The organism is Mesorhizobium sp. B1-1-7 (genome assembly GCF_006442705.1).
Lineage (GTDB): Bacteria > Pseudomonadota > Alphaproteobacteria > Rhizobiales > Rhizobiaceae > Mesorhizobium > Mesorhizobium opportunistum.
On record NZ_VFWQ01000010.1, the window covers coordinates 17,501 to 74,530 of the forward strand.

At 64.3% G+C, this 57,030-nt stretch carries 53 protein-coding genes and 1 tRNA gene (1 of these 54 running past the window's edge); 25 read left to right on the forward strand and 29 right to left on the reverse strand.

All coding sequences use genetic code 11. From position 1 onward, the window contains the following. Positions 1-255: 255 nt before the first annotated feature. A complete protein-coding gene (locus FJ978_RS18090) occupies positions 256-2,226 on the forward strand; it encodes a M23 family metallopeptidase (RefSeq protein WP_140573154.1) in 1,971 nt (656 codons plus the stop codon). Positions 2,227-2,237: 11 nt separating this feature from the next. Here the strand turns inward: FJ978_RS18090 and FJ978_RS18095 are convergent, their stop codons facing one another. Continuing rightward, positions 2,238-3,815: an MFS transporter gene (locus FJ978_RS18095; protein WP_140573155.1), complete on the reverse strand. Its 1,578-nt coding sequence runs from the start codon at positions 3,813-3,815 to the stop codon at positions 2,238-2,240. Between the two features lie 154 nt (positions 3,816-3,969). Between FJ978_RS18095 and FJ978_RS18100 the strand changes: the two genes are divergently transcribed. Continuing rightward, positions 3,970-4,602: a TMEM175 family protein gene (locus FJ978_RS18100; protein WP_140573156.1), complete on the forward strand. Its 633-nt coding sequence runs from the start codon at positions 3,970-3,972 to the stop codon at positions 4,600-4,602. On the opposite strand, the gene FJ978_RS18105 is transcribed toward FJ978_RS18100, so the two are convergent. The 8 genes from FJ978_RS18105 to FJ978_RS18140 form a co-directional block, all read right to left on the reverse strand. After that, the gene (locus FJ978_RS18105) at positions 4,576-6,093 is read right to left on the reverse strand and encodes a L,D-transpeptidase family protein (protein WP_140573157.1); all 1,518 of its coding nucleotides are present in this window, start codon (positions 6,091-6,093) and stop codon (positions 4,576-4,578) included. The genes FJ978_RS18100 and FJ978_RS18105 overlap by 27 nt on opposite strands. A 207-nt stretch (positions 6,094-6,300) precedes the next feature. Further along, positions 6,301-6,666, reverse strand: coding sequence for an MmcQ/YjbR family DNA-binding protein (locus FJ978_RS18110; protein ID WP_140573158.1), 366 nt, complete (start codon positions 6,664-6,666; stop codon positions 6,301-6,303). Between the two features lie 69 nt (positions 6,667-6,735). Next, complete coding sequence (clpB, locus tag FJ978_RS18115; protein WP_140573159.1) at positions 6,736-9,342, reverse strand: ATP-dependent chaperone ClpB; 2,607 nt, start codon at positions 9,340-9,342, stop codon at positions 6,736-6,738. 220 nt (positions 9,343-9,562) lie between these two features. Then, complete coding sequence (locus FJ978_RS18120) at positions 9,563-10,516, reverse strand: DUF4167 domain-containing protein (RefSeq protein ID WP_140573160.1); 954 nt, start codon at positions 10,514-10,516, stop codon at positions 9,563-9,565. Between the two features lie 302 nt (positions 10,517-10,818). Beyond that, entirely contained in the window at positions 10,819-11,697 is an 879-nt protein-coding gene (gene prmC, locus FJ978_RS18125; RefSeq protein ID WP_140573161.1) for a peptide chain release factor N(5)-glutamine methyltransferase, read from the reverse strand. Then, positions 11,690-12,769 carry a peptide chain release factor 1 gene (gene prfA, locus FJ978_RS18130; protein ID WP_140573162.1) on the reverse strand — a complete coding sequence of 360 codons (1,080 nt, stop codon included), beginning with the start codon at positions 12,767-12,769 and terminating at the stop codon, positions 11,690-11,692. Before prfA ends, prmC begins: the two co-directional genes overlap by 8 nt. Positions 12,770-12,779: 10 nt before the next feature. After that, complete coding sequence (ptsP, locus tag FJ978_RS18135) at positions 12,780-15,050, reverse strand: phosphoenolpyruvate--protein phosphotransferase (protein WP_013892870.1); 2,271 nt, start codon at positions 15,048-15,050, stop codon at positions 12,780-12,782. Between the two features lie 81 nt (positions 15,051-15,131). Next, complete coding sequence (locus FJ978_RS18140; RefSeq protein ID WP_013892869.1) at positions 15,132-16,385, reverse strand: aspartate kinase; 1,254 nt, start codon at positions 16,383-16,385, stop codon at positions 15,132-15,134. A 235-nt stretch (positions 16,386-16,620) separates the two neighbouring features. Between FJ978_RS18140 and FJ978_RS18145 the strand changes: the two genes are divergently transcribed. Further along, complete coding sequence (locus FJ978_RS18145) at positions 16,621-18,483, forward strand: CHASE3 domain-containing protein (RefSeq protein ID WP_246678162.1); 1,863 nt, start codon at positions 16,621-16,623, stop codon at positions 18,481-18,483. A gap of 66 nt (positions 18,484-18,549) precedes the next feature. On the opposite strand, the gene FJ978_RS18150 is transcribed toward FJ978_RS18145, so the two are convergent. Next, the gene (locus FJ978_RS18150) at positions 18,550-19,119 is read right to left on the reverse strand and encodes a putative glycolipid-binding domain-containing protein (protein WP_140573163.1); all 570 of its coding nucleotides are present in this window, start codon (positions 19,117-19,119) and stop codon (positions 18,550-18,552) included. Positions 19,120-19,438: 319 nt separating this feature from the next. On the opposite strand from FJ978_RS18150, the gene ubiG reads away from it, so the two are divergent. After that, the gene (ubiG, locus tag FJ978_RS18155) at positions 19,439-20,188 is read left to right on the forward strand and encodes a bifunctional 2-polyprenyl-6-hydroxyphenol methylase/3-demethylubiquinol 3-O-methyltransferase UbiG (RefSeq protein WP_013892866.1); all 750 of its coding nucleotides are present in this window, start codon (positions 19,439-19,441) and stop codon (positions 20,186-20,188) included. Between the two features lie 79 nt (positions 20,189-20,267). Here ubiG and FJ978_RS18160 read toward each other — a convergent pair whose 3' ends face one another. After that, positions 20,268-21,158: a DMT family transporter gene (locus FJ978_RS18160; RefSeq protein ID WP_140573164.1), complete on the reverse strand. Its 891-nt coding sequence runs from the start codon at positions 21,156-21,158 to the stop codon at positions 20,268-20,270. A gap of 95 nt (positions 21,159-21,253) precedes the next feature. On the opposite strand from FJ978_RS18160, the gene FJ978_RS18165 reads away from it, so the two are divergent. Then, positions 21,254-21,739, forward strand: coding sequence for a MarR family transcriptional regulator (locus tag FJ978_RS18165; RefSeq protein ID WP_140573165.1), 486 nt, complete (start codon positions 21,254-21,256; stop codon positions 21,737-21,739). Between the two features lie 4 nt (positions 21,740-21,743). On the opposite strand, the gene FJ978_RS18170 is transcribed toward FJ978_RS18165, so the two are convergent. From FJ978_RS18170 to FJ978_RS18185, 4 genes are read right to left on the reverse strand one after another with little or no spacing between them, the layout of a single operon-like run. Further along, complete coding sequence (locus FJ978_RS18170; RefSeq protein WP_023780274.1) at positions 21,744-22,169, reverse strand: DUF1178 family protein; 426 nt, start codon at positions 22,167-22,169, stop codon at positions 21,744-21,746. After that, positions 22,166-23,032, reverse strand: coding sequence for a carbon-nitrogen hydrolase family protein (locus FJ978_RS18175; protein ID WP_140573166.1), 867 nt, complete (start codon positions 23,030-23,032; stop codon positions 22,166-22,168). The genes FJ978_RS18170 and FJ978_RS18175 overlap by 4 nt, the downstream gene beginning before the upstream one ends. Before the next feature lie 10 nt (positions 23,033-23,042). Continuing rightward, a complete protein-coding gene (grxC, locus tag FJ978_RS18180; protein WP_140573167.1) occupies positions 23,043-23,312 on the reverse strand; it encodes a glutaredoxin 3 in 270 nt (89 codons plus the stop codon). 45 nt (positions 23,313-23,357) lie between these two features. Next, a complete protein-coding gene (locus FJ978_RS18185; RefSeq protein ID WP_140573168.1) occupies positions 23,358-24,158 on the reverse strand; it encodes a ComF family protein in 801 nt (266 codons plus the stop codon). Positions 24,159-24,223: 65 nt separating this feature from the next. Between FJ978_RS18185 and FJ978_RS18190 the strand changes: the two genes are divergently transcribed. After that, positions 24,224-25,096 carry a methyltransferase domain-containing protein gene (locus tag FJ978_RS18190; RefSeq protein ID WP_140573169.1) on the forward strand — a complete coding sequence of 291 codons (873 nt, stop codon included), beginning with the start codon at positions 24,224-24,226 and terminating at the stop codon, positions 25,094-25,096. 54 nt (positions 25,097-25,150) lie between these two features. On the opposite strand, the gene FJ978_RS18195 is transcribed toward FJ978_RS18190, so the two are convergent. The 5 genes from FJ978_RS18195 to argJ all read right to left on the reverse strand — a co-directional run bounded on the left by FJ978_RS18195 (position 25,151) and on the right by argJ (position 28,386). Next, positions 25,151-25,330 carry a Flp family type IVb pilin gene (locus FJ978_RS18195; protein ID WP_013892858.1) on the reverse strand — a complete coding sequence of 60 codons (180 nt, stop codon included), beginning with the start codon at positions 25,328-25,330 and terminating at the stop codon, positions 25,151-25,153. A 110-nt stretch (positions 25,331-25,440) separates the two neighbouring features. Further along, a complete protein-coding gene (locus FJ978_RS18200; RefSeq protein WP_140573170.1) occupies positions 25,441-25,758 on the reverse strand; it encodes a hypothetical protein in 318 nt (105 codons plus the stop codon). Positions 25,759-25,911: 153 nt separating this feature from the next. Further along, positions 25,912-26,334 (reverse strand): (deoxy)nucleoside triphosphate pyrophosphohydrolase, encoded by a 423-nt coding sequence (locus tag FJ978_RS18205; RefSeq protein WP_013892856.1) that lies wholly within the window; start codon positions 26,332-26,334, stop codon positions 25,912-25,914. A gap of 28 nt (positions 26,335-26,362) precedes the next feature. Then, positions 26,363-27,115, reverse strand: a complete 753-nt coding sequence (locus FJ978_RS18210) for a GNAT family N-acetyltransferase (protein WP_140573343.1) — start codon at positions 27,113-27,115, stop codon at positions 26,363-26,365. A 29-nt stretch (positions 27,116-27,144) separates the two neighbouring features. Beyond that, positions 27,145-28,386 carry a bifunctional glutamate N-acetyltransferase/amino-acid acetyltransferase ArgJ gene (gene argJ, locus FJ978_RS18215; RefSeq protein ID WP_140573171.1) on the reverse strand — a complete coding sequence of 414 codons (1,242 nt, stop codon included), beginning with the start codon at positions 28,384-28,386 and terminating at the stop codon, positions 27,145-27,147. A gap of 168 nt (positions 28,387-28,554) precedes the next feature. Here argJ and FJ978_RS18220 point away from each other — a divergent pair, with 168 nt between their 5' ends. Together FJ978_RS18220 and FJ978_RS18225 are read left to right on the forward strand one after the other, a co-directional pair. Beyond that, positions 28,555-29,784, forward strand: coding sequence for a caspase domain-containing protein (locus FJ978_RS18220; protein WP_140573172.1), 1,230 nt, complete (start codon positions 28,555-28,557; stop codon positions 29,782-29,784). Positions 29,785-29,896: 112 nt separating this feature from the next. After that, positions 29,897-30,496 (forward strand): TetR/AcrR family transcriptional regulator, encoded by a 600-nt coding sequence (locus tag FJ978_RS18225; protein ID WP_140573173.1) that lies wholly within the window; start codon positions 29,897-29,899, stop codon positions 30,494-30,496. A 64-nt stretch (positions 30,497-30,560) separates the two neighbouring features. Here FJ978_RS18225 and FJ978_RS18230 read toward each other — a convergent pair whose 3' ends face one another. Beyond that, entirely contained in the window at positions 30,561-31,490 is a 930-nt protein-coding gene (locus FJ978_RS18230) for a peptidylprolyl isomerase (RefSeq protein ID WP_140573174.1), read from the reverse strand. Between the two features lie 262 nt (positions 31,491-31,752). On the opposite strand from FJ978_RS18230, the gene secA reads away from it, so the two are divergent. From secA to FJ978_RS18245, 3 genes are all read left to right on the forward strand, one after another. Beyond that, positions 31,753-34,485: a preprotein translocase subunit SecA gene (secA, locus tag FJ978_RS18235; protein WP_140573175.1), complete on the forward strand. Its 2,733-nt coding sequence runs from the start codon at positions 31,753-31,755 to the stop codon at positions 34,483-34,485. A gap of 301 nt (positions 34,486-34,786) precedes the next feature. Next, on the forward strand, positions 34,787-36,187 hold the full coding sequence (locus FJ978_RS18240) for a lipopolysaccharide biosynthesis protein (protein ID WP_140573176.1): 1,401 nt from the start codon (positions 34,787-34,789) through the stop codon (positions 36,185-36,187). After that, positions 36,187-37,467, forward strand: coding sequence for a GNAT family N-acetyltransferase (locus tag FJ978_RS18245; protein ID WP_140573177.1), 1,281 nt, complete (start codon positions 36,187-36,189; stop codon positions 37,465-37,467). The genes FJ978_RS18240 and FJ978_RS18245 overlap by 1 nt, the downstream gene beginning before the upstream one ends. A 97-nt stretch (positions 37,468-37,564) precedes the next feature. Here the strand turns inward: FJ978_RS18245 and FJ978_RS18250 are convergent. Further along, a tRNA-Leu gene (locus FJ978_RS18250) sits at positions 37,565-37,649 on the reverse strand. Positions 37,650-37,916: 267 nt separating this feature from the next. Between FJ978_RS18250 and FJ978_RS18255 the strand changes: the two genes are divergently transcribed. Both FJ978_RS18255 and FJ978_RS18260 read left to right on the forward strand, forming a co-directional pair. Next, on the forward strand, positions 37,917-38,501 hold the full coding sequence (locus tag FJ978_RS18255; protein ID WP_140573178.1) for a YqaA family protein: 585 nt from the start codon (positions 37,917-37,919) through the stop codon (positions 38,499-38,501). 87 nt (positions 38,502-38,588) lie between these two features. Further along, a complete protein-coding gene (locus FJ978_RS18260) occupies positions 38,589-39,107 on the forward strand; it encodes a disulfide bond formation protein B (RefSeq protein WP_140573179.1) in 519 nt (172 codons plus the stop codon). 300 nt (positions 39,108-39,407) lie between these two features. Here FJ978_RS18260 and FJ978_RS18265 read toward each other — a convergent pair whose 3' ends face one another. Continuing rightward, positions 39,408-39,965, reverse strand: coding sequence for an HNH endonuclease (locus FJ978_RS18265; RefSeq protein ID WP_010911702.1), 558 nt, complete (start codon positions 39,963-39,965; stop codon positions 39,408-39,410). A gap of 128 nt (positions 39,966-40,093) precedes the next feature. After that, on the reverse strand, positions 40,094-40,735 hold the full coding sequence (locus FJ978_RS18270) for a DNA-3-methyladenine glycosylase (protein ID WP_140573180.1): 642 nt from the start codon (positions 40,733-40,735) through the stop codon (positions 40,094-40,096). A 75-nt stretch (positions 40,736-40,810) separates the two neighbouring features. Here FJ978_RS18270 and gluQRS point away from each other — a divergent pair, with 75 nt between their 5' ends. Together gluQRS and FJ978_RS18280 are read left to right on the forward strand one after the other, a co-directional pair. After that, entirely contained in the window at positions 40,811-41,686 is an 876-nt protein-coding gene (gene gluQRS, locus FJ978_RS18275) for a tRNA glutamyl-Q(34) synthetase GluQRS (RefSeq protein WP_140573181.1), read from the forward strand. 139 nt (positions 41,687-41,825) lie between these two features. After that, on the forward strand, positions 41,826-42,722 hold the full coding sequence (locus FJ978_RS18280) for a DMT family transporter (RefSeq protein WP_140573182.1): 897 nt from the start codon (positions 41,826-41,828) through the stop codon (positions 42,720-42,722). A 142-nt stretch (positions 42,723-42,864) separates the two neighbouring features. On the opposite strand, the gene FJ978_RS18285 is transcribed toward FJ978_RS18280, so the two are convergent. Next, on the reverse strand, positions 42,865-43,716 hold the full coding sequence (locus FJ978_RS18285; RefSeq protein WP_140573183.1) for a YihY/virulence factor BrkB family protein: 852 nt from the start codon (positions 43,714-43,716) through the stop codon (positions 42,865-42,867). Between the two features lie 58 nt (positions 43,717-43,774). On the opposite strand from FJ978_RS18285, the gene FJ978_RS18290 reads away from it, so the two are divergent. From FJ978_RS18290 to FJ978_RS18320, 7 genes are all read left to right on the forward strand, one after another. After that, positions 43,775-44,641, forward strand: a complete 867-nt coding sequence (locus tag FJ978_RS18290; RefSeq protein WP_140573184.1) for an SDR family oxidoreductase — start codon at positions 43,775-43,777, stop codon at positions 44,639-44,641. A 22-nt stretch (positions 44,642-44,663) separates the two neighbouring features. Then, positions 44,664-44,855 carry a twin transmembrane helix small protein gene (locus tag FJ978_RS18295; protein ID WP_013892839.1) on the forward strand — a complete coding sequence of 64 codons (192 nt, stop codon included), beginning with the start codon at positions 44,664-44,666 and terminating at the stop codon, positions 44,853-44,855. 18 nt (positions 44,856-44,873) lie between these two features. Next, a complete protein-coding gene (locus FJ978_RS18300) occupies positions 44,874-45,455 on the forward strand; it encodes a cob(I)yrinic acid a,c-diamide adenosyltransferase (protein WP_140573185.1) in 582 nt (193 codons plus the stop codon). Between the two features lie 33 nt (positions 45,456-45,488). Further along, positions 45,489-46,289: a rhomboid family intramembrane serine protease gene (locus FJ978_RS18305; protein WP_140573186.1), complete on the forward strand. Its 801-nt coding sequence runs from the start codon at positions 45,489-45,491 to the stop codon at positions 46,287-46,289. 234 nt (positions 46,290-46,523) lie between these two features. Beyond that, positions 46,524-47,273: an electron transfer flavoprotein subunit beta/FixA family protein gene (locus FJ978_RS18310; RefSeq protein ID WP_140573187.1), complete on the forward strand. Its 750-nt coding sequence runs from the start codon at positions 46,524-46,526 to the stop codon at positions 47,271-47,273. A 20-nt stretch (positions 47,274-47,293) separates the two neighbouring features. Next, positions 47,294-48,223 (forward strand): electron transfer flavoprotein subunit alpha/FixB family protein, encoded by a 930-nt coding sequence (locus FJ978_RS18315; protein ID WP_013892835.1) that lies wholly within the window; start codon positions 47,294-47,296, stop codon positions 48,221-48,223. A gap of 116 nt (positions 48,224-48,339) precedes the next feature. After that, positions 48,340-49,218: a 3-hydroxybutyryl-CoA dehydrogenase gene (locus FJ978_RS18320; RefSeq protein WP_013892834.1), complete on the forward strand. Its 879-nt coding sequence runs from the start codon at positions 48,340-48,342 to the stop codon at positions 49,216-49,218. Between the two features lie 35 nt (positions 49,219-49,253). Here FJ978_RS18320 and FJ978_RS18325 read toward each other — a convergent pair whose 3' ends face one another. The 3 genes from FJ978_RS18325 to FJ978_RS18335 all read right to left on the reverse strand — a co-directional run bounded on the left by FJ978_RS18325 (position 49,254) and on the right by FJ978_RS18335 (position 52,588). Beyond that, positions 49,254-51,233, reverse strand: a complete 1,980-nt coding sequence (locus tag FJ978_RS18325; protein ID WP_246678163.1) for a PAS domain S-box protein — start codon at positions 51,231-51,233, stop codon at positions 49,254-49,256. 163 nt (positions 51,234-51,396) lie between these two features. After that, positions 51,397-52,035 carry an NrsF family protein gene (locus FJ978_RS18330; protein WP_140573189.1) on the reverse strand — a complete coding sequence of 213 codons (639 nt, stop codon included), beginning with the start codon at positions 52,033-52,035 and terminating at the stop codon, positions 51,397-51,399. A 1-nt stretch (position 52,036) separates the two neighbouring features. Next, a complete protein-coding gene (locus FJ978_RS18335) occupies positions 52,037-52,588 on the reverse strand; it encodes a sigma-70 family RNA polymerase sigma factor (RefSeq protein ID WP_013892831.1) in 552 nt (183 codons plus the stop codon). Between the two features lie 318 nt (positions 52,589-52,906). On the opposite strand from FJ978_RS18335, the gene FJ978_RS18340 reads away from it, so the two are divergent. From FJ978_RS18340 to FJ978_RS18350, 3 genes are all read left to right on the forward strand, one after another. Further along, entirely contained in the window at positions 52,907-53,914 is a 1,008-nt protein-coding gene (locus tag FJ978_RS18340) for an iron ABC transporter substrate-binding protein (protein WP_041164568.1), read from the forward strand. Between the two features lie 172 nt (positions 53,915-54,086). Continuing rightward, positions 54,087-55,667, forward strand: coding sequence for an iron ABC transporter permease (locus tag FJ978_RS18345; RefSeq protein ID WP_013892829.1), 1,581 nt, complete (start codon positions 54,087-54,089; stop codon positions 55,665-55,667). Continuing rightward, a complete protein-coding gene (locus FJ978_RS18350) occupies positions 55,664-56,746 on the forward strand; it encodes an ABC transporter ATP-binding protein (RefSeq protein ID WP_140573190.1) in 1,083 nt (360 codons plus the stop codon). The genes FJ978_RS18345 and FJ978_RS18350 overlap by 4 nt, the downstream gene beginning before the upstream one ends. Before the next feature lie 29 nt (positions 56,747-56,775). Here the strand turns inward: FJ978_RS18350 and FJ978_RS18355 are convergent, their stop codons facing one another. Next, positions 56,776-57,030, reverse strand: partial view of a phosphodiesterase gene (locus FJ978_RS18355; RefSeq protein ID WP_013892827.1) — the end only. The gene runs 576 nt beyond the window's last position; the window shows 255 of its 831 coding nt (coding positions 577-831); its start codon lies off the right edge, out of view — the gene reads right to left on this strand; it ends in the stop codon at positions 56,776-56,778.

Below are 57,030 nucleotides of genomic sequence, written 5' to 3' on the forward strand. Positions count from 1 at the left end.
CCGTGCACAGGCCGCAAGAGCCTCGCAATCGAGCGGGCGATGAGCCTTATAGAGAAGGCGCGCCGTCCTCTTTGCGGAGCGCTCCATAAGAGACGCGCCGTCCTCTTTGCAGAGCGCTCCATAGAGAGAAGTGTGCGTGGGGAATTCGACCGGGGCCTGAGGCTTCGTTGACTTAACCTGCCATGACAGGCAAATGTCATGGCCACAACAAAAGCGACAAGCCGTTCCGCCCCGGGGAAGAAGCAGCCTTTCTGGATGCCAGACACGGAAAATGTCATAGCCGAACTCGGCAATGATCCGCCGCTTATCGCGGACGGTCGCAGCGGCCCGCCCGATCGGCGCGAGGTTTCTGCGCGCTGGCTGTCGGGAACATTCCTGACCGGCGTGACCTCGAGTGTGTTGATGGGCGTGGCGCTGTTCGCCGCCCTTGACGGACGCCAGCAACTGGCGACGCCACCCGAGATCGCCGAGCTGATCGGCCTGGCCAGCAATGGCGATTCCGGCGAGGTGGCCAAGACGACCAGGCTGGTGGCGCCGCGCCAGATCGCCAAGGCCAAGGACCGCCGCCGGATGGAAGTGTCGATGGTCACCAAGGTCGGCGACCGCGATGTTATCCACACCATGCCGTTCGTGCAGATCAAGATGGCGCTCGCCGCCGGCCACACCACCAGCCGGGCCTACCCGCCCTTCGACCCGATGCAGGTGTTCGGCGACGACGGCGACGACACATCGGCGCAGCCGGCGACGGCGTCAGCCGCAGCCGGCCAGATCTATGGCGCCAAGGTCGAAAGCGAGATGAGCCTGAAAACCGTCGATTTCCCCATCGAGACGGCTTCCTTCGACGAAAAGAGCGATCTGTCCGCCGATGAGGTGGAAAAGGTGGTGCGCGAAGCCGGCACCGACCTCAGCGACGGCGCCGTGCAAGTCGCTTCACTCCACTATGTCGACCCGCAGCGATTCGGCGAAGCCTTTGCCGAAAGCATGGCCGGTTCCTATGACGTGAAGATCGTGCCGGAAAACGTCTCGGTGGCGCCGCGCGCCAATGTCGACGACCAGGCGCCGGCTTTCGCCGAGGAAATCATCCCCTTCACCAAGGATACCGATCTTACCGAGGCCTTCGCCGATTCGGGCTATACCGGCGAAGACGCCACCGGCATGGCCGAAGCAATCGCCAAGCTCTTGAACGCCCCGGCACTCAAGGCGGGAACGGTGCTGCGTGTCGGTCTCGAGGTTCGTGGCGATGCCGCCAAGGTCGTGCGCACCAGCGTCTACGACAAGACCACGCATATCGTCACCATCGCGCTCGACGACCGCGGCCAGTATGTGCCTGCGCAGGAGCCGGATCCGAATCCCGAATTGTTGACTGCGTTCGACGATTCGTCGGCGCCAGTGGTGGTGCGTGGCAATCTGCCCAATGTCTATGACGGCATCTACCGCACCGCTTATTCCTACGGCATGTCAAAGAAGATGACCCAGCGGCTGATCAAGCTGCTGGCGTCTGGCGTCGACTTCCAGTCGCGACTCAATCCGTCGGATCGCCTCGAAGTGCTGTTCTCGCAGCCAGACGGGGACGACCAGACTTCCGACGATTCGGAGCTCCTCTATGTCTCGGCGACATTTGGCGGCACGACGCGCAACTTCTATCGCTTCCAGATGCAAGACGGCAGCACCGATTATTTCGACCAGGATGGATCGAGCGCCGAGCAGTTTCTGCTGCGCAACCCACTGCCCAACGGCAGGTTCACCTCCGGCTTTGGTGCACGCAAGCATCCTATTCTGGGCTATGTCCGCATGCACACAGGCACCGATTGGGCAGCTCCCATCGGATCGCCGATCATTGCCGCCGGCAACGGCGTGGTCGAGAAAGCGGGCTGGGCCGGTGGCTATGGCAAGCAGATCATACTGCGCCATGCCAACGGGTACGAAACCTCTTATAATCACCAGAGCGCCTTCGCCAAAGGCATCGCGCCTGGCGTTCGTGTCCGGCAAGGCCAGGTCATCGGCTACCTCGGTCAGACCGGCCTCTCCACCGGTCCACACCTCCACTACGAACTGATCGTCAATGGCACCAAGGTTGATTCGATGCGCGTCCGACTGCCGGTCGGCAAGGTGCTGAAAGGCGACGATCTCGTCGCCTTCAAGCGCGAGCGCGAGCGCATCGACGATCTCCTGAAGCAGGAAGACGGCAATTCGCTGAAGGTCGCCAGCGCCAAGATCGAAGGCTGAGCCTTCCCGTTTCAGTCCTGCCGGGTTTTGGCTTGCGGCGACGTTTTGGCTTGCCGCGACCAGGGCAATGGCTCCCCGGAAATGGTCATCCAGGCAATCACTGCCGAAAGCAGGCATAGCAGCGCCGTCACCAAGGAGACGGCGGCAAACGCCGCATCGCTGGCCGCGAGCCTTGCCGCATCGAGTGCCGGCGCAAGTCCTGGCGGCGCCGGTTCGCCGAAGCCAGGCACGCCGGGCGCTGCACTCCCGTCCAGCGCGTTGGCGTAGGCCCAGGCGGCCAGCGACCCCATCGCCGCCACGGCGATCAGGCCGCCGATGCGCGAGACGGCATTGTTGATGCCGGAGGCGGCGCCCGTATCCTTGTCTTCCACCGCTGTCATGATCGCGGTCGACAAAGGTGAGACGACCAGCGCCATGCCAAGCCCCATCAGCGCCATCAGCGGAAATATTCCCGCCCAGAATTGATGGAAGCCGGCATGGGCGAGCAAGGCAAGCCCGGCGAAGGCGACCGCCACGATCAGGCTGCCGCAGGCGATCGGGAAACGCGGTCCGATCCGGTCCGACAATTGGCCGACCGGTCCCGACAGAAGCGCGATCGATGCCGACAGCGGCAGGAAGATGAAGCCGACTTCGGCCGTGCTCAACCGCCAGCCGGCGATCAGCAACATGGGTAGGTAGAAAAGATTGGCCGACAGCGCGAAATAGAGGAAGAAGGTCGCCACATTGGCGCCGGCGAAAGCGCCGATGCGAAACAGGCTGAGGTCGATCATCGGCTCGCGCTGCCGCTGCTCGAACAGGATGAAGACGATCAGCAGCACGGCACCGGCGGCAATGCTGGGCCCAGCCATATGGCCCTCGCCGCTGGAGCTCATCGATGTCAGTCCATAAGCGAGCGCGCCGAAGGCCAATGTCGCGAGCGCGCCGCCACCAAGATCGAGGCTGCGCTTCTCCGTCGGTGCATCGGCCGGGATCTTGACGAGCAGCAGATAGATCGAGATCAGGCCGAGCGGCAGGTTGACGGCGAAGATCGCCCGCCAGATGCCGTCGCCGAAAGCAGAAAGCACCAGGCCGCCGAGCACGGGACCAAGCGCGGTGGTCAAGGCCGAGGCCGCCGCCCAGATGCCGATCGCTCGGCCGCGCTCCTTTTTCGGGTAGGCCTTGGCGATGATGGCGAGGCTGCCGGGCACCATGATCGCGGCACCGATGCCCTGGAGGGCGCGAAACGCGATCAGCACGACAGCGTTCGGCGCCAGCGCACAGGCGAGCGATGTGGCGACGAAAAGCGCAATGCCGGCCACGAAGGCGCGGCGCAGCCCGAACCGGTCGCCGGCGGCACCCCCGGCAAGGATCAGCGCCGACAGCGTCAGCGCATAGGCGTTGGAAATCCACTGCGCCTCGGCGAGGCTGGCGCCGAGATCGACGCGGATCGCCGGCATGGCGATGGCCAGGATCGAGCCATCGATGAAGCCGAGCGCCGAAGCAAGGATCGCTGCGATCAACACGTACCGCCGCTGCGATTGCGGACAGAAGGTTCCGTTGGTGGCCGGGCTGGTCAGCGGGACGGCGGCTGCTTTGCTTGGTGAATGCATGGAACCCTGCTTAGACCGCCATTGTGTTTGCAACAACCGGCCAGCACCTTGCTGTCCTTGAAACCAGCCAGTTGGCCAGGATGACGCCCTATCCGGATGCAAACGGTCGCAGTCATGCTAGGTTCCAGCGCGAGCAACAGGCGGGGAGAAATCGATGAAGCGCCCACTTGAGGCATCGGCGGAGGGACGTGGCCGCATCGTCGGGATCACCGACGGCGTGTTCGCCATCGCGCTGACTCTGATCGTGCTCGAGATCAGGGTGCCGGCGCATGAGGCTGTTCATTCCGAGCATGATCTGCTTGCCGCCATCGCGGCACTGGCGCCACGCTTCCTGACCTACGCCTTGAGTTTCCTGACGCTGACCATCTTCTGGTTCGGCCAGCAGGCGCAACATGGGCTGATCGCCAAATCCGACCGGCGGCTCGCCACGCTGAACCTCTGCTTTCTCGCCTTCATCGCCCTGCTGCCGTTCTCGACCGACCTTCTGGCCGACTTCCTCGAATTCAGGACCGCGGTTCTTGTCTATTGGCTCAATCTGCTGATGCTCGGCGTCACGCTGTTCGCCAGCTGGCGTTACGCCGAGAAGAACGGTTTTGTGGCCGAAGATGTCGACGCGCAAACGAAACGCACGGTCTATCTGCGCATCGTCAAGGCACAGATTCTATGGGCGATCGGCGCTGCACTCTGCCTGGTCACCCCACTGCTCAGCGTCGGCTTCATTCTGGTGGTGCAGCTGATCTATGCCGCCGCGCTGCGCGGCTCATTGCTGCGCAAAGTCATCGGCTGAAGGTCCGCCGACGAACTCCACGGTGACGCCTGGCGACACCAGCTTGGCGAGCTCGCGCGCGTCCCAGTTGGTCAGGCGCACGCAGCCATGGCTTTCGGTCTTGCCGATCTTCGACGGCTCCGGCGTGCCATGGATGCCGTAGGTCGGCTTGTCCAGCGCGATCCACACCGAACCAACCGGACCGTTGGGCCCAGGTGGGATGGTCAGGATCTTGTCGTTCTGGCCCTGCTTGAAATTGATGTTGGGATTGTAGGTGTAGTTCGGATCGAGCGCGATGCGCGACACCGTGTGGATGCCGGTGGGCGACGGCGTGTCGGCCGAGCCGATGGTTGCGGGATAGGCTGCGACCAGCTTGCCGCCCGCATCGTAGGCGTAGACTTCCTTCTTGCCCTTGTCGGCGACGATGCGCGCGACCGGCGTCGAGACCAGCTTGCCGAAATTGGCAACCTTGATGATCGTCCCGGGGCGATTGAAGTCGAGACCCTTGTTGATCGACTTCAGATAGTTCTCATCCATGTGGAAACGCTCCGCCAGCGCTTCGGGCACCGACGTGTAGCCCATGCGGTCGAGCTGCGCCTTCTGGCTGTAGTCTTCCGGGATCGATGCGACGTAGGGGCCGGCCGCATCCTCTGGCGTGATCGTGTAGTTGGCAAAGGCGTCGCCGCCCGATTGCGCAAGAGCGGCCTGGATGCCGACCGCATCGGTCGACTTCAAATTGCTGCCGCTGATCTCGTTGTATGCGGCGAGCGCCTTGTCGACGTTCGAGCCGAAGCGCCCGTCGATGACGCCAGGCGAAGCACCGCCGCGGTCGAGCAGCACCTGCAGGGCGGCGACATCCTGGCGCGCTCCCAGCGACAGCGATGGGTCGACCGCTGTGTTGCCGTCAGCCTTCGGCGGCAGCGCCGCCTGATCGGCGGGCGCGTCCTGATCCTCGGGCGCTGCCGGCTGGAGAGGATCTATCGACGCTTCATCGAGCGGCTGGCGCTTGATGGTGTGCGGCTTTGCCGGCTGCGGTGCGTCGGGGTAATTGTTGTCGTAGCTGCCGTCGTCCTGTGGTGCCGGCGGATAGGCTTCCACCGAATTGCCGCCGTCATATTCGTCCGCTGGCGGCGGGATGACCCGGCCTTCCTCTTCCAACTGCTTGCGGCGGAAGCGTGCCATGTCTTCCGGATCGTCGAGATAATAGCGGTCATCGTCGGCGGGGCCGCGGCCCAGCTCGCGCAGCCGCATCTCGCGGCGCAGCGCGCGCCGGTCGAGCCGTGTCTGCGGTGGCTGGATGGCGACGACCTTGCCGGTATCGGCATCGACGATGACGCGATTGCCCCTGGCGTCGTAGTAGATATCGAGATTGCCGTCCTGCGCGACAAGGATGCCGCCTGGATCGGCGGCACGGGCAACCCTTGGTGCATCGTCCTGCGTCGGCGCGGCAAACGCGCCGGAAGACACAAGCCCGGCGGCGAGCGCCGAAAGGGCAAAGATCGTGCGGAACATGGTGGCCAAACTCTCCGGTCCGTAAATTGCCGCCGCCCGGCATTATTCTTTTAGAATGCCACATCGTGCCTTCCGAAAATCGAAACGATTTTCGGGGCCGATGCGGTAAGCGAACCCCTTCGCCAGCAAACCAGTTAACCCACCGTATGATTCCAACATGAACCGGGCATGAAGATGGCGGTTTTTCGGTCTCTCGCTGGATATTAGCTAGCTTGCGCCAAGCCCCAGCTGCTTGCGCGCCTGCTTCGTCAGCTTCAGGGCGACCAGGCGATGGCTCTCGCGCAGATAGTCCTTCAGCGCTGCATCATCCACGCTCTGGCTTGTCTGACGCTGGATCCATTTCATGCCGCGCGATGCGAGATAGGGCGCGGGCCGACAGCCAGGCTGTTCCTTGAGCACGTCATAGGCAATGTCGGAGCATTTGAAGGTGACGAAGAGTTGCTTTCCGTCGTCCCAGCCGCCGATTGCGAAGACCTTGGTCCCGACCTTCCAGACATGGGCGCCGCCCCACTGGACGACATGGTTTGTAGCCGGCAGCGAGGCGCAGAAGCTGTTGTAGTCGTCCAGCGTCATCCGGGCCTCGCTGTTTGTAGAATGCCTATAAGAAAATGCCGCGCATCCGACCGGATGCGCGGCATTGGATCAGGCCGCCGCCTCGGCCGCGACAATCGTCGGCTTCGAGCGGAAATTCAACCGGTCGGATCCGGCCGTCACCTTGACGGTCGAACCATCGAGGATCTCGCCGAGCAGGATCTTCTCCGCCAGCGGATCCTGCAGGTCCTTCTGCATCACCCGCTTCAACGGCCGCGCACCATAGGCCGGGTCGTAACCCTTGGCCGCCAGCCATTCGATTGCCTCGTGATCCAGCGCCAGCGTGATCTTGCGATCGACAAGCAGGCTCTCCAGCCGCTTGAGCTGGATTTCGACGATGCGATCCATGTCCTTGCGGCGCAACCGGTGGAACAGGATCACCTCGTCGACGCGATTGAGGAACTCCGGCCGGAACGATGCCCTGACGACGCCCATCACCTCGTCGCGTACCGCGTCGACATCCTGGTCCTCGCCGAGATTGACGAGATATTCGGCGCCGAGGTTCGACGTCATGATGATCAGCGTGTTGCGGAAATCGACGGTACGACCCTGGCCATCGGTCAGGCGGCCGTCATCGAGAACCTGCAGCAAGACGTTGAAGACATCCGGATGCGCCTTCTCGATCTCGTCGAACAGCACGACCTGATAGGGCCGGCGCCGCACGGCTTCGGTCAGCGCACCGCCCTCCTCATAGCCGACATAGCCGGGAGGCGCGCCGATCAACCGGGCGACCGAGTGCTTTTCCATGAACTCCGACATGTCGATGCGCACCATGGCGCTGTCGTCGTCGAACAGGAAGCTTGCCAGCGCCTTGGTCAGTTCGGTCTTGCCGACACCCGTCGGCCCGAGGAAGATGAACGAGCCGATCGGCCGGTTCGGATCCTGCAGGCCGGCGCGGGCCCGGCGCACGGCTTTCGAAACAGCCTGCACCGCCTCGCCCTGGCCGACGACACGCTTGCCGATCTCGTCTTCCATGCGCAACAGCTTGTCGCGCTCGCCCTGCAGCATCTTGTCGACTGGAATGCCGGTCCAGCGCGAGACGATATGGGCAACGTGGTCGGGGGTGACCACCTCTTCGACCATCCCCACCTTGCCGTCCTGGGCTTCGGCCTCCTTCAGCTTCTTTTCCAGCTCCGGGATCTTGCCATAGGCGAGCTCGCCGGCGCGCTGGAATTCACCCTTGCGCTGGGCAATGGCCAGATCGTTGCGTGCCTCGTCGAGCTGCTTCTTCAGGTCGGCGGCGAGGCCAAGCTTCTGCTTCTCGGCCTGCCACTTGGCGGTGATCTCGGTCGATTCCTCCTCGAGGCCGACCAGTTCCTTTTCCAGGCGAGCGAGCCGGTCTTTCGAGGCATCGTCCGTCTCGACCTTCAGTGCCTCGCGCTCGATCTTGAGCTGCATGATGCGGCGATCTATCTCGTCCAGCGCCTCGGGCTTCGAATCGACCTGCATCCTGAGCCGCGACGCGGCTTCATCGACGAGGTCGATCGCCTTGTCGGGCAGGAAACGGTCGGCGATATAGCGGTTGGACAGCGTCGCCGCCGCCACCAGCGCCGAGTCCGAGATGCGCACCTTGTGGTGCTGCTCGTACTTCTCCTTCAGGCCGCGCAGGATCGAGACGGTGTCCTCCACCGTCGGCTCGTCTACGAAGACCGGCTGGAAGCGGCGGGCAAGGGCTGGATCCTTCTCGACATGCTTGCGATATTCATCGAGCGTGGTCGCGCCGACGCAGTGCAGTTCGCCGCGCGCCAGCGCCGGCTTCAGAAGGTTCGACGCATCCATGGCGCCGTCCGCCTTGCCGGCGCCGACCAGCGTGTGCATCTCGTCGATGAACAGGATGATGTTGCCGTTGGCCGAGGTGACTTCCGAAAGCACGGCCTTCAGCCGCTCCTCGAACTCGCCGCGATACTTGGCGCCGGCAATCAGCGCGCCCATATCGAGCGCCATCAACTGCTTATCCTTCAGCGATTCCGGCACGTCGCCATTGACGATGCGCAGCGCCAGGCCTTCGGCGATCGCGGTCTTGCCGACGCCCGGCTCGCCGATCAGCACCGGGTTGTTCTTGGTGCGGCGCGACAGCACCTGGATGGTGCGGCGGATCTCGTCGTCACGACCAATCACCGGGTCCAGCTTGCCGGCGCGGGCATCCGCCGTCAGGTCGCGCGCGTATTTCTTCAGCGCGTCATAGCCCTGTTCGGCACTCGCCGAATCGGCGGTGCGGCCCTTGCGGACATCGTTGATGACCTGGTTCAGCGCCTGCGCGGTGACGCCGGCCTTGGCCAGGATGTCTGCGGTCTTGGCCGATTTCTCCATGGTGAGCGCCTGCAGCAGCCGCTCGACGGTGACGAAGCTGTCACCGGCCTTCTTGGCCAGTTCCTCGGCGGTCGAGAACACCTTGGCCAGAGGCTGCGCCAGATAGAGCTGACCGTTGCCGCCTTCCACCTTGGGCATCGCCTCGAGCGCCGTCTCGACGCCGAGCTTGACGTCGCGGACATTGCTGCCGGCGCGCTCGATCAGCGACGCGGCCAGGCCTTCGTCGTCGTCGACGAGGACTTTCAGGATATGTTCGGGGGTGAATTGCTGGTGATTGCGCGAGAGCGCCATGGTCTGCGCGGACTGGATGAAGCCGCGCACGCGCTCGGAATATTTCTCAAGGTTCATATCTGTCTCCTTCCATCACCAGCCCGCTTTGCGGCACCGGATCAGATTACGGTGACGGACCCGCCCATTCGAGCCGGATCCAGTTCAGCCGAGATATGGTGCATAGGCCATGCCGTCTCAAGACGCCTTGATATCGGTCAATGCATAATATTCCACGTCAGCCCAAACGAAAACGGCGGAGATTTCTCTCCGCCGTTCAACGTCTTGAAATACTGTCCGATCAGTTGTCGATATCGGTGGTGGCCGGCTCGGCATTGCCGCTGTCGGCGGGGGCCGTGGTCATCTCACCCGTATCGGCGTTGCCGCCACCGGCGTCGACCTGGTCGGCATTGGTGCGAGGACGGCGCGGACGCCGCGGGCGGCGGGCGGCACCGCTCTCGGCGGCTGCCTCATTGAGTTCGGCCTGGGCCGCCAGACCGGCGGGCGAAAAATTCTCGAATGATGGAGCTGGCTCGGCTGCCGCAACGCTCTCGGCCGGCGACGTGGCTTCTTCCGCCTGGACCGGGGCCTCGTTGCGCTGCTGCTGGCCGCCTTGCTCTGCGGAAGCATAATCGCGCTGGCCGTTCTGGCCATAGCCGCCATTGGGGCGGCGATCACGGTGGCGTCCGCCATTGTCGCGGCCGCCATTGTTACGCCCGCTATTGTCACGGCCGCCATCACGATTATCGCGGCCGCTTTCCCGGTTCAGCGCCACCTCGGCTGGCATGCCTTCGATCACCGGCTGCGGCCCGGCGCCATGGTTGATCACCGGAACTTGCGGTTCGGAACCAACGTTGCCGCCGTTTCCTGCCCCATTGCCGGACCCGGCATTGTCGAACTCGTCGCGATCCTCGTCGCCGTCATCATCGAAATCGTCGCGATTCTGCTGGACGTTCTGGATCGGCATCTGCGCCTGGGCGGCGGCAATGATGCGATTGTAATGTTCTGCGTGCTGGAGATAGTTCTCCGCCATGACCCGGTCGCCGGAGCTTTGCGCGTCACGTGCCAGGGTGGCGTATTTTTCGGCGATCTGCTGAGCCGATCCACGAATCTTTACGTCCGGACCGTTGCTCTCGTAATTGCGCGTCAGGGGATTCGGCCCCTTGCGGTTGTTGTTGTTGTTATTGTTATTGCCGCCGCCGCCGCCATTGTTGTTGCGACCGCGCATGCGCCTGTTCTGCTGTTGTGGCCTCATTCGACTCTCTTCATTTTGAAATTTTTGAAAACTCGTAACGAACGGTGGCGCTCATGCAGCCAGCCGTTCGGTTTCTTCACCGGCGTTCGCCCGCATCAATTGCGTTGGCGCCACGTGCCATCCTGTTCCGGTTACATCACTTGCCGGACGATTCCCGCACGAAGCTTGGGCGTCGTTTGCGCAAGAAGGCAGCTATTTCCAAGGGAACCGAATCGCTAAGAGCACTGCCTGCTTCGTCTCATCCGGTTAAGGCGACCCTAGCCGCATTCCCCGGCATTGCCAAGCGCTTTTTTCGCACTGCGTCAAGGCTTTCCCCGTTGAAAGACAAGAACCCTGTCGTTTCCACCAAGGTCGCGGAAAGCACCGACCAGTCCATAACCTACAGACCTGAATATATCCGTAACTTCGTCCTGCTGCGTGTGGCCGATCTCGACCGCAACCCTGCTTTCGGCTTCCAGAAACCTTGCCGCCTCGGCGGCGATGATCCTGTAGGGGTTCAGCCCACCCACGCCGCCATCAAGAGCCACGCGCGGGTCGAAATCGCGGACTTCGTCCTGCAGATTTCCTATGTCTTGGGAAGGTATATAGGGAGGGTTTGCGGCAATTACATGGTATCGGCCTGAAACTTTTTCGAACCAGTCCGACTGCAGCGCCGTGAACCGGCCGCCGAGCCCGAGTTGCCCGGCATTGCCGGTCGCCGTCGCCAGCGCACCGGGGGCGATATCGACGCCGGTGGCGGTCGCGGCCGGCTCGGCGCTGAGCAACGCCAGGGCGATGGCGCCCGTCCCTGTGCCGAGATCGAGGATGCGGCATGCGCCCTCGCGCGCCGCGATTGCCTTGACGAAGGGCAAGATCGCCTCGACCAGCGTTTCGGTGTCCGGCCGCGGCTCCAGCGTTTCCGGCGACAGCGACAGCCGTAAACCGTAGAATTCCCGATAGCCGAGGATGCGATGCACCGGTTCGCCACCGGCCCGTCGTCTCAGGGCGGCGTCGATCGTCTCGATGGCGCGCCCGTGAACCTTGAACTCCGGATCGGCAATCGCTTGGGTGCGCGTGGTACCGGAAAAGTGTTCGACGATCAGCCTGGCATCGAGCATCGGATCATCGACAGCTGCGGCCACGAGCCGAGCCCGCGCTTCCCGCAACAGCGGCCCCAGCGCCTCTGGCAGGCTGTCAGCCATCAAGGCCGATATCGGCGAGCAGCTTCGACTGGTGATCGGCGATCAGCGCGTCGATGACTTCGTCGAGCTCGCCCATCATCACCCGGTCGAGCTTGTAGAGCGTCAGGTTGATGCGATGGTCGGTGACGCGGCCCTGCGGGAAATTGTAGGTGCGGATGCGCTCCGAACGGTCGCCGGAGCCGACCTGCGACTTGCGTGCCTCCGAGCGTTCCTCGTCCGCCTTGCTGCGCTCCATGTCGTAGAGCCGGGCGCGCAGGATCTGCATGGCCTTCGCCCGATTCTGATGCTGCGACTTTTCCGCCTGCACCACCATGATGCCGGTCGGCAAATGGGTGATGCGGACCGCCGAATCGGTGGTGTTGACGTGCTGGCCGCCGGAGCCCGAGGCCCGCATCGTGTCGATGCGGATATCTTCGGAGCGGATGTCGATATCGACCTCTTCGGCTTCCGGCAGCACGGCGACGGTGGCGGCGGACGTGTGGATGCGGCCGCTGGCCTCGGTCGCCGGCACGCGCTGCACGCGATGCACGCCGGATTCGAATTTCAGATGGGCAAAGACGCCCCTGCCGGAAATGGTGGCGATGATTTCCTTGAAGCCGCCGGCATCGCCGTCGCTGGCCGACACCGTCTCGAAACGCCAGCCATGTTCGGCGGCATAGCGCTCGTACATGCGAAACAGGTCGCCGGCGAAGAGGGCGGCCTCATCGCCGCCGGTGCCGGCACGGATTTCGAGGATGGCGTTCTTGTCGTCGGCTGCGTCCCTGGGCAGTAGTAGGAGTTGGATATCCTTCTGCAGTGCCTCGATGCGCTCCTCGACACCAGGCAGGTCCGCCTCGGCCAGCGCCCGCATCTCGGCATCGGTGCCCTTGTCGGCGAGCATCGCCTCGAGATCGGCCTGCTCATGCTCGGCCGAGCGCAGCGCCCGAACCTTGGCCACCATCTCCTGCAGCTCTGCATATTCCGATGCCATCTTCACATAGGCATCCGGCGCCGGCCCGGCCGACATCTGCGCTTCGAGCATCTCGAAACGCTTGACGACTTGATCCATACGATCGCGTGGCAGGTTGACCATGATGAGGCAGCTACAACGGGATCGAGCGGTCGTCGGCAAAGGCTTGCAGCAGCGCCCGCATGGGCAACCCCTGCGCCGGCGCCATCAGATTGTCGTCGAAGAACGCCTTCAATTCCTCCAGCGGCAGCTCCGTCAGCATCGCCTTGACCGGGCCGATCGAGGCCGGCGACATCGAGATCGAACGGAAACCGAGGCCGATCAGCGCCATTGCTGAAATGGGTTTTCCGGCGAGTTCGCCGCACAGCGTCACTGGCGTGTGATTGCGTATACCGGCATCGGCGATCTGCTTGAGCACGCGCAGGAACGGCGCCGACAGCGTGTCGAAGCGGTTGGCCAGCTGCGTGTTGCCGCGGTCGACCGCCATGACGAACTGGAACAGGTCGTTCGACCCGACCGATACGAAGTCGACGGCCTTCATCAATTCGTCGAGCTGGAACAGCAGCGAGGGCACTTCCAGCATGGCGCCAAGCTTGAGGCTGGTCGGCAGATGATGAGCGAAGCGCGACAGATGCCGCACCTCGCGGTCGATGATCTCGCGCGCCTGGGCGATCTCGCCGAGCTCGGTCACCATCGGCAGCATCAGCTTGAGCTCGCGCCCGCCGCTGGCCTTCAGCAGGGCGCGGATCTGGGTGCGCAACAGTCCGGGACGGTCGAGCGTCAGGCGGATCGCTCGCCAGCCGAGCGCTGGGTTCTCTTCCTGGATGGCGCCCTTGAAGTAGGGCAGGACCTTGTCGCCGCCGATATCGATGGTGCGGAAGGTGACTGGCTTGCCGCGTGCCGCCTCGAGCACGTCGCGGTAAAGTTTCTCCTGGGCCTCGGCACGGGGAAAGGTCGAGGCGACCATGAACTGCAATTCGGTGCGGAACAGGCCGATGCCGGCCGCGCCGGCCTCGGCCAGTTGCGGCAGGTCGACCGCCAGCCCGGCATTCATCAAGAGATCGACCTGGACGCCGTCCTTGGTCGTCGACGGCTTCTTGCGCAGCTCGCGATAGACCTCTTGCCGGCGCGCCCTGAAACGCACCTTTTCGGCATAGGCGGCTTCGAGATCGGACTGCGGCCGCAGATGGATCGCGCCTTCCTCGCCGTCGACGATGATGGCATCGCCGTTTTCCGCCATGGAGACGGCGCCCTTCATCTGGCCGGCGACCGGAATGCCCATGGCGCGCGCGACGATGACGACATGGCTGGTGGCCGCGCCATCCTCGAGCACCAGGCCGCGCAATTTGTCGCGGGGATAGTCGAGCAGCTCGGCCGCGCCCATCGAACGGGCGACGATGATGGCATCCTTCGGCAGCGAGGCGGCGACATCCTCCGGCCCGCGCCCCATAAGCTGGCGCAGCAGCCGGTTGGCGAGGTCGTCGAAATCGCTCATCCGCTCGCGCAGATAGGGATCGGTCATGTGCAGCATGCGCGCACGCATGTCGCTCTGCACCTTTTCGACCGCTGCCTCGGCCGTCAGGCCGTTGCGGATCGCCTCTTCCAGCCGGCGCACCCAGCCGCGGTCATTGGCGAACATGCGGTAGGCTTCCAGCACCTGGCGATGCTCGCCCTCGAAGGCGACGTCGCGGCGTTCCAGCATGTCGTCGATCGACAACCGCAGCGACCCGAGCGAGGCTTCGAGCCGCCGCACCTCCTCCTCGCTGTCTTCGTTGAACAGATTGGTGACGACGATCCGCGGCTCGTGCAGCACGACGTGGCCAAGTCCGACGCCATCGTTGAACGACAGGCCGGTGAAGCTGACCGGGCGGCGCAAATCGAGTTCGAGGCCAGGCCGGGTCAGCCGCGCCAGATCGCCGGTGGCGATCATCTCGGCGATGACCATCGCAGTGGTTTCCAGCGCCTCGACCTCGTCGTCGCGGTAGTGGCGCATGGTCTTGTTCTGGACGACCAGGACACCCAGCGTGCGCCCTGCCCGCAGCACCGGCACGCCGAGGAAGGAATTGTATATCTCCTCGCCGGTCTCCGGCAGGTAGGCGAAGGCCGGGTGTTCCTGCGCGTTGGACAGGTTGAGCGGCCGCGCGCTCGCCGCGATCGTGCCGACCAGGCCTTGTCCCAGCCTGAGCTGCGCCAGGTGGACGGCGTTCGGGTTCAGGCCTTCGGTGGCGTAGAGTTCGAGCACCGAGTCGGCGCGCAGCACATAGAGCGAGCACACTTCGGCGACCATGTTGGAGGCGATGTCGCGCACGATCCGGTCGAGCCGCTCCTGCGGCTCCAGCGGCTCCTGCATGAGCTCGCGGAGCCGTTTGAGCAAAACGCGCGGGCCACTGGCCTGATCACGCATCGCGGCTTGTTCTCCAATGGGCTTCTTGCCGGCGCAGTTTCCGCCGCGGCCGGCACTCACGCAACAACTGATTCAGTCTTGCTACTGCTTATCGAGACCGTAGACGGAATGCAAAGTACGAACCGCGAGTTCAGTGTATGGACCGTCGATCAGTATCGAAATCTTGATCTCGGAGGTGGTGATCGCGCGGATATTGATCGAACGGTCGGCCAGCGCCTTGAACGCGGTGGCGGCGACGCCGGCATGGCTTCTCATGCCGATGCCGATGACCGAAACTTTCGACATGCCGGCTTCAGACTGCACGACGTCGTAGCCGACCTCGGCTTTCAGCCGGTCGAGCACGGCAAGCGCCTTGTCGAGATCGCCCGACGGCACGGTAAAGGTCATGTCGGTGAACTTGCCGTCCTCGGAGATGTTCTGGACGATCATGTCGACATTGATGTTGGCCTCGGCCAGCGGCCCGAAGATGCCGGCGGCGACGCCTGGCCGATCGCCGACGCGGCGCAGCGAAATCTGGGCCTCGTCCTTGGCGTAGGCAATTCCGGTGACGACCTGCTGTTCCACGATCTCTTCCTCGTCGCAAATGAGCGTTCCCGGAGGATTGAGCAAATCCCCCATTCCGGGCGCATCGGGATCGTCGAAGGACGACCGCACGAAGGTACGCACCCTGTGCACCATGGCAAGCTCGACCGAACGCACCTGCAGAACCTTGGCGCCGAGCGAAGCCATTTCAAGCATTTCCTCGAACGAAATCTTGGCCAGCCGCCGCGCCTTCGGCTCGATGCGCGGATCGGTGGTGTAAACCCCGTCGACGTCGGTGTAGATGTCGCAGCGGTCGGCCTTGACCGCTGCAGCGATGGCCACCGCACTGGTGTCGGAGCCGCCACGGCCGAGCGTGGCGATGCGATTGTCGGGCCCAATGCCCTGGAATCCGGCGATCACCGCCACCTGGCCTTCGCCGAAGCGCTTGACCAGGAAGGCCCCGTCGATGTCGAGGATACGCGCCGCGCCATGCGCATTGTCGGTCTTGATCGGGATCTGCCAGCCCTGCCAGGAGCGCGCATGCACGCCCATGTTCTGCAAGGTGATCGCCAGCAGGCCCGCAGTGACCTGCTCACCCGAGGCGACGACCGCGTCATATTCGCGTGCGTCATGCATCGGCGAGGCTTCGCGCGTCCACTGCACCAATTCATTGGTCTTGCCGGCCATCGCCGAGACCACGACAGCCACCTCATGGCCGGCATCGACCTCGCGTTTGACGTGACGCGCCACATTGCGGATACGGGCGATGTCGGCGACGGAGGTTCCGCCGAATTTCATCACGATACGCGCCATGGAAGCGAAATGCCTTTGACTGAAGCCGGCCTGGGAGCCGAAAGCGGGAGAAAGCGCCCGGCTGACGCCGGCCGCTGAATGCGCGGCCTCCTTAACCAAATGATGACGGTTTCGCAAGACTGGCGACAGGCTGGCGGCTGATCGCCGCGTTCAAGAAGGCGGCATATTGCCTTCCAAGCTTGCGCCGCTTACCAAATATTGCCCACGAGAAATTCCTTTTGGTTCGGCAAAATAGATGATTGCCCGTCTTCGGCGTGCCATGCGATGGCAGTCGGTACCACTCGTCACCGGCTTCGCTGTATTGGCGATGATCGTCGGCACCCGTGCCGTACTCGTCGAAAACCAACGAGCCAATCGCGCCGCCGCTCGCGAGACAATCGAGTATCAAGAGTTGCTGTCGGGGTTGCTTTCAATGGCGCAGGACGCCGAGAGCGGCCAGCGCGGCTATCTCTTGACCGGTGAGAAATCCTATCTCGAACCTTACCGGAAGGCCGTCGATGCCATTCCGGGACAGCTCTCCCGCATCGACGCCATGACGGCTTCGGACGACCAAATCGTCCAGCAGATCAATCATATCAAGGACGCGCTTTCGCAAAAGCAGGCTGAACAGGCCCGGACGATTGCCCTCTATGACAAGGGCGATGCCGCCGCCGCGCTGCAACTGGTCCGCAGCGGCCAGGGCAAGGCCGCCATGGACGAAATCCGCGCCAGCATGGATACGATCCGCCGCATCAGCGCCGCCGACATTGCCGCACGCGACGAACAAACGGACCGGGTTGAAGCCTGGCTGCGCATCGGTTCGCTGGCGGCCCTTCTGGCGATCTTCGTGCTCGGCGTCTACACCGTCCGCGAATCCCGCCGCCGCTTCCGCGACGTTGTCATCGGCCAGGAAGAGCTGATGCGCAAGAACATCGAACTCGGCAACGAGATCCAGACACGTGAAAAGGCCGAGTCCCAGATACGCCAGATGCAGAAGATGGAGGCGATCGGCCAACTGACAGGCGGTATCGCTCACGATTTCAACAACATGCTGGCGGTGATCATCAGTGCCATGAACCTTGCCCAGCGCAAGCTGAAGCGCGGCGAGCACGACTTGGAAAAGCTCATCGAGGCCGCGACTGACGCGGCCAGCCGCGCCGCCAAGCTGACCTCGCGTCTGCTTGCCTTCTCGCGCCAGCAGCCGCTGGCACCTCAAATCGTCGACGCCAACAGGCTGGTGACCGGCATGTCGGACCTTCTGCGTCGTGCTCTGGGCGAAGGCATCGTCATCGAAACGGTGCTGGCGGGCGGCCTGTGGAAAACCCATGCGGATCCAAGCCAGATCGAGAACGCGATCCTCAATCTGGCCGTCAATGCCCGCGACGCGATGAGCGAGGACGGCAAGCTGACCATCGAGACCGCCAACAGCCATCTCGACGACGGTTACGCCGCCACCCATGCCGACGTGATCCCCGGCCAGTATGTGATGATCGCCGTCAGCGATACCGGCGAGGGCATGTCGGCGGATGTGATGGCGAGGGCATTCGAGCCTTTTTTCACGACCAAGCCGGTCAACAAGGGCACGGGACTTGGGCTGAGCCAAGTGTTCGGCTTCGTCAAACAATCGGGGGGCCACGTCAAGATCTACTCCGAACGGGACCAGGGCACGACGGTCAGGATCTACCTGCCCCGTTTTCTCGGACCGGAGGAGCCGGCAGCTCCCACCGAGCGCGGCAAGAGCACCGCCGAGGTGACCGAAACGATCCTCGTCGTCGAGGACGATGCCCAAGTGCGGGCGGCCACGACGGACGCCATGCGCGAACTCGGCTATGAGGTCATCGACGTTGGAAGCGGTCAGGAGGCGCTTGAGAAGCTGGCCGCCACACCTGGCATTGCCCTTCTCTTCACCGACATCGTCATGCCGGTGATGAACGGCCGCAAGCTCGCTGAGGAGGCGGTGGCGCGCCAACCCGGCCTGAAAGTCATCTTCACCACTGGTTTCACCAGGAATGCCGTCGTCCACAACGGCGTGCTCGACCATGACGTGAACTTCTTGGCCAAGCCGTTCACCATCGAGCAACTGGCCGCGAAGCTGCGCGAGGTGCTGGACACGAAATAGTGCACGTCGCCCCAAGCGATCCGGGTTGGGGAGAACGAACGCGCTTTTAGGCCGCGACCTCCCGCCTCAGTCCGAGACAGCCACGCCTGTCCATAAGCCAGGATAGTCGACGACGAAGCCAAGCGGCGAAACATCGAGGACCTCCTCGTAACCGAACATCGGCGCCGCGTAGGCATAGCGGGTCTCGTCAAGGCGACGGTAGCTCTGTTCGAGGCGTACCAGTTCCAGCGCAGGGAAGGTCAGGTAGGCAGCCGGAGCGGGCGTCGCCTCGCCGATGCCGAGAGCGAACCGGCGGATCGCCACCAGGTTCGACGCCGGCGTGAAACCGAGATCGATATCGACGAGGCCGGTAGCAGCGTGCTGCGGTTCGCCGTTCAGCATCCACCGACCGTCGGAATCGCGTTCGATCTCATAGTGCAGGCTCCGCACGCCGAGAACGCCCTCGACCCGTGCTGAACGCGTGCGCCAGCCGGCATCGCAAATCGCCTCATAGGCAAGGCAGCATGGCGTGCTGTCCTGGACGAAAATGGCCTGTCCCTTGAGACGGAACCCGTCGTCGGTGCGCGAAAGCAGGCAAGCGTCGTGTCCTTCCACATCCAGCCGGCGCCAAAGGATCGAAGCCATCTTCCGTGTCATCGTCGTCTCCTCTATTCAAAGCCTATCCTCTCTTCGCCCGCCAGGCCGATTGCGTTTCGCCCAAATGCCCGGCAGGTGACATGTCCTGACAAGGCGGGGACTGATAGGGCTAGGCCTGACAGGGCGGGTCCTGACAGGGCGGGCTGCTCTGCCAGTGGAGGAAAAATGCTGCCTTGACATTCGCGGCCTCACGCCCGACTTCCTAGCGCATGGCCCCGAAATCGAGATCGATTTCGGGGTCATGCGCAGATTCAAAGTGCTAAAGCGTCCTTTGCGCGTCCAGGGACATGCGGCGCTGCAGTGCCGAGGAGACCAACCGATGCCCGAGCCGCGACGATCGACGATCGATGCCGGAGAGGTGGAACGCTTTTCCGCCCTTGCCGCGGAGTGGTGGAACCCGAACGGCAAGTTTCGTCCGTTGCACAAATTCAATCCGGTCCGGCTTTCCTACATCCGCGACCAGATAGCGGTGCGCTTCGGCCGTGACCCGCGCGCGGCGCGGCCTTTCGAAGGCCTGCGCATCCTCGATATCGGCTGCGGCGGCGGCCTCCTGTGCGAGCCGATGGCCCGGCTTGGCGCCGAGGTGGTGGGCGCCGACGCTTCGGCGACCAACATCGAAGTGGCGAAGCTGCACGCGGCCGAGGCCAATGTGAGCGTCGACTATCGCGCCACGACCGCCGAGGACCTTGCCGACGCCGGCGAGACATTCGACGTCATCCTCAACATGGAAGTGGTCGAGCATGTCGCCGACATCGACCTGTTCGTCGCCAAATGCGGGCAGATGGTCCGCCCCGGCGGCATCATGTTCGTGGCCACCATCAACCGCACGCTGAAGGCGCTGGGTCTCGCCATCATCGGCGCCGAATATGTTCTGCGCTGGCTGCCGCGCGGCACCCACCAGTTCGGCAAGCTGGTGCGCCCGGAAGAGCTGGAAAAGGCACTCGGCGGCGCCGGCCTGACCGTCATCGATCGCACCGGCGTCACCTACAATCCGCTTGCCGATCGCTGGTCACGGTCGAAGGACATGGACGTCAACTACATGGTGCTGGCCGAAAAAGGATCGGTCTGACCAACCACACTCCCTGGAGAAATGACCGACATCCAAGGCCGGAGCCCGGCGGCGGAGGCGCCGACTAGATCCAGAATCGCTACGCCTTCTGGCCCTGCGCCCTGGTGGTGATGACGACGCCAATGGTGATGATGACCGCACCGGCCCAGGTCAGCAGCCGATAGTGCTCGCCAAGAAAAATCGTGCCCGCAAACAGCCCGACGGCGGCCGCCACATAGCCGATCTGGCTGAGATAGACCGGGCCGCCGACCGCCTGCAGCCGGAAGAAGAAGGCGAACATCGCCGACGCCGACGCAACCTGCCCGACGACGACCAGCGGCACGCCGCCGAGCGGTGCGAAAGCCCTGACGCCGAACAACACAAGTATGCCGGCGAGCAGCAGCGTCGCCGCTGCCAGATGGCTGCCGACGGCCAGTTCGATCGGCCCTGTATCCTGCGGCCAGTCGATGGTGCGGTAGATGTTGCCGGCGGCAAGGCTGACCGGGATCAGCAGGCCCATCACCACCCAGAACAGATCGGCGGGCTGGCCGGCCTCGCCGCGTGTCACCGCCACCATGACGGCACCGACGAAGCCGACGGCGATGCCGATGATGCCGAGAAGGTTGGGGCGCCGGACGCGCAGCAGGATCGAAAACACCAGCGTGATGACGGGCGACACCGTGAACATGATGCCGGTGTAGCCGGCCCCCAGATGCGGTATGGCCGAGAACATCAAGAGATTGGGGACGGCGTAGGATACCGCCGCGGTGACGAAGAAATAGCGCAGTTTGTGGGCGCTGAGCCGGATGCGCTGGCCGCGTGCCAAGAGCACGCACAGCAGCACGCCGCCGGCCCCGAACGAGATGACGAAGGCCCAGACCATGGCCGGCACCCCGGCCGCCGTTGCAAGCTTGCCGAAAGGCAGCGTCAGGCCGAGCAAGCCACCGGTGACGATGAGCAGGCCGAGCGCCGAATCCCAGAGAAATTTCATTTGATCGAGCCCTGTCATGCGGCCTTGGCCGGCATTGAATCTTGCGGTAAGATAATGCAAAGATTCTTAACGTCAAGATACATAACGGTGAGACAGTGGACAGGGCAGCGCGAGCGATCGAGCAGTGGAAACGGGAGCGGCCGGACCTGGATGTCTCGCCGATGGGCGTGCTCGGACGGCTGAACGAGGCATCGTCCCTGATCGCCCGCGATCGCCTCGCGCCATTGTTTGCCCGTTACGGTTTGCAGTCCGGGGAGTTCGATGTGCTGGCGACGCTGCGCCGCTCCGGATCACCCTACGCGCTGACGCCGACCGCGCTCTACGAAGCGACGATGGTGACGTCGGGGGCCATGACCAACCGGCTCGACCGGCTGGAGACATCCGGATTGATCTCGCGCGGACCGCACCCCAACGACCGGCGCGGCATTGTGGTGCGGTTGACCGAAAAGGGCCTTGCGCTCATCGACGAGGCTGTCACCGCGCACGTCGCCAACGAACACGAGATCCTCGCGGGCCTGACCCAGGCCGAACGGGAAACACTCTCGCGCCTGCTTGGGAAATTGATCGGCAGTATAGGCTAACCGCTCAGTTGCGGTCGTCCGGGAACACCGGGATCGGCATGAAGTCGACACCGTCCTCGGCGAGGCTCTTGGCCTCGTCCAGCGTCGCCTCGCCATAGATGCCGCGCGGATCGGTTTCGCCGAAGTGGATCTTGCGGGCTTCCTCGGCGAACTTGTCGCCGACATAGTCGGCATTCTCGCGCACCTTCTCGGCCATCGCCTTCAACTGCGCCAACGCCTGCTTCTGCGCCTCGCCCATGGCGAGCGCTATGGTTTCCTGCTTGCGGGCCGTGGAAACGGCGGGCGCCATCAAGGCCTTCTGCACCTTGTGCGAGCCGCAGCTCGGGCAATCGACAAAGCCGCGCTTCTTCTGGGTGTCGAAATCGTCATTGCTGCGAAACCAGCCCTCGAACTCGTGCTCGTTCTCGCAGATCAGGGAAAAGCGGATCAAGAGGCAGCACCCCTGAGAAGCGGCGCCTCCGCTGAACCGGCATTGACGGCGAAATCCCGCGCATTTTTCAGGTTGGGGATCTTCTTGCGCGCGGCGAGCGACTGCGCCGGGTCAATCTCGGCGACGATCACGCCGGGCTCGTCATGCGCGGCTTCGGCGATGATGCGGCCCCACGGATCGACGATCAGCGAATGGCCAAAAGTCTCGCGGCCATCCTCATGCAGGCCGCCTTGCGCGGCGGCAACGATATAGGCGCCATTTTCGATGGCGCGGGCTCTCAGCAGCACATGCCAGTGCGCCTCGCCCGTCTGGCGGGTGAAGGCGGCGGGTACGGTCAAAACATCCGCGCCGGCCATCGCCTCGGCGCGGAACAGTTGCGGGAAACGCAGATCATAGCAGACCGCGAAGCCAAGCCTGGCGCCCGCGATCTCGGTTACGACGGCCTCGGTGCCCGGTTCGTAGGCGGCGGATTCGCGCCAGCTCTCGCCATTGTCGAGATCGACGTCGAACATGTGGATCTTGTCGTAGGTGGCGAGCGTGGCGCCGTCGGGTCCGAACAGCAGCGCCCGGTTGGCGAGCTTGCCGTCGGCACGCAGGATCGCGGTCGAGCCTATATGCAGGAAAACGCCGAGTTCGCGCGCCAGTCTGCGAGCGGTCGCGACAACGATGTCCTTGTCTTCGGAGGTGAAGGAAGCGGCACGCGCTTCCTTGTCCCGGATCAGCGCTCCGGTCATTTCCGGTGTCTGGATGTAGGTCGCGCCTTGCGCCGCGGCCTCGCGCACCAGCCGTTCGACATCGACCGCATTGCGCTCGGGGCTCTCGCCTGAACGCATCTGGATCGCAGCAGCCTTGAAAACACCCATCGTCACACCCTCAAATCGTCGCGCCGTTGGCGAGCAGCCTGTCCAGCCGGCCTTCGGCCTCCAGTTCATGGAGGTCGTCGCAGCCGCCGACATGCGTATCGCCGATGAAAATCTGCGGAAAGGTCGTGCGACCGCGAGCACGCGAAATCATCTCTTGCCGGAGTTCCGGCGAAAACGAGGCGTCATGCTCGGTATAGGCGACACCCTTGCGTTCCAGCAGCCGCTTGGCTGCCGTGCAGTAGCCGCACATCATGCGCGTATAGATCGTAACATCGGCCATGACGAATTCCGTAGTCTCTTCCAAGCTCATACGTCCATTGCCGACTTATATAGTCGCGGACTCGTCCGCCCGAAAGTCCCCCGGCAATACACGGGCAAACGTCAACACGTCGACTGCGGCAGCACCTCCCTTTTTCAGCGCCTTGGTGGCGGAACGCACGGTGGCGCCGGTGGTGTAGACATCGTCGACCAGAAGCACCCTGCGGCCGGCAATCTCGATCTCGGCTTCCGCCGGCACCCGGAAAGCGGCGCGCACATTGTCCTCGCGTTCCTGCCGCTCCAGCCCGACCTGCTGCCGGGTGAGCTTGACACGCCGCATCGCCGAAGGTGCGAAAGACAGGCCGCTGAGCTCGCAAACCGCGCGCGCCAGTTCCGCCGACTGGTTGAACCGCCGCCTGAAGAAACGCCGCCAATGCAGCGGCACCGGCACCACCACATCGGCCTCGGCGATGAGATCGGCGCCGGCGCGCACCATCCAGCGCGCCATCCATGGCGCGAGGTCGGTGCGATCCTGATATTTCAGCCCCTGCACCATCTGGCGGGCAACGCCGGAATAGGCAACGGCCGCCCGCGCCCGGTCGAAGGGTGGCGGATCGGCGATCGCCTCGGCCGACAGAAAGCCCTCGCCCATATGGTGCGTGAACGGCGTGCCCATCACCGGACACCAGGGCCGTTCCAGAAGCCGCAGCTTCGGCCAGCAGGCGCCGCACAGCACGCCGGGCTGCGAGACATGCCGGCGGCAGCCGGCGCAAACCGGCGGAAACAGGATACGCGCCGGCCAGCCGAGGGCCGATCGGGCCAGGCTTCCGATCTCGATGGACTTGATCTTGGACCTCGGATCGGCCACGTGGTTGGTTCTCCGTACCGGCTATACCAGGTATATCAGGGCGCGGACAAACAAGGATCCGCCCGTTGCAGCCGATAATGGATACCTCTCTGTGGCTGGCGCACAAGCGGCGCGCGCTTGACGCTCCGGTTGACGGTGCCGATTTCCTCATGAACCGCACCGCCGAGGATCTTGCCGACCGGCTGGGTGCCGTCGAACGCAGGTTCGGCAAGGCCGCGGTGCTGTTTTGCCAGACGCCAGCCGCGGCCAACGTCCTGGCCGCGAGCGGCAAGGTGACGGAGATCGTCCGCGTCGAGACGGACGCGGCTTTCCTGGACGGTGCCGCAGGCATGATCGCACCGCTGGAAACCGTGCCGTTCGAGCCGGAAAGCCTCGATCTGGCGGTGTCGCTTCTGTCGCTGCAGGCGATGAACGACATTCCAGGCATGCTGATCCAGATCCGCCGCGCGCTGCGGCCGGACGGGCTTTTCCTCGGCGCCTTCGCGGGCGCCGGCACGCTCGGCGAATTGCGCGAAAGCCTGCTTGCGGCCGAGACCGAGCTTTACGGCGGCGCCAGCCCGCGCGTCATCCCGTTCACCGACGTGCGCGATGCCGGCGCGCTTTTGCAGCGGGCCGGTCTCGCCCTGCCGGTCGCCGATGTCGAAACCGTGACGGTGCGCTATGCCAACCTGTTTGCCCTGATGGCCGATTTGCGCGCCATGGGCGAAACCAGCGCGCTTGCCGACCGCACCCGGCGGCCGGGTTCACGCGCGCTGTTTGCGCGTGCCGCGGAAATCTATGCCGAGCGGTTTTCCGACCCTGATGGCCGGGTAAGGGCGAGCTTCTCGATCGTCTGGATGTCCGGCTGGGCGCCCGATGCGTCGCAGCAAAAACCGCTGAAGCCTGGTTCGGCAAAGGTCTCGCTGAAGACTGTGCTGGAGGGGCCTGAAAAGCATTGAGCTGTACGCGGACAAGCCAGGATCAATGCGCGCCAAGGTCAATGCGCGCCAAGATCAATGCGCGAAAGCGTTGGCAAGCCTGCTGCCATTGTCGCTGAACAGCCAGGTGATCGAGTTGAAGACCTGGCTGATGCCGCCGATGATGGTCAGCGACAGCACGCAGACAATCAAGGCGTATTCGACGGCAGTGGCGCCGGTCTCATCCGTCAGAAAACGCAGCAGCACTGTTTTCATCGCCTCGGTCCCCGTTGCCGGAACCCTACCGCCGATCTGTTAAGAAAGGTTAACGGCAAAGGCTTAACGGGCGGTGAAATCACCGCCCTCTGGAAAATCTCTTAACCATATCAGCAGTCGCCGCTGCTCCTGCCGTCGGACCGGATGATGCAGACTGAACCTGGCTGAGCCTGCAGCACGCTGCGACGCACCGTATAGATGCTGCGATGACTGACCGAACCCGTGGCCGCCATGTCGAGACCACCGGAAAAATCGTCACGAACCGATTGCGAGCGCGTCCGGCTGTCGAGGAAAGGTGTCGCGATCAGCGCCAGTGCCACCGCGGCCGAGCCGAACAGCAGGGTGATGCGCAGCACCCCCATGCCGGCGTCGGCGACACGAAAGCTGCGGTCGGGCCGGATCGAGTCCCAATCCCTGTCTAGGCTCATGCTGTCGCTCCCCAGCGAATCGGCGGCACGGCCGCGACAACACGGCCATGCATCAATTTTTCATGATGAGATAAATCTTCCATTAACGCTGGCTGATACGACCCGATACCGTGGATCCGGCTCGGCCACCGGCGGCAGGTGGTTTTGCCCCGCTCACAGGAGATCGATGAGGAACGGGATCAGCGGAGCATCGGCCGGAGGCATCGGATAGTCGCGCATCTGCTTGGGCCGCACCCATTTCAGCGCCTGCCCTTCCCTGGGCTGGGCAATGCCGCGGAAACGGCGGCAGATGAACAGCGGCATCAGAAGATGGAAGTCGTCATAGGAATGGCTGGCGAAGGTGAGTGGCGCCAGACATGGGATCTCGGTCTCGATGCCGATCTCCTCCTGCAGTTCGCGAATGAGGCATTGTTCCGGCGTCTCGCCGGGCTCGACCTTGCCGCCGGGGAATTCCCACAGGCCGGCAAGCTGCTTGCCTGGCGGTCGCTGCGCCAGCAGCACGCGGCCGTCGGCATCGACCAGCGCGCAGGCCGCGACCAGCAGCAGGCGCTTGCCCGTACTTGCTAGATCATTCATGTATTCACCAGCTCATTCATGCCCGACGTCACTCATGACCGGGCGGCCGGCGGTAGTGGTAGCGATAGACTTCCTCGAAACCGAGCGAATGATAGAGCGCCAGCGCCGGCAGGTTGCCGGCCTCGACCTGCAGCCAGGCCTCCCGCGCGCCGCGCAGCCGTGCCCATTTCAGCGCCGACAGGATCAGGTTGCGGCCATGGCCCTTGTTGCGCGCGGACCTGTCGGTCGCCACCTCGAACAGCCCGGCAAGATCGCCGTCATGCACGCAGATCAGCGTCGCCAGCGGTTCTGCGCCGTCTTCGAGCGCGAACAGCCCGGCTTCGGGCTGGATGGCGCCGATGATCTCCGACAGGCCGGGCCGCAACGAAACATCCGAACCGCTGACCTTGAGTGAGGCGCCTATGAAGCGGCTGATGTCCTTGAGCGGTATCTGGTCCATGGCGGTGTCGAGCTGCGCGGCCGCCAGCGGCAGCCGCATGACCAGGGATTCGTCGAACCGGTTCCAGCCCTCCTTGTCGAGATGACTGGCCAGATCAGGCCCCGACAGCGGCGACATGCGGAAGGTCAGCGGCCGGCCATAGGCGTCGAAACGGCGGCTGGCGCGGCCGATGCGGTCGGCCATGTGCTGCGTGTCGCCGGGATCGAGCGGATTGACCGAATTCAGGCGCTTGGCCGGATGGCCGGCGGTCAGCCGCACCACCCAGGTGCCGTCATAATGGACCGCGGCCGCCGGCCAGGCGCGAAAGCCGGCCGCCTCGTAGCGGCGCACGGTTGCGAGCATGCTTGCCGGATGGCGCGAAACCAAGGCGATCAGCTCCTGTAATCGCCGTTGATGGCGACATATTCCTTGGTGAGATCACAGGTCCACACCGTCGCCTTGCCGCGGCCTATGCCGATGTCGGCGCGGATGCAGATGTCGTCGCGCTTCATGTAAGCCGAAGTCTTCTCTTCCGAATAGGCCGCATCGCGTTCGCCCTCATATGCCAGCCGGTTGTCGCCGAACCAGATCGATAGCCTGTCGCGATCGGCTGGCTCGCCGGCCTTGCCGACGGCCATGACGACGCGGCCCCAATTGGCATCCTCGCCGGCAACCGCCGTCTTGACCAGCGGCGAATTGGCGATGGACAGCGCGATGCGCTTGGCCGAGCGCGCCGATTTCGCGCCGGTGACGGTGACCTCGACCTGCTTGCGGGCGCCCTCGCCGTCACGCACCACCTGCAGCGCCAGCGACTTCAGCACCTTGCCGAGCGCCCGGCGGAACGCGCCGAGACGGGCATCCCTGGGATCGGTGATTTCAGGCGCGCCGCGTTGGGCGGCCTTGCCGGTGGCAAAGATCAGCAGCGTGTCGCTGGTCGAGGTGTCGCTGTCGACGGTGACGGCGTTGAAGGTCTTGGCGGTGCCGCGCGACAAAAGATCCTGCAGCACGGGAGCCGCTATCGGCGCATCGGTGGCGACGAAGGACAGCATCGTCGCCATGTCCGGCGCGATCATGCCGGCGCCCTTGGAAATGCCGTTGATGGTGACATCGATGTCGCCGAGCTTGACGGTCTGCGTCGCCACTTTCGGATAGGTGTCCGTGGTCATGATGGCCTTGGCCGCCTCGGTCCACAGATCCGGCTTGCCGTTGCTGACCAGGCCGGCCAGCAGATGGCTGAATTTCGTGGTGTCGAGCGGTTCGCCGATGACACCGGTCGACGCCAGGAAGACCTCTCCCGCCGTGCAGCCGGCCGCCTTGGCCGCCGCCTCGCCTGTCAGCGCGGTGGACTCGCGGCCCTTCTTGCCGGTGAAGGCATTGGCGTTGCCGGAATTGACGACCAGCACCCGGGCCTTGCCGGCGCCAAGGTTCTGCCGGCAGAAATCGACCGGCGCCGAGGGGCACTTCGACTTCGTGAACACGCCCGCGACCGTGGTGCCCGCGTCGAAGACCATGGCCAGGAGGTCGGTGCGGTTCTTGTACTTTATCCCCGCTTCGGCGGTGGCGATGCGCACGCCTTCGACAACAGGCATCTTGGGGTATTTCTTCGGCGCGAGCGGCGAAATCGTCGTGGACATGGGGACCTCGGGCGGGAAAATCGCAAAGGGAAGGCCGGTTTGCCCGATACGGAGCCCCTGCGCAAGGGCGTTTTCGCCGCGTCTGCCGGGCGCGAAACCACCGCGGATCAAGCTTGCGTTTCAAATCTGTTGGCATCGCCGGGCACTGTGGCGCTATCATCGCTTCCCATGGGCAGGCTTGCGATCCTCGCTTGGGCGTTTCTGGGACTTTTGCTGCTGAGCGCCGACGCTGAGCCGCAGCGGCGCGTCGCGCTCGTCATCGGCAACGGCACCTATGCCGAAGCCGGCACGCTCGCCAATCCGGTGAACGACGCACTCGATATCGCCGATAAGCTGCGCTCGATCGGCTTCGAGGTCATCGAAGGCAACGATCTCGGCAAGCGCGAGCTCGAACGCAAGATCGGCGAGTTCTCGGATGCCCTGCAGGGCGCCGGCGCCGGGCTTTTCTACTATGCCGGCCATGGCCTGCAGGTCGACGGCCGCAATTACGTGGTGCCGGTCGACGCCAGGCTCGACATGCCGGTGAAGCTCCAGCTCGAAGCGGTGCCGATCGACGAAGTCCTCGACATCATGGAACAGCAGACCAAGGTCAGCCTGGTGTTTCTCGATGCCTGCCGCAACAATCCGTTTGCCCGCAGCCTGAGCCGCAGCGCCACAACCCGCTCGGCGACCGCGCTGGCAGGGCTGGCGCAATTCGATTCGACGCGCGGCTCCTTCATCGCCTTCTCGACGGCGCCGGGTGCGGTCGCCATGGACGGTACCGGGCGCAACTCGCCCTTCGCCGCCGCCTTGCTGCGGCACATCGCCGAGCCCGGCCAGAGCATCAACGACATGATGATCGCGGTGCGCCGCGACGTGGTCTCGCAAACGCGCGAGGCCCAGCGACCATGGGAACAGGGTTCGCTGCTCGAACGCTTCGAGTTCGTGCCGGGCGGCGGGCCGGTGCTGTCGCCCAAGGTGGCGGCGGCGCCCGCGCCAGCCCCGCAGGTCGCTGCACTCGAGCGCTCCGTGGGCGACGACAAAGCCTCGATCGAAAAATTCCTGCGCCAGGATTATCTGGCGCCGGACACCAGGGCGATGGCCGACACCGTCCAGCGGCTCTACGGTTCGTCCGCCTCCATTTTCGGCACACGCTACGACGCCGCCGCCATCCTCAAGATGAAGGCCGACTGGTTTGCGCAATGGGCTTCGTGGTCGCTTGGCCTGGAATCCGGCAGCCTGGAGATCACGCCGCATGGGGAGGATCGCGCCGATGCCGCTTTCGCCATGCGCTACGACTATGTGCCGAAGGACAAGTCGGCGGCACGGCTGACCGGCAAGGCGCGCATCACGCTCGGGCTGGTCAAGGCCGAGGACGGGTGGCGCATCGAGTCGGAAACCTCTCAAGCGGTGCAATGAACGGCGGGACGATCGCCCTGCGGCTTCGCCTGATTCGTTGAAAAACGGCCCGTTTCGTTTCATCGCGTGCTCACCTATGATTGCCGCGAAAGTGTTGGCGAGGACGACGGGAATGGCCGAGGACGCGGATCCGGCACGCAAATCGATTGGCGCCAGGCGCAATCCCGACAGCGCCGAAGCCATTCTGGAAGCCGCCGAAGCCGTGCTGGTCGAGGCCGGCTATGCCGGTTTCTCGATCGAAGCCGTGGCGCGCCGCGCCCGTGCCGGCAAGCCGACCATCTACCGCTGGTGGCCGAGCAAGGCGGCATTGCTGCTCGAAGTCTACCAGCGCCAGAAACGCGTCGATGTGCCCGATACCGGAAAACTGGAGGAGGATCTTGTCGGCTTCCTGGAGAACCTCTTCGCCCATTGGCGCGAGACATCGTCGGGCAGCGTGTTCAGGTCGCTGATCGCCGAGGCGCAGACGGACGAAACCGCGGCGACAGCCCTTGCCAGCTATGCCAGCGGACGCCGCGCCCATACCGCGCAGATCATCGAGCGCGCCAAGGCCAGGGCGGAGGTCGCGGCCGATATCGATCCGGGCGTGGTCGCCGACCTCGTCGCTTCCTATGCCTGGCGGCATCTCCTGACCAACCGGCTCGATGAGCCCGAGGCGACGATACGCAAGGTGGTCCACTATCTCCTGCAAGGCATAGCGGCATCAGGCAGATAGCGGCGGCTAGAAAAAGGGCGCGGCAACCCTTGGCTGCCGCGCCCCTTTGAAACCTCGTTCAGGCTTACTTGCCGGCTTCCATCGTATCGACGGCCTGCTTCAGCTTGACATCGGGGATCTCGACCTTGGCTCCGGCGCGCAGCGACTTGACCAGGGCGAAATACTTGTCGCGGATGACCGCCTGCTTGGCCTGGTCCTTGACGTCGTCGAAGGCCGGCGGCTGCTTGGTGCGCTTGTCTTCGAGCTTGATGACGTGCCAGCCGAACTGCGACTGCACCGGCTGTTCGGTGTATTTGCCGACCTCGAGCGCGAAGGCAGCCTTGTCGAATTCCGGCACCATCTGGCCAGGTCCGAACCAGCCGAGGTCGCCGCCGCTGGTCTTGCCCGAGGGATCGCTGGTGTGCTCGTTGGCGAGCTTCTGGAAGTCGGCGCCGCCATCGAGCTGCTTGATGATCGCCTCTGCCTCTTCCTTCGTCTTCACGAGGATGTGACGGGCATGCACCTCGTTGACCGGCGGCGTGTTGGCGATCTCCTGGTCGTAGCGGGCGCGGACTTCGGCATCGGTGACCTTGGCAACGACGCCCTTCTCGACCATCTCGCCATGCAGCGCGCGCTGCTGCAGGAAGGCCATGCGGCGCTGGAAGTCGGGATCCTTGTCGAGACCGGTGGTGACGGCCTGGGCGGCCATGACGCGGATCTCGATGGCCGCCGAAAGTGCCGCGGCGCGGCGCTGTTCGGGCGGCAGCTGCGCGAACTGCTGCGACAGCTCGCCTTCGGCAAGCATGAGGTCGGCTTCGGTCAAGGGCTGGCCGTTGACGGTGGCGACCACGGCATTCGGGTCGACCGGCGCCGCCGCGGGTGCTGGAGCTGCCGCATCGGCCGGCGCGGGAGCCGGAGCGGTCTCCTGCGCCATCAGCGGCGACAGGCTAAGAGCCGACAGCCCGAAAGCCAGACCAAGGCTGGCAAGCGACGCACGGCGGAACAACAAGGACATAAGGATGACTCCGGTGGAGGATTGTAAGGAGGGACGGCTTCCAGATCAGCCAGATTGTGGCGGAATTTGGCGCGACCGGCAGGGCCAGCGCGGCGTTGACATCAGTTGAGCCCCCTCTTATCTGTCCAACGACTTGGCGTCCAGAACCGTTTTCCGGGCGCTTTTTGTGTTTGCCCGCATTCAAGCGGTGCGTTCACGCGGATTTGATGGGGCCGGCCGGCGCCTGTCTCAAGATTGAGAATTCTATCGAAAGGACCATTGGATGGTCAGTCTCGGCGGTCTCGCCCGTAAGGTTTTCGGTTCCTCCAACGACCGTCGGGTCAAATCGACCCGGCCCCGCGTCGAGGCGATCAACGCCATGGAAAACGAGATGCGGGCTCTTTCCGACGCCGAGCTTGCCGGCCGCACGGCAAAGTTCCGCCAGGATATCGCCAATGGCGCCAGCCTTGACGACCTTCTGGTCCCGGCCTTCGCCACCGCCCGCGAAGCGGCGCGCCGCGTGCTCGGCATGCGCCCCTTCGACGTCCAGCTGATCGGCGGCATGGTGCTGCACAATGGCGGCATCGCCGAGATGCGCACCGGCGAGGGCAAGACGCTGGTCGCGACGCTGCCGGTCTACCTCAACGCACTCGCCGGCAACGGCGTCCATGTCGTTACCGTCAACGACTATCTTGCCACCCGTGACTCCGAATGGATGGGCCGGGTCTACAAATTCCTCGGCCTCTCGGTCGGCGTCATCGTCCACGGCCTGTCGGACGAAGAGCGCCGCGTCGCCTACGCGTCCGACGTCACCTACGCCACCAACAACGAACTCGGCTTCGACTATCTGCGCGACAACATGAAATACGAGCGCGCCCAGATGGTGCAGCGCGGTCACAATTACGCGATCGTCGACGAAGTCGATTCGATCCTGGTCGACGAGGCGCGCACGCCGCTGATCATTTCCGGTCCGCTCGAGGACCGTTCGGAAATGTACAACACCATCGACACCTTCATCATCCAGCTGCAGCCGCAGGATTATGAGATCGACGAGAAGCAGAAGACCTCGATCTTCACCGAGGAAGGCACCGAGAAGCTGGAGAACCTGCTGCGCGACGCCGACCTTTTGAAGGGCGAGTCGCTCTACGACGTCGAGAACGTCGCCATCGTCCACCACGTCAACAACGCGCTGAAGGCGCACCGCCTGTTCCAGCGCGACAAGGACTACATCGTGCGCAACGGCGAGATCGTCATCATCGACGAGTTCACCGGCCGCATGATGCCGGGCCGCCGTTATTCGGAAGGCCTGCACCAGGCGCTGGAAGCCAAGGAGCATGTGGCGATCCAGCCGGAGAACCAGACGCTGGCCTCGGTCACCTTCCAGAACTACTTCCGCCTCTACAAGAAGCTTTCCGGCATGACCGGTACGGCGCTGACCGAGGCCGAGGAATTCGGCAACATCTACGGCCTGGAAGTCACCGAAATCCCGACCAATTTGCCGGTCATCCGCATAGACGAGGACGACGAGGTCTACCGGACGGTCGAGGAGAAGTACAAGGCGATCGTCAAGGAGATCCGCGAGGCCAGCGCTAAGGGCCAGCCGACGCTGGTCGGCACGACCTCGATCGAGAAGTCCGAGCAGCTGGCCGAGCGCCTGCGCAAGGAAGGCTTCAAGGACTTCGAGGTGCTGAACGCCCGCCACCATGAGCGCGAGGCGGCCATCGTCGCCCAGGCCGGCAAACCCGGCGCCATCACCATCGCCACCAACATGGCCGGCCGCGGCACCGACATCAAGCTCGGCGGCAATGCCGAGATGCGCATCGCCGAGGAACTTGGCGACATGCCTGAAGGCCCCGAGCGCGAGGCGCGGGAAAAAGAGATCAACGCCGATGTCGAGCGGCTGAAGGAGAAGGCGCTGGCCGCCGGCGGCCTCTACGTGCTGGCCACCGAACGCCATGAATCGCGCCGCATCGACAACCAGCTTCGTGGCCGCTCAGGCCGCCAGGGCGACCCCGGCCGCTCGAAATTCTTCCTGTCGCTGCAGGACGACCTGATGCGCATCTTCGGCTCCGAGCGCATGGACGGCATGCTGCAGAAGCTCGGCCTCAAGGAAGACGAGGCGATCATCCATCCCTGGATCAACAAGGCGCTGGAGAAGGCGCAGAAGAAGGTCGAGGCACGCAACTTCGACATCCGCAAGAACCTGTTGAAATATGACGACGTCTCCAACGACCAGCGCAAGGTCGTGTTCGAGCAGCGCATCGAACTGATGGACGGCGAAGGCCTGTCGGAAACCATCGCCGAGATGCGCGAGGGCGTCATCGAAGAGATCGTCGCCAAGGCCATCCCCGAAAACGCCTATGCCGAGCAATGGGACGTTGCCGGCCTGAAGGCCGAAGTCGCCGAATTCCTCAATCTCGACCTGCCGATCGAGGACTGGGCAAAGGAAGAGGGCATCGCCGAGGACGACATCCGCGAGCGCATCACGCAAGCCGCCGAGGCCGCCGCCAAGGAACGCGCCGAGCGCTTCGGCCCCGAGGTGATGAACTATGTCGAGCGCTCGGTCGTGCTGCAGACGCTCGACCATCTGTGGCGCGAGCACATCGTCAACCTCGACCATCTGCGCTCCGTCGTCGGCTTCCGCGGCTACGCCCAGCGCGATCCGCTGCAGGAGTACAAGAGCGAGGCCTTCGAGCTGTTCCAGGCGATGCTGGGCAATCTGCGCCAGGCCGTCACCGCGCAGCTGATGCGCGTCGAACTGGTCCGCCAGGCCGCCGAAGCACCGCCTCCGGAAGCGCCCGACATGTTCGGCAGCCATATCGACGGCACCACCGGCGAGAATGATTTCGGCGACGGCGAGACCGCCCTCCTGGTGCGCCAGGAGCAAAACGCCATCGTCGCCCCTGAGGACCGTGATCCGAACAACCAGGCCACCTGGGGCAAGGTCGGCCGCAACGAAGCCTGCCCCTGCGGCTCGGGGAAGAAGTACAAGCATTGTCATGGAGCGTTTGCGTAAGGGCCGCGTTCTTCCTTCTCCCCGTTCCACGGGGAGAAGGTGCCCGAAGGGCGGATGAGGGGCGGCGCTGACCTCTGCGATTGTCAGACGCAGTCCCCGCGAAGCCATTTCGTCCGTGGATAGTTTCCCTCGCCCTGCCCGCATCAGCCCGATGCTGCGAAAGCTGGCGCTGCCCATCCGCCTGCCGGCACCTTCTCCCCGTATAGGGACGGGGCGAAGGAAGCTCCCCGCCCACGTTTTCTTAATGTGTCTCCGCTACACCCAACCCTGAAAAAGAGGCGGAAAACGGAGAAAATTCGGGGTGCGCTTTTCCGCGGCCACGACTGCCGGGCGGTTCTTGCCGCAGCGCTTGGCGCTGCGCATGGGGCCGTTGCTCGACCGCATCGACGCCGTGCTGTTCACCGCCGACGAGCGCGGCGAGGCCGGCCGCATGTCGGTCATCGCCTTCTCCATCCGCATCGTCAGCGCCGTCATCGCCTTCGTCAGCCAGGTGCTGATGGCGCGCTGGATGGGCTCGTTCGAATACGGCATCTTCGTCCTCGTCTGGGTGACGATGGTCATCGTCGGCAATCTCGCCTGCCTCGGCTTCCACACCTCGGTCATCCGCTTCATCCCCGAATACCGCGAGCGCGGCCTGATGGATGAACTGCGCGGCATCGTCGTCGCCAGCCGCCTGTTCGTGCTGATCGCCTCGACGATCATCGCCGGGCTCGGCGCGCTTGGCGTCTGGCTGGCCGCGCCGTGGATCGAGAACTACTACGTGATACCGTTCGTCCTGGGCGTCATCTGCCTGCCGATGATCGCGCTGTCGGACCTGCTGCAAGGGCTGGCGCGCGCCAATTCATGGGCGCTGTTCGCCCTGTCGCCGACCTACCTGATACGCCCCGTTCTGATCCTGCTGTTCATGGCGCTGATGCTTTTCGCCGGCTACGCGCCCGACGCCAAGACAGCGATCTTCGCCTCGATCGCCGCCACCTATGTCACCACGCTCGCCCAACTCATCGGCGTGACCCAGCGCATGGAACGGAAGATCCCCGCCGGGCCGATGAAGGTGCATTTCGCGCAATGGTTCGTCGTCTCGCTGCCGATCTTCCTGGTCGAAAGCTTCTTCTTCCTGCTCACCAACGCCGACGTGCTGATGGTCGGCGCCTATATGGATCCCAACGACGTCGCCGTCTATTTCGCCACGGTCAAGACGCTGGCGCTGGTGCATTTCGTCTATTTCGCGGTCAAGGCCGGCGTCGCCCAGCGCTACGCGCAGTTCACCCATGGCGAGCCGGAAAAGCTTGCAGCCTTCGCCCGCGAGACGGTGTCGTGGACCTTCTGGCCGTCGCTTTTGATGGCGCTGCTGGTGCTGGCGCTGGGCGAACCGATACTGGTGCTGTTCGGCCCCGAATTCACATCGGGCTATCCGCTGTTGTTCCTGCTCGTCTTCGGCGTGGTGGCGCGCGCCGCCGTCGGCCCATGCGAGAGCCTGCTCACCATGAGCGGCAACCAGAACATCTGTGCCGCCGTCTATGCCATGACATTGGCCTTCAACATCGGCCTCAACGTCGTGCTCATCCCGCTCTTCGGTCTGTGGGGCGCGGCGATGGCCACCGCCTTCGCCATGATCTTCGAGGCCGGCGCGCTGTCTTTCACGGTCTGGCGCAAGCTCGGCATCGTCATGGCGATCTTCGTGCCAGTCCAAGGAGCCACGTGATGGCCGCTGTCCCCCTGCTCGAGGAAACCAGCGGCGGTACGGCCGGCGCCATGGTGTCCGGCCTTGCCGGGCTGGCGCGCGACGCCGACCCTGCCCATATCGAAATCCTCGCCAACAACCGGCCCGAGCGCAAGCTCGCCATCTATCCGGCATCGGCCGGCTTCGACCTGGTCGAGGAGCTGGATTATCTCTGCGCCCGCACGATCGAGCCGAACGTCTTCTTCAACCCGCGCTTCCTGGCTCCGGCCATGCCCCGGCTGGAGGATCGCGAGGTGCGGCTGGCGGTGATCCGCGATGGCGACGAATACCGCAACCGGCTGCGCCTCCTGGTGCCGTTCTCGGTGGAACGCCCGGTGGTGCCGCTCGGCGTGCCTGTGATGCGCACATGGTCGAGCCCGTTCGGTCCGCTCGGCACGCCGCTGATCGACCGCGACGATCCGGTCGGCGTGGTCGAGGATTTCTTCGCGATGCTGTCGCGCCCGCACCTGAAACTGCCGAAGGTCTTCGTCCTGCCCGACATCAGGCTCGACGGTCCGGTGGCGAGCCTGCTCGGCACCGTGGCCGAGACGCGCGGCCTGATGCTGGTCACCACCGGCCAGACCCAGCGCCCCGCCCTGGAGAGCGAACTCGACGGCGACGACTATCTGAAGGCCTCGCTGCGCGCCCACCATTACCGCGAATTCCGCCGCCTGAAGCGGCGCCTCGGCGACCTCGGCAAGCTGGAGCATGGGGTGGCGCGCGGCCCCGAAGAGATCCGCCACGCCATCGAAAGCTTCCTGACGCTGGAAGCGTCCGGCTGGAAGGGCCGCGAGCGCACCGCCATGGCGATCGACCGCTTCCGCGCCGCCTTCGCGCGCGAGGCCGTGCATCGGCTCGCCGAACAGGACATGTGCCGCATCCATTCGCTGACGCTCGACGGCCGCACCATCGCCTGCCTGATCGTCTTCGTCGAAGCCGGCGTCGCCTACACCTGGAAGACGGCCTATGACGAGACGTTGGCCGCCTATTCGCCGGGCACGCTGTTGATGATCGAAGTGACGAAGCAGCACCTCGACGATCCCAACATCATGATGACCGATTCCTGCGCCGTGCCGGACCATCCGGTGATGAGCCGGTTGTGGACCGAGCGCAAGCCGATCGGCACGCTGGTGATCGGGCTGACGCCGGACGCCGACCGCCTGGCACGCCAGGCCGCCTCACAGCTGCATCTCTACCGTGAAACCCGCAACATGGCCCGCCTGCTGCGCAACCGCATGAAGAGCCTGCTGCGGCGTCGGTGATCCTCCTTCGCCAAGGCTACGGAGGACACTCTCCCGTCCATCGAGCTCCGAAGCTCCAAGAGGGTGGCTTGCCACCCGAAGCTCGAAGAGCGAAGGGTGGTGCCCCTAGCCGGGATCGAACCAGCACTCCTTGCGGAACTCGATTTTGAGTCGAGCGCGTCTACCAATTCCGCCATAGGGGCTCAGGCCGGACGGCCTGGATGGGCGCGGACTATACGGTCGGAGGCCTGTTCGTCAACTGGCCAAATCTCGGGATCGCCTGGATGCGACCAAACTGCGCCTTTCGATTTCGTGGCTGTGCTGCCATTGTGCAGCGCGGAAAATCTTTCTAGACAGGCGGCGTGTCAAAGCGATGCCCATCTGAACACGGATGGATGCCCCGCGCTTTGGGTCCTGTTTTGTCCCGAAACCGATACACACCTTGCGGGCGACATGCATTAGGAGTGCCGATGCTTCGTGGACTGTACGACTGGACCTTGTCCCTGGCTGCCCGCAAATCCGCCGAATGGTGGCTGGCCTTCATCGCCTTCGTCGAAAGTTCTGTGTTCTTCATCCCGGCGGACGTACTGTTCCTGCCCATGGCGTTGGCGCGGCCAGAACGCGCCTATCGCTACGCGCTGACCGCCACTGCCGCGTCCGTGCTGGGCGGCATCGCCGGCTGGCTGATCGGCTACTATGCCTACGACACGATAGCACGGCCGATCCTGGAGCACTTCGGCGGCATTGCCACATTCGAGAAGTGGCAGTCGTCCGGGTACGGGCTGATGCTGGTGCTGCTCGTCACGTCCGGTGTTGCGCACCTGCCGCCGATCAAGGTGGTCACTATTCTCGCCGGGGCGCTTCACATCAATCTTGTGGTCTTCATCGTCTCGGCCATCTTGGCGCGAGGCGCTCGTTTCCTGCTGCTCGCCTGGCTGCTGCGCCGCTATGGCGAGCCGATCAGGGAGTTCATCGAGAAGCGCCTGGGATTGATTGTCGGCGCCGGCGCGGCTGCCCTGATTTTGCTCTATATATTGGTCAAATACGCGTTCTGATCCATGTCGCCCCAAACCATATAGCGGCTTTGGGACAACGGCACGGACAAGGAAATAGCCCGACGAATTCAGCGGACGAAAGACCCAATGACAGCCATCATGAATGCCGATACCGGACGCCAGCGGACGCGAACCGCCCTGTTTCTCGCTGTCGCCATGGCCGCCACCGTCGGCTCGGCGCTCGCCTTCCAGTACATCGGCGGCTACATCCCCTGCCATCTCTGCCTGGAGCAGCGCACCCCCTACTATATCGGCGTGCCGTTGATGGTGTTGGCGGTGATTGCATCGATGCTGCGCGCACCCGCATGGCTGACGCGCGGCCTGCTGGGCATCGGCGGTCTGCTGATGCTCTACGGCCTCTATCTCGGCGTCTACCACTCCGGCGTCGAATGGCAGTGGTGGGCGGGCCCGACCGATTGCACGGCGGACGCCGGGCCGGTCGACACTGGTGGCAAGGGCGTGCTCGACGCGCTTGACAAATTCGTGCCGCCCTCCTGCGACAAGGCCGCGCTGCGCATCCTCGGCCTGTCGCTGGCCGGCTGGAACGCCATCGCCAGCCTTGTCCTGGCAGCCGTCGCCTTCCGCGGCGCACTTTCCCGCGACTGAGCCTATTCGCGTGAGTAGCGCGACGCAGAGTTAGAGCGAAGATTCAGCAGGCTGAATTGCATGGCTCGGCTTTCAACGTCCGAGCAGGTCGACCCCCACTCCGTCTCGGCTTCGCCGAGCCACCTCTCCCCCGATCGACGGGGTAGAGGAAGGGCGCGAGCTTTTGTGCCGGGAGGCTCCCTTCCTCTCCCTCCGGAGGGGGAGAGGTGGCGCTGCGAAGCGACGGAGTGGGGAAGCCGGTGCTTAAACGCGAAGGCGCTGATAAGTGAGACGGCCAGCCTCCCGAATTCTCGAACGATCTCAGGGTTCCAGTTCGACGTCCCAGTATAGATAATCCATCCAGCTTTCATGCAGATGGTTGGGCGGGAACAGGCGGCCGTTGTTGTGCAGATCGTGCACCGTCGGCTGGTAGGGCTTCTGCAGCGGCCACATCTTGGCATGCGCCGGCATCATGCCGCCCTTCCTCAGATTGCAGGGCGAACAGGCGGCGACCACATTCTCCCATGTCGTCGCCCCGCCGCGATGGCGCGGGATGACGTGGTCGAAGGTCAGGTCGTCGGGCGTGCCGCAATATTGGCATTGGAAGCGGTCGCGCAGGAAGACGTTGAAGCGCGTGAAGGCCGGATGCCTGGACGGCTTCACATAGGCCTTCAGGCTGACGACGCTCGGCAGCTTCATCGAGAAGGTCGGCGACGACACCGCGTGCTCGTATTCGGCGACGATGTTCACCCGGTCGAGGAAGACGGCCTTGATGGCGTCCTGCCAGGACCAGAGCGACAAGGGGTAATAGCTGAGCGGACGGTAATCCGCATTCAGCACCAGTGCTGGAAGCCCATCCGGAGATACGGCAACCGTCACGTGTTTACCTCCTTGGTTCTAGACCCGAACGGCGGGGATACTGTAAGCCTGACATGACAGGGATGTGAAGCGGATTGTCGCGTTGCCGAAGCGTCAAAAACGCATGATTTTTACGCTTTTTTGCAGATTCAGGCCGGCGGCGCGGCGTCCCGCCCCCTGGTTTCGCGATAATAGGACCAGAAAAGCCGCGATGCGACACCTCGCCACGGGCTCCATGATTCGGCCAATGCGATCAGTGCTTTCTCGGGTGGACGCGGGTCGATGCCGAGCGCATGACCGACCGCCGTTTGCAGCGCGACGTCACGCGCGGGGAAGATATCGGGGTGGCCCGCGGCAAACAACAGATAGACTTCCGCCGTCCAGGGACCAATGCCGGGCACCGCCGTCATCGCCGTGATGGCCTCGACCGCGTCGAGCGAACAGAGGTGATGAAGGTCGAGGCCGTCGGCCACGGCTTGGGCAACCGCGATCAGGCCGCGCTGCTTGGGCCGTGACAAGCCGGCTTCGCGGAACATGTCCTCGCCGGCGGCCAAGATCGCCTGTGGCGTCAGCGGGTCGACAAGCCTGGTCAGCCGGCCGAAGATCGCGTCTGCACTGGCGCGCGACACCTGCTGCGAGACGATGATCGAGGCCAGACTCCTGAATCCAGGCTCGGAAAGCCTGAGCGGCACCTCGCCCGCCATGCCGCGCACCTTGTCCAGGCGCGGGTCGATCGCGCAAAGCGCATCGAGCCCGCGGGCGATGTCGTCGAGTGTGGCGATGCGTTGCATGGTATCCTTGTCCGCGAATGTGCCGCAAGGTAGCAACTGCCAAAACCGCCGCACAACCCGATTGCCGCTTGAGACATGACGCTCCTGACATTCCGCTTCGCGCCCAGCCCCAATGGCGAACTGCACCTTGGTCATGCGTATTCGGCGCTGCTCAACCAGAAGCTGGCAAAGGCGAATGACGGTCGCCTGCTGCTGCGCATAGAGGATATCGACACGACGCGCTGCACGCCGCAATTCGAGGCGGGCGTGCTGGCCGATCTAAAATGGCTGGGTCTCGACTGGGAGGAGCCGGTGCGCCGCCAGTCCGGGCATTTTGCCGAGTACGGGACGGTGCTCGACCGGCTGATGAGCGAGGAACTCGTCTATCCGGCTTTCATGAGCCGTGGCGAGATCCGCGCCTTCATCACCGACAGCGAAAGGCGCGGGCGCGACTGGCCGCGCGACCCTGACGGCGTGCCGCTCTATCCCCCGGCCGACAAGGCGCTGCCGGTCAGGGAACGCAAGCGGCGCATAGCCGAAAATGCTCCCTTCGCCTGGCGGCTCGATGTCGACGCCGCCATGGCGCGTGTCGGCAGGGATCTCGCATGGACCGAATTCACCGACGAGACGCTGTCGGCGACGCGCGCGGTCGCCGCCCGCCCGTGGGACTGGGGCGATGTGATCGTGGCGCGCCGCGACATCCCGACCAGCTACCATCTTGCCGTCGTCATGGACGATGCCCTGCAAGGGGTCAGCCATGTCGTGCGCGGCCAGGACCTGTTTTCCGCAACGGGCGTGCAGCGCCTGCTCCAGGAGCTTCTGGGGCTACCGCAGCCGACCTATTTCCACCACCTGCTCATCCTCGGGCCGGATGGGCGAAAACTGTCGAAGAGCCTTGGAGACACTGGCCTTGCCAAGCTGCGCGATGCGGGCGCATCGCCTGACGATATCAGGCGAATGGTGGGGCTTTGACCTCTGGCTGGTCCGGAAAATCGCACTGCCCTTGAATTCCCGTGATGCATGGATCAATCGTTTCGTTTTGCGCGCCGGCTTGAACGGGACTAGAGCAGCGCCACGGTCAATTCTCACCAGCGTGGCGGTCTCCGGAAAAATGCACAGCATCAAGCGGTTCATCCCCGCCACCTTCGTCGTCTTGTGGGCGACCGGCTTCATCGGCGCCCGCTACGCCATGCCATGGGCGGAACCGTTTACCTTCCTTGCCGCACGGTTCGTGATAGCCGCGATCCTGCTGGCCGTCCTGACGCTTGTGCTGGGCTCGAAACGAGCCACCCGCAAGCAGGCGTTGCACGCCACTGGCGCCGGCGTGCTGATGCATGGCGTCTATCTCGGCGCCGTCTTCTGGGCCATCCACAGGGGCATGCCGGCCGGTTTTTCGGCCCTGATCGTCGGCCTGCAGCCGCTGATCACGGCCGTGCTTGCCGGCAAGTTCCTCGGCGAGGCCATCCTGCCGCGCCACTGGCTTGGCCTTGGCATCGGCCTGATCGGCATCGTCATCGTGCTGTGGCCCAAGCTCGGCGCGCTCGGCGGCGGAGTGACGGCGGCGACGTTGATCGCCTCGCTGGTCTCGGTGCTCGGCATGAGCGCCGGCACCATCTGGCAGAAGCGTTTCGCTTCCGGCGGCGACCTTGTCGCAGCCACCATGTGGCAATATGTCGGCGGTGCTTGCCTGATGATCCTGGCCGCGCTCGCTTTCGAAACCCACACCGTTATCATCAATGGCGAACTGACCTTCGCCATGGCCTGGCTGGTGCTGGTGCTGTCGCTCGGCGCCATTTTCCTGCTGATGGTGATGATCCGCGACGGCGAGATGTCGAAAGTCGCCTCGCTGTTCTACCTGGTGCCGGCGGTGACAGCGATCATCGCCTGGGCACTCTTCGACGAGCAGCTCAACGCCCTGCAGATCGTCGGCATGGCGATCACGACCTTCGGCGTCGGCCTGGCAACCGCTCGGCAGGCGAAGCGAAGAACTGTGGAATTGAGGAATTGAGGAATTGAGGAATTGAGGAATTGAGGAATTGAGGAATTGAGGAATTGAGGAATTGAGGAATTGAGGAAGAAGCACACAGCGCCAGATATGGCCCGCTTTTTCTTCAATTCTTCAATTCTTAAATTCCTCAGTTCCTCAGCCGTCATCCCACCCGCGCACGTGCCTCCAGATAGCGGCTGATCGCGGCATTGAGCTCGCCACCGAGGATGAAGATCGCCGAGACGATGTAGAGGAAAACCACCGCGATCATGATCGAGGCGAGACCGGCATAGGTCGTCACATAGGACGAGAAATGGTCGAGATAGGTGGCGAATATGGTCGAGCCGATAAGCCATGCTGCCAACGTGAAGATGATGCCGGGCACCAGCGAGACGAAGCGGCGCTTGCCGGCCGGCAGCCAGTAGTGGACGGCAAACAAGCCGCCGATGATGACGGCTGAGGCGATGACGTAGCGCCATAGCGTGATCGTGCCGGTATAGGGCTTGATCCACTCGAAATGGGCTTCCGCCAGCCGCGCCAGCAGCGGCGCGAACACCAGGAGCACGCTGATCGCCAGGAAACCGGCGGTGGCGATCAGCACGAAGAAGATGCTCTGCACCCGGCGATGAATGATGCCGCGCGTCTCCGTGACGCGGTAGGCCCGGTTGAGCGACGTGCGCAGCGCCTCGATGCCGTTCGAGGCGAAATAGGCCGCCAGCAGCACGCCGTAGGTCAACAGGTCGGTGCGCCTGACGGTCAGCACGTTCAGCACCTCATGCGCGATCGGCTTGGCGATCTGATCCGGCCAGGTGTCGAAGACCAGATGCACGGCCGTGTCGGCAAAGGCCTGGGCGCCGAGGAAGCTGCCCAGCGTGGTGGCGAAGATCAGGAACGGAAACAGCGCCATCAGCGAGGTGATCGCCAGATGGCTGGCCATCGCCCAGCCGTCATCGGTGTTGAAATGGCCGATCGCGTCGTAGAGCACGCGGCGCAGGGCGACGATATTCCGCAGCAAGTACGCGCGCTCCCTTCGATTGTCTCGACGCCGCGAATATGGGAAGTGAATGCGGCAAATGGCAACCCTTCGTCAAACCACGAATTCGCCCGCAACAGAGTTGCGCACCATCATCGTCACCGGTGCGTCCTCCGGCATAGGCGCTTATTGCGCACGCGCATTGAAGACCGAGGGCTGGCGGGTGTTCGCGACGGCGCGAAAACCCGAAGACATCGCCGCTATCGAAACCGACGGCATCGAGGCCTTCCATCTCGACTACAGCGATCCGGGTTCGATCGCCGCCCTGGTGACTTCAGTGCTCGAACGCTCCGGCGGAAGGCTGGACGCGCTCTTCAACAACGGCGCCTACGCGCAGGCCGGCGCCGTCGAGGATCTGTCGGTGGCGGCGCTCAAGGAGCAGTTCGAGGTCAACTTCTTCGGCTGGCATGATCTGACCCGCCGTCTGGTACCGGTGATGCGCCGCCAGGGCCATGGCCGCATCGTCCATTGCTCGTCGATCCTTGGCCTGGTGCCGGTGCGCTTTCGCGGCGCCTATTCGGCATCGAAGCATGCGCTCGAGGCCCTGATGCTCTGCCAGCGCCAGGAACTGGAAGGCAGCGGCGTTCATGTTTCGCTGATCGAGCCGGGGCCGGTGAAATCGAAGATCGCCAGCAACGGACTGCCCTGGTTCCTGAAAAACATCGACCTCGAGAATTCCGTGCATCGCGTGGACTACGCGGCACAGTTGGAGCGGCTGCGCGCCGGCGGCAGCCAGTCGGCGCTGAAACCCGGGCCGGAAGTGGTCTACAAGGTTCTACGCCATGCACTTCTGTCGCGGCGCCCGCGTCCGCACTATGTGGTAACAGTGCCGGCCAGGATCGGCGCGGCGCTCAAGCGCTTGCTGCCGGCATCGATGCTCTACCGCCTGATGGCCAAACGCGCCTAACCCGAAACAACTGGAACGCAATATGGCAACCGTCTTCAACATCCTCGCCATTCTGGTCATGGTCGCCGTGGCAATCGTGCTGGTTCGCGGCCTCATCAACATGATGCGCGGCGGTTCCGGCGTCACATCGAACAAGCTGATGCAGGCGCGCGTCATGCTGCAGGCCGTGGCGCTGTTGCTGATCCTGCTGGCGGTGTATTTCACCCGTAAATGACGTCGTTCGGGAGGCGATGTGGTCAAGCTCAACAAGATCTACACCCGCACCGGCGATGACGGCACAACGGGCCTCGGCACTGGCGAAAGGCGGCTGAAATCCGATCTGCGGGTGGATGCCTACGGCACGGTCGACGAAGCCAATGCCTGTATTGGCATGGCGCGCGTGCACACGGCGCGGACCCATCCGGCGATCGATGCCATGCTTTCGCGCATCCAGAATGACTTCTTCGACCTCGGCGCCGACCTTGCGATGCCCGACGACGGCAAGCCGCTCGGCTATGAGCCCTTGCGGATCACCGCCGCGCAGACCGACCGTGTCGAGAAGGATATCGACCTCCTCAACAAGGACCTACAGCCGCTCAAATCCTTCGTGCTGAACGGCGGCACGCCGGCGGCCGCGGCCCTGCATCTCGCCCGCACGGTGGCGCGGCGGGCCGAGCGGCTGATGGTGGCGCTCGCCCAGGATCCGGCGGAACACGTCAATGGCGACGGGCTGAAATACATCAATCGCGTCTCGGATTTCCTGTTTGTCGCCGCCCGCGCGGTCAATGACAACGGAAATGCCGACGTGCTATGGGTTCCCGGCAAGAACCGCTGAACCGATCGAAAAGCGGAAGGGGACCAGACACGCATGTTCATCCCGCTTTACGACACCAACAGGCTGCGCCACATCCGGCTGCAATATGTGACGATCGGCCTGATCGTGGCCAACGCGCTGGTTTATTGCGCCACCGCACTCGGCGGCGAGAACTTCACCAACGCCGCCGTGCTCGGCCTCGGCTTCATCCCGTCCGTCGTCCACAACACGGCGGAGCTCGACCCGCGCTTCATCGTCATCCCGGAAAGCCTGAGCTATCTCACCTACTCCTTCCTGCACGCCGACATCTTCCACCTCGGCGGCAACATGCTGTTCCTGTGGGTGTTCGGCGACAATGTCGAGGACGCGCTCGGCCATATCCGCTACCTGATCTTCTATCTCCTGTGCGCCATCGCCGGGGCCGCCTTCCAGGGGCTGGTCGCATGGGACTCCCAAGTGCCGCTGATCGGCGCGTCCGGCGCCATCGCCGGCGTGGTCGTCGCCTATCTCATCCTTTATCCCAGGGTGAAGGTCTGGGTGCTGGCCTTTGCCCGTATTCCCTTGCGTATTCCGGCCTTCATCCCGCTTGTCCTGTGGGTGCTGTTCCAGATCGTCATGTTCGCCGCCGGTGGCGAGGACCAGGTTTCCTGGGCCTGCCACATCGGCGGCATCATCGCCGGAGCCGTGCTGGTGCTTGTCCTGCGCAGCCGTGGCGTGCCGCTGTTTGCAGGTGCCGACGAGGATATCCCGGCCGCCGCGCCCGAGCCGCCGCCGCTTGCGGCCCAGCCGGCGACGCCCGAGCCGCCCGCCGCAAATACGCGCTGGGGCCGGGGAAACCCTTCCGGCCCCAACTGAACCGATTTGAGCCGCTTGAGGCGTATTGACGTCAAGGATTGCCGCAACTACGGAAACGTCTCCGCCGCAGCCCAAGGCGGCTGAGGAGCAGCCTAGGGCGGGCAAAGAACAGAATTTCCATCCGGCCAGAATTCCGTCTGGCCGGAATTCAGTCAGGAATGTCGGCTTTCGACAACTCAGAAGGGGCGCAGGCTGTTATAGCGCGCCCAACTAGCGTGAAGAGGTGACAGGCAAATGAAGATCCTTGTGCCCGTGAAGCGGGTTGTGGATGCGAATGTGAAGGTTCGCGTGAAGGCTGACGGTTCGGCGGTCGAACTCGCCAACGTCAAGATGGCGATGAACCCGTTCGACGAGATCGCGGTCGAAGAGGCGATCCGGCTGAAGGAAGCCGGCAAGGCCGAAGAGATCATCGTCGTGTCGATCGGACCGCAGCAGGCGCAGGAGACCTTGCGCACCGCACTCGCCATGGGCGCCGACCGCGCCATCCTGGTCAAGACCGACGAGCAGACCGAACCGCTCGGCGTCGCCAAGGTGCTGAAGGGCGTCGTCGAGGCCGAACAACCCGGCCTCGTCATCCTCGGCAAGCAGGCGATCGACGACGATTCGAACCAGACCGGCCAGATGCTGGCCGCGTTGCTCGGCTGGGCGCAGGGCACCTTCGCCTCCAAGATCGTGCTCGACGGCGGCAAGGCCAAGGTGACGCGCGAAGTCGATGGCGGCCTGCAGACGGTGGAACTGAAGATGCCGGCGATCATCACCGCCGACCTTCGCCTCAACCAGCCACGCTATGCTTCGCTGCCCAACATCATGAAGGCCAAGAAGAAGCCGCTCGACGAGAAGAGCCCGGCCGATTACGGCGCCGACGTCAAGCCGCGCCTCAAGGTCATCAAGACCGAGGAGCCCAGCGGCCGCAAGGCGGGCGTCAAGGTCAAGAGCGTCGCCGAACTGGTCGACAAGCTGAAGAACGAAGCCGGCGTGCTCTGAGATCGGAAGGAACAGATAATATGACCATTCTCCTCATCGCCGAACACGACAACGCCACCCTTTCCGACCAGACCGCCAAGGCCCTTTCGGCGGCCCTGCAGATCGGCTCGGACGTGCATGTGCTGGTGGCCGGCAAGGGCGCCAAGGGCGCCGCTGACGCCGCCGCCAAGCTCAAGGGCGTGAGCAAGGTGCTGCTCGCCGAGGCCGACGAACTCGCCGAGCGCCTCGCCGAGCCGACGGCGGCACTGGTCGTGTCGCTGGCTGGCAGCTACGACACCATCATCGCGCCGGCGACCTCGTCGGGCAAGAACGTCGCGCCGCGCGTGGCGGCGCTGCTCGATGTCGCGCAAGTGTCCGAGATCATCGAAGTGGTTTCGCCTGATACCTTCAAGCGCCCGATCTATGCCGGCAACGCCATCCAGACGGTGCAGTCGACCGACGCCAAGAAGGTCATCACCGTGCGCACGGCCTCCTTCCAGGCGGCGCCCGAAGGCGGCTCGGCAGCGGTCGAGACGGTGAAGGCCGCGGCCAACCCCGGTCTGTCCTCCTTTGTCGAAAACAAGCTGTCGGAGACCGACCGCCCGGAACTGACCTCGGCCAAGATCATCATCTCGGGGGGCCGTGCGCTCGGCTCCTCGGAGAAGTTCCAGGAGGTCATCCTGCCGGTCGCCGACAAGCTCGGTGCCGCCGTCGGTGCGTCCCGCGCCGCCGTCGACGCCGGCTATGCGCCGAACGACTGGCAGGTCGGCCAGACCGGCAAGGTCGTCGCCCCCGATCTCTATATCGCGGTCGGCATTTCCGGCGCCATCCAGCACCTTGCCGGCATGAAGGATTCCAAGGTCATCGTCGCCATCAACAAGGACGAGGAGGCGCCGATCTTCCAGGTTGCCGACTACGGTCTCGTCGGCGATCTCTTCGTCGTGCTGCCGGAGTTGCAGAAGGCGCTTTGACGCTCTCTGGCAAAGCGTATTAAATACCAGGGGTGGGGTAGACGAAGTCGCCCCGCCCTTTTAGTTTGCACCGCACAAAAAGCAGGCCACAAAGGCCTTTGGACGGGATCGGTGTAATGAGCAAGATCGAGACGATCGGCATCATCGGCGCAGGCCAGATGGGCGGCGGCATCGCCCATGTCTCCGCGCTGTCGGGCTATAAGGTGCTGATCTACGATATTTCGCCCGACCGCATCGAGAAGGGCATCGCCACCATCAGCGGCAACATGGCCCGCCAGGTGGGGTCCGGCAAGCTCGACGAGAAGCTGCGCAACCAGGCGATGGCGCGCATTGCGTCCGCACCGGCGATGGCCGATCTGGCCGGCGCCGACCTGGTGATCGAGGCGGCCACAGAGGACGAGACGGTCAAGCGCAAGATCTACGCCCAGCTCTGCCCGCAGCTCAATCCCGAAGCCATCCTGGCGACCAACACCTCGTCGATCTCGATCACGCGGCTCGCCGCGCAGACCGACAGGCCGGAACGCTTCATCGGCATACATTTCATGAATCCGGTCCCGCTGATGAAGCTGGTCGAACTGGTGCGCGGCATCGCCACCGAGGACCAGACGTTCGAGGCGGCGAAGACCTATGTGAAGCAGCTCGACAAGACGATCACAGTCTCGGAGGATTTCCCGGCCTTCATCGTCAACCGTATCCTGCTGCCGATGATCAATGAGGCCATCTACACGCTCTATGAAGGTGTCGGCTCGGTCGATGCCATCGACACCGCCATGCGGCTCGGCGCCAACCACCCGATGGGACCGCTGCAGCTGGCCGATTTCATTGGTCTCGACACCTGCCTGTCGATCATGCAGGTGCTGCATGACGGCCTGTCGGACTCGAAATATCGCCCCTGCCCGCTGCTGGTCAAATATGTCGAGGCCGGCTGGCTCGGCCGCAAGACCGGACGCGGCTTCTATGACTATCGCGGCGAGCACCCCGTTCCGACGCGCTGACGCAATTCCAGGAAAAAGTGTGACGCGTCAGCCGTTCAGGATGCCGCGGCGAGCGGCTTGGATGGTTCCGACCTGTCGTCGGTGATCTTGTCGTCCAGCGCCACGGAAACACATCCGCGACCGGCCGCCTTGGCCGCATAGCAAGCGGCGTCGGCCCTTGCGATGATCTCGTCGACTTCGCCGCAATCGGCGCAGATCGCGGTAAGCCCGATGCTTGCGCCGATCGCGTGCGGCCGATCATCCCAAGTGAAATCCAGGCCGGCTATCGCATCGATGATCGAGCGCGCCGCGATCCCGGCGCCAGCGGTCGAAGCCGATTTCAGGATGACGGCGAATTCGTCGCCACCCAGCCGCGCCACGATATCTTCGGGACCGAGCACGCCGCGAACGGCCTCGGCGACCCGCTTCAGCAAGGCGTCTCCGGCGGCGTGACCGCCGGTGTCGTTGACCAGTTTGAAGTGGTCCAGGTCGATGAACATGAACTGATGCCTGCCGCCTCCAGCCGCCGCGGTGTCCTTGCGGGCCTGATCGACAAGTTCCTCCATGGTGCGGATGAAGCTCGAACGATTAGCAAGGCCGGTCAGCGCGTCATGCGCGGCGGCATGGGCAAGCTGCCGCTGCAGGGCGCGCGCATCCGTGAAATCCTGGAAGACGATGACCAGCCCGCAGAATTCGCTGCGCTCGTTGATGATCGGCGACACCACCTGGCGGATGCTGCAGCGCGTGTCGTCGCGCCGGATGAGCACGGCCCGGCTGTTCTGGTCGGAGGGCGCTGCTCCGATCGCCGGCCGGGCCACGCCGATCCTCTGCCCCGTCTCCTCGTCGACCGCCCAATAGACATGGCCGAGCGTCTTGCCGAGCGCCTCGTCGCCGGAAACGCCGGTCAGCTTCTCGGCGACCGGGTTCATGAAGGTGACGCGATTTGCGGCATCGGTGCAGATGACCGCATCGCCGATGGACTGCAGCGTCACCCTGAGCCGTTCCTTCTCGTCGGCCAGCATTGCCGCCGACACCGTCAGGCGCTCTTCGGCCTCCTTGCGCCGGGTGATGTCGGTCAAGCTGCCGATGGCCCTGGTCAGACGCCCGGCCGCGTCGCGTTCGATGGCTTTGCCGCGGTCGAGGATCCACACCCAGTGGCCGTCCTTGTGACGCATCCTGAACTCGGCTTCGAAGAATTCCGTGTTGCCGTCGAGATGCGCCCGATCCGCCGTGGCAACAGCCTCGCGATCGTCGGGATGGATCATCGTCAGCCAATGGTCGGGGTCGCCATCGAGTTCGCCGTCGGCATAGCCGAGCATCTTGACCCAGGTCGAGGAGTATGTCGTGCCGCCCTTGCGCACGTCGAGATCCCAGACACCTTGACCGGCGCCGGCCAGCGCGAAATTCCAACGCGTTTCGGCCTCGGCAATACGCGCCTCGGCCTGCTTGCGCGCGTCGATATCCTCGATCTGCGAGACGAGATAGAGCGGCCGCCCGCTTGTCTCGTCGCGAATGACGGAGCCGGCAAGATGAGCCCAGATGGGTGTGCCGTCCTTCTTGAGGTAGCGCTTCTCGAACTGGAAGGCATGGACGGTGCCCGCCTTCAGGCCGTCCATCGTTTCGCGCCCGATCTGCAGGTCGTCGGGATGCGTGATCTGGAAGAAGGTCAGCGCCTCGATCTCCTCGCGGCTGTAGCCAAGCATGGCCGCGAAGGCCGGATTGGCCTCGATAATGCGCCCGTCCAACCCGACGACCGCGATGCCGATCGCCGAATCCTCCATGGCCCGGCGGAACCGCTGCTCGCTCTCCGCGATCTGCCGCCGGTCGTCGGAGATGCGGCGGATGAACAGGCCGGCGAGGAAAAGCGCGCCGACCGCCACCGCGACCGACACTTGCAGGGAGAGCTTGAGCGCCTCCGCATCGAGGCTCAGCCTCGCGAGCAGGATCGAGGCCGCCACCATGGCAACGCCGGCCACAAGCAGCGCCAGCGCTGCCTGCTTGTAGTATCCCGACCCGATGGTTCCTCGCAATGTCACGATCCGTGCCACCCCCGTGGGCAATCGCTTTTTTCCCATGAAAACCTTGAAGGATCGATTTTAAGGAAAGGTTGCGTCTGGGGTACTGTCGGCATGGGAAACCGGCAAACAATTGCCGGCATGATTAAGGATCGGTATGCATCGGCCGGGACGCGGTATCGTGTTACCAGCGCACGAAAAACCGTCCGCCGAGCGCGCCAAGCAAGGCGAGCGCCGCGATCGCGATCGTATACCAGGTGGCAACGAAAAGCGGCGAATCGTCGAAACAGTGCGCGGCATAGAAGGTCGCGGCCAGCCCCCCGGCGAGCAGGCCCGCGACCGTGCCGGCAAGCACCGGCCGCGTCGGCGCGCCGTAACGCAGCATCCACAGGAAGATCGCCAGCGGGCCGATCCCGATCAGCGGGATGAAGCCCATGCAGATCATCATGTTGGAACCGACCATGCGCGTGCCCCACAGCGCCTCCGGCACCATGAAGAGCTCCAGGCCCACCGCCACGGCCACCAGCAGCGGCGCGGCAATCATCCCGGCCATGGCCCGGCCTGTCGCGGCACCTGGCGTCGACAGGGCGCGGATCAGGGCAAAGGCGCTGATGGCCAGCACGATGGTGAAAACGAATTTGGACAAAAAGCGCACCGTGTGCGCGGCCGCCATGAAGTCGGGACGCGGACCGATCGTGAGCAGGAAAACGACTGCCGCGATGACAATGGCCGCACCGGCGGCCAGCCACCACGCCGAGCGCAACGGCATCGCCATGCTGCCTGCATCGGCGTCCAACGCCTTGATGAGATCGTCAGTCCTCATGTCATTCCCGCCCGAACCGCCCCTGCCCAAATCTCTTGGCTATCGCGGCAAGCCCTCGATGCAGCGACACGCGCACCGCCGTCTCGCTGATGCCGAACTTCGCCGCCGTCTCGCCGATCGAGCGGCCCTCCACGGATATGGCCGAGACCACGGAACGCTGTGCCGGCGGCAGTCCGCCCAAGGCCCGGTTGATGTCGCGTTCGCTGACGGTCTCGGTTTCCGGCTCGGCGAACGTCTCGGCGATGTCGTCGACGTCGATCTCGATGCGCCGCCCGCGCCGCCGGAATGCATCGATCAGCTTGAAGCGGGCGATCGCATAGACCCAGGGCAATACCGGCGCGTCCTGGCGCCAGGTATGCCGTTTCACATGAATGGCCAGCAAGGTTTCCTGCACGACATCCTCGGGATCGACCCCGCCCTGCACGATCTTGCGCCTGACAAAACCGCGCACCAGCGCGGCGATCCGGTGCAGAAAGTCGGCGTAGGCCCTTTCATCTCCCGCGATCGCGGCCCGCAACAGCCGGGAAAGCTCGGCCTCGTCCTTGCCGCTCACAAGAGTTCACTCCCCGATTTTCGCGCTTCGGCACCGATTTGTTACGTGGCCGGCGAAATAATGTCCAAGCCAAACTACGGGCAAGTCACGAAAGTTTGCGGGTCCTGAGGTCCGGCCGCGCAGCGGGTCGCCTTACAGGCATTGTGAGTATGTCGCGCAAAAAGGTCGCCGATCCGGCCCTCCATCACGTGGATTTGTCCCTTTCGTACCGGTCTTTGCGGCTCCAGCGACCGATTGAAGCAGATCACAATGTTGACTACCGATGTCAGGTATATGTAGGTGCAGCGTGCCAAGACCAACGAGATCGAGGATGACGCCATGAAATACACCCTTTGCGCGCTTGCCGGTGCCACCGCGCTTGCAATCGGCCTGGCCGCCGGTCCGGCGATGGCCGAAGATGCCGGCATCATCGTCTACAACGCCCAGCACGAAAGCCTGGCCAAGGAATGGGCCGCAGGGTTCACCAAGGAGACCGGCATCAAGGTCACCTTGCGCAATGGCGGCGACAGCGATTTCTCCAACCAGATCGTCGCCGAAGGCACCGCCTCGCCCGCCGACGTGTTCCTGACGGAGAATTCGCCGGCCATGGTGCTGGTCGAGAATGCCGGCCTGTTCGCGCCAGTCGACGCCGACACGCTGGCCCAGGTCCCGCAGGACTATCAGGCGGCCAGCGGCAAATGGGTGGGTGTAGCCGCGCGCAGCACCGTGTTTGCCTACAACACCACCAAGCTCAAGGCCGACCAGTTGCCCAAATCGCTGCTCGACCTTGCCGACCCGAGCTGGAAGGGCCGTTGGGCGGCGTCGCCCTCGGGCGCCGATTTCCAGGCCATCGTCAGCGCATTGCTGCAGCTCAAGGGCGAGGCCGCCACGGCGGACTGGCTGAAGGCGATGAAGGCGAACTTCACCGCCTATAAGGGCAACAGCACCGTGATGAAGGCGGTCAACGCCGGCGAGATCGAAGGCGGCGTGATCTACCACTATTACTATTTCGGCGATCAGGCCAAGACCGGCGAGAACAGCAAGAACGTCGCGCTGCACTATTTCAAGAACCAGGATCCGGGCGCTTTCGTCTCGGTCTCGGGTGGCGGCGTGCTCGCCTCGAGCAAGCATCCGAAGGAAGCCCAGGCTTTCCTGAAATGGGTGACCGGCAAGGGCGGCCAGGACGTGCTGAAGAACGGAACCTCCTTCGAATACGCGGTCGGCAAGGGCGCGGAGTCCAATCCCAAGCTGGTGCCGCTGGTTGACCTGCAGGCGCCGAAGGTCGACGCCGCGACGCTGAACTCCAAGAAGGTCACCGACCTGATGACGGCAGCCGGCTTGCTTTAGTTGTCGTTCGTCCTAATAAGGGCAACCGACCGTGCTCCCGCGGGACTTTGCCTTCCGCGGGAGCGTTTTGTTTTCGAGATGCATTCGTCCATGACGACACGCTGCGTTCCTGACCGCGACCATGGTCCCATGATTGCCGCCGCCGCGCCGCAACCGAACGGCGCCTGAGCCGATGCAGTCGGCAGTCGATTTCGCGCGCCCGGGCCTGCCGCCGAAGGTGCGCCGAAAGGCGCGGCGACGCGCGGCGCGCTGGCTCGTTGCCGCCGCCATCTTCGTCTCCCTGCTGGCGCTGCTGCCGCTCGCCTTCATCATATGGACCGCGGTGCAAACGGGCTGGGAGACCGTCTCGGCGCTGGTCTTCCGGCCGCGTGTCGGCGAGCTGCTTGTCAACACCGGCCTGCTGGTGCTTTTGGCCGTGCCGATCGCCATCGTCCTGTCGGTGGCGCTCGCCTGGCTGACCGAGCGCAGCGACCTGCCCGGCGCCCGGTTCTGGGCCTGGCTGTGCGTGGCGCCGCTCGCCATTCCCGCTTTCGTGCACAGCTACGCCTGGATCACCATGGTGCCCGGTCTGCACGGCCTTTGGGCCGGCGTGCTGGTGTCCGTGATCGCCTATTTCCCGTTCCTCTATCTGCCGGTGTCGGCGGCGCTGCGCCGGCTCGATCCCGCCCTCGAGGACGCGGCCGCGGCACTTGGCCTTGGACCCTTGCGCGTCTTCCGGCGCGTGGTGTTGCCGCAGCTCAGGCTCGCCATCTGCGGCGGCTCGCTGCTGGTTGGGCTGCATCTGCTGGCCGAATATGGCCTTTATGTCTTCATCCGCTTCGATACCTTCACCACCGCGATCGTCGATCAGTTCCAGTCGACCTTCAATGGGCCGGCCGCCAACATGCTGGCCGGTGTCCTGGTGACATGCTGTTTCGTGCTTCTGGGCCTCGAAGTGCTGGTGCGCGGCGAGGAGCGCTATGCCCGTGTCGGGTCCGGCGCGGCGCGGCATCAGCAACGGACGCGCCTTGGCCATGCCACCATCCCCAGCCTGGCCTTGCTTGCGGTCGTCACGCTGCTGGCGCTCGGCGTGCCGTTCGTGACCATCGGCCGCTGGCTGCTCGCCGGCGGCACCGATGTCTGGCGGCTCGACGAGATCGGATTGGCTCTCGGCCAGACGCTGTTCCTGTCGCTTGCCGGCGCTGTGCTTGCCACCGTCGCCGCCATGCCGATGGCCTGGATATCGATCCGCGCGCCGGGGCCATTGCAGCGCCTGCTCGAAGGTTGCAACTACATCGTCGGCTCGCTGCCGGGTGTGGTCATTGCATTGGCTCTGGTCACCATAACCGTGCGTATCGCCCTGCCGCTCTATCAAACCCTGTTCACCATCCTGGTCGCTTATGCCCTGATGTTCCTGCCACGTGCCCTGGTCAGCCTGCGGGCGTCGATCGCCCAGGCACCGGTCGAGCTCGAGCGCGCCGCGTCCAGCCTCGGCCGGCGTCCGCTCAACGCGCTGTGGTCGACGACGATCCGCCTGTCGGCGCCGGGTGCGGCGGCCGGCATGGCCCTGGTGGCGCTCGGCATCATGAACGAACTGACCGCGACCCAGATGCTGGCGCCGAACGGCACCCGCACGCTCGCGATGGCGTTCTGGTCCTACAGCGGCGAGATCGATTATGCCTCGGCCGCCCCCTACGCCTTCATCATGGTGGCGATGTCGTTGCCGCTGACCTGGCTGCTCTATGTCCAGTCGAAACGGATGGCCGGACGATGAGCTTTCTTGAACTCCGCGATCTGCACAAGCATTACGGCCCGGTCGCCGCGCTGGCCGGCGTCGACCTCAGTGTCGCCAGTGGCAGCCGCACGGCGATCGTCGGACCCTCGGGTTGCGGCAAGACGACATTGCTGCGGCTGATCGCCGGCTTCGAGGCGCCCGACCAGGGCCGCATCGTGCTCGACGGCGAGGTGCTGGCCAATGGCGGCGTTGCCGTTCCGGCACATCGCCGCGGCATCGGCGTGGTGGCGCAGGACGGCGCCCTGTTCCCGCATCTGACCATATCCGACAATATCGGTTTCGGCATGGGCCGTAGCGAGGACAAGCGCGCCGAACGCATCGTCGAGCTCGCCTATATCGTCGGGCTGGACAAGGCGATCCTCAAGCGCCGCCCGCACGAGCTTTCCGGCGGCCAGCAGCAGCGCGTGGCGCTCGCCCGCGCCATGGCGATGAAGCCAAGGCTGATGCTGCTCGACGAGCCGTTCTCGGCGCTCGACACCGGCCTGCGCGCCTCGATGCGCAAGGCGGTGGCTGAACTGCTGGAGGCGGCCGGCATCACCACCATCCTGGTGACGCACGACCAGGCCGAGGCGCTGTCCTTTGCGGCCCAGGTGGCGGTTATGCGTGACGGAAAATTCTCGCAGGTCGGCACGCCGCGCGAGCTCTATCTTCGGCCGAAGGACAGGATGATCGCCGAGTTCCTAGGCGACGCCATCATCCTGCCGGCCAGGATATCGAACGGCTTCGCCAGCTCGCCGCTGGGCCGCATCGCGGTCGACTCCCCGGACAGCCGCGATGTCGCCCGCATCATGCTGCGGCCGGAGCAGATCGCGCTGAAACGGACATCGCGCGAGGGCATGTCGGGCACCCCCGACATGCTTTTCGGCGAGGTGACGGAATCCGAATTCGCCGGCTCGACATGCACGATCGCGGTGCGGCTCCTCAACAATTTCGATCCGCCGGACGCCGCCGCCATCGGCAACACGCCGCTGATCCTGCGCAAATCCGGCATGGACGCACCGGCGGTCGGCGAGATCGTGCGGCTCACCGTGTCGGGCAAGGCGCACGTGTTCGCCTGACCGGCGCCAACACGGATCAAGATGCGGCCTCAGTCCATCTCCGGTGCAATGCCCGGCAAGACGAGCGCGCCGGTCTCGGCTGAATAGATCGGCCACCGCTCGAGAAAATCGCAGCCATGCACGACCACGCGCTGGTTGGCGCTGTCGATGAGGATGACCGCATAGGAGGGCGGCGCCTGCTCGACGGTCTCGCTCGATCGGTCAAGCGCAAGCTCGAACCGGGCGTGCAGGCCGCGCTGCGCCGAGAACGGAATGCCAGCGACCGTGCCGGCGATGTCGCGATG

Coding starts and splice junctions, on each gene's coding strand:
- FJ978_RS18255 (WP_140573178.1), top strand. CDS start 37,917: ATGCTTCGTGGACTGTACGACTGGACCTTGTCCCTGGCTGCCCGCAAA.
- FJ978_RS18145 (WP_246678162.1), top strand. CDS start 16,621: ATGATTGCCCGTCTTCGGCGTGCCATGCGATGGCAGTCGGTACCACTC.
- FJ978_RS18205 (WP_013892856.1), bottom strand. CDS start 26,334: ATGAATGATCTAGCAAGTACGGGCAAGCGCCTGCTGCTGGTCGCGGCC.
- FJ978_RS18225 (WP_140573173.1), top strand. CDS start 29,897: ATGGCCGAGGACGCGGATCCGGCACGCAAATCGATTGGCGCCAGGCGC.
- FJ978_RS18230 (WP_140573174.1), bottom strand. CDS start 31,490: ATGTCCTTGTTGTTCCGCCGTGCGTCGCTTGCCAGCCTTGGTCTGGCT.
- FJ978_RS18095 (WP_140573155.1), bottom strand. CDS start 3,815: ATGCATTCACCAAGCAAAGCAGCCGCCGTCCCGCTGACCAGCCCGGCC.
- FJ978_RS18315 (WP_013892835.1), top strand. CDS start 47,294: ATGACCATTCTCCTCATCGCCGAACACGACAACGCCACCCTTTCCGAC.
- FJ978_RS18320 (WP_013892834.1), top strand. CDS start 48,340: ATGAGCAAGATCGAGACGATCGGCATCATCGGCGCAGGCCAGATGGGC.
- ptsP (WP_013892870.1), bottom strand. CDS start 15,050: ATGCGTGATCAGGCCAGTGGCCCGCGCGTTTTGCTCAAACGGCTCCGC.
- FJ978_RS18200 (WP_140573170.1), bottom strand. CDS start 25,758: ATGAGCCTAGACAGGGATTGGGACTCGATCCGGCCCGACCGCAGCTTT.
- FJ978_RS18210 (WP_140573343.1), bottom strand. CDS start 27,115: ATGCTCGCAACCGTGCGCCGCTACGAGGCGGCCGGCTTTCGCGCCTGG.
- gluQRS (WP_140573181.1), top strand. CDS start 40,811: ATGACGCTCCTGACATTCCGCTTCGCGCCCAGCCCCAATGGCGAACTG.
- secA (WP_140573175.1), top strand. CDS start 31,753: ATGGTCAGTCTCGGCGGTCTCGCCCGTAAGGTTTTCGGTTCCTCCAAC.
- FJ978_RS18350 (WP_140573190.1), top strand. CDS start 55,664: ATGAGCTTTCTTGAACTCCGCGATCTGCACAAGCATTACGGCCCGGTC.
- FJ978_RS18100 (WP_140573156.1), top strand. CDS start 3,970: ATGAAGCGCCCACTTGAGGCATCGGCGGAGGGACGTGGCCGCATCGTC.
- FJ978_RS18260 (WP_140573179.1), top strand. CDS start 38,589: ATGACAGCCATCATGAATGCCGATACCGGACGCCAGCGGACGCGAACC.
- ubiG (WP_013892866.1), top strand. CDS start 19,439: ATGCCCGAGCCGCGACGATCGACGATCGATGCCGGAGAGGTGGAACGC.
- FJ978_RS18270 (WP_140573180.1), bottom strand. CDS start 40,735: ATGCAACGCATCGCCACACTCGACGACATCGCCCGCGGGCTCGATGCG.
- prfA (WP_140573162.1), bottom strand. CDS start 12,769: ATGGTCAACCTGCCACGCGATCGTATGGATCAAGTCGTCAAGCGTTTC.
- FJ978_RS18220 (WP_140573172.1), top strand. CDS start 28,555: ATGGGCAGGCTTGCGATCCTCGCTTGGGCGTTTCTGGGACTTTTGCTG.
- FJ978_RS18160 (WP_140573164.1), bottom strand. CDS start 21,158: ATGAAATTTCTCTGGGATTCGGCGCTCGGCCTGCTCATCGTCACCGGT.
- FJ978_RS18310 (WP_140573187.1), top strand. CDS start 46,524: ATGAAGATCCTTGTGCCCGTGAAGCGGGTTGTGGATGCGAATGTGAAG.
- argJ (WP_140573171.1), bottom strand. CDS start 28,386: ATGTCCACGACGATTTCGCCGCTCGCGCCGAAGAAATACCCCAAGATG.
- clpB (WP_140573159.1), bottom strand. CDS start 9,342: ATGAACCTTGAGAAATATTCCGAGCGCGTGCGCGGCTTCATCCAGTCC.
- FJ978_RS18140 (WP_013892869.1), bottom strand. CDS start 16,385: ATGGCGCGTATCGTGATGAAATTCGGCGGAACCTCCGTCGCCGACATC.
- FJ978_RS18345 (WP_013892829.1), top strand. CDS start 54,087: ATGCAGTCGGCAGTCGATTTCGCGCGCCCGGGCCTGCCGCCGAAGGTG.
- FJ978_RS18305 (WP_140573186.1), top strand. CDS start 45,489: ATGTTCATCCCGCTTTACGACACCAACAGGCTGCGCCACATCCGGCTG.
- FJ978_RS18090 (WP_140573154.1), top strand. CDS start 256: ATGCCAGACACGGAAAATGTCATAGCCGAACTCGGCAATGATCCGCCG.
- FJ978_RS18120 (WP_140573160.1), bottom strand. CDS start 10,516: ATGAGGCCACAACAGCAGAACAGGCGCATGCGCGGTCGCAACAACAAT.
- FJ978_RS18105 (WP_140573157.1), bottom strand. CDS start 6,093: ATGTTCCGCACGATCTTTGCCCTTTCGGCGCTCGCCGCCGGGCTTGTG.
- FJ978_RS18330 (WP_140573189.1), bottom strand. CDS start 52,035: ATGAGGACTGACGATCTCATCAAGGCGTTGGACGCCGATGCAGGCAGC.
- FJ978_RS18175 (WP_140573166.1), bottom strand. CDS start 23,032: ATGGGTGTTTTCAAGGCTGCTGCGATCCAGATGCGTTCAGGCGAGAGC.
- FJ978_RS18290 (WP_140573184.1), top strand. CDS start 43,775: ATGGCAACCCTTCGTCAAACCACGAATTCGCCCGCAACAGAGTTGCGC.
- grxC (WP_140573167.1), bottom strand. CDS start 23,312: ATGGCCGATGTTACGATCTATACGCGCATGATGTGCGGCTACTGCACG.
- FJ978_RS18340 (WP_041164568.1), top strand. CDS start 52,907: ATGAAATACACCCTTTGCGCGCTTGCCGGTGCCACCGCGCTTGCAATC.
- FJ978_RS18280 (WP_140573182.1), top strand. CDS start 41,826: ATGCACAGCATCAAGCGGTTCATCCCCGCCACCTTCGTCGTCTTGTGG.
- FJ978_RS18110 (WP_140573158.1), bottom strand. CDS start 6,666: ATGACGCTGGACGACTACAACAGCTTCTGCGCCTCGCTGCCGGCTACA.
- FJ978_RS18245 (WP_140573177.1), top strand. CDS start 36,187: ATGGCCGCTGTCCCCCTGCTCGAGGAAACCAGCGGCGGTACGGCCGGC.
- FJ978_RS18150 (WP_140573163.1), bottom strand. CDS start 19,119: ATGACACGGAAGATGGCTTCGATCCTTTGGCGCCGGCTGGATGTGGAA.
- FJ978_RS18195 (WP_013892858.1), bottom strand. CDS start 25,330: ATGAAAACAGTGCTGCTGCGTTTTCTGACGGATGAGACCGGCGCCACT.
- prmC (WP_140573161.1), bottom strand. CDS start 11,697: ATGGCTGACAGCCTGCCAGAGGCGCTGGGGCCGCTGTTGCGGGAAGCG.
- FJ978_RS18295 (WP_013892839.1), top strand. CDS start 44,664: ATGGCAACCGTCTTCAACATCCTCGCCATTCTGGTCATGGTCGCCGTG.